The organism is Pseudomonas sp. FW300-N2A2, assembly GCF_017351735.1.
Lineage (GTDB): Bacteria > Pseudomonadota > Gammaproteobacteria > Pseudomonadales > Pseudomonadaceae > Aquipseudomonas > Aquipseudomonas migulae.
Window position 1 is genome coordinate 56,846 of sequence record NZ_JACNDU010000009.1, and the last position, 56,044, is coordinate 112,889.

Sequence of the window (56,044 nt, forward strand, 5' to 3'; positions counted from 1 at the left end):
AGGTCTTGCCGGTACCGGCCGGACCGATGCCGAAGTTGATGTCGTTGCCGAGGATTTCCTTCACGTAGCGCAGCTGATTCAAGCCGCGAGGGCGAATCATGCCTTTTTTGGTGCGCAGGGCCACGGAGGGTTCGGACGGCGAAACGTTGTCCAGCTCTTCGACGGCCGATTCCTGCAGGAACAGGTGAACCATGTCCGGCGACAGCTCGGTACCCTTGGTTTCCCGGTACAGGCGGCGCAGGAGGTTTTCCGCGGAGGTGGTGTGTTTGGGGTCGCCGATCAGCTCGAACTGATTTCCGCGGTTGCGGATTTCGATGGTCAGGCGTTGCTCGATCAAGCGCAGGTGCTCGTCGAACATCCCGCACAGATTGGCAAAGCGGCGAGCCTCAAAGGGCTCGAGGATAAAACGATGTGGTTCTATGGGTGCGTTCAAGGTCGTATTTAGCCGCCCTGGGGCAATTAAGATGAAATCAAGGATAACGCCAGTGGCCTGGGTGCGAAAGCTCTTAAATAATCCAGTGCCAAACACCGTCCCCTGTAGGAGCAAGGCTTGCCCGCGAAGAACGATAACGCGGTCCGTATGACAGATCGCGGCGCAACCTTCGCGGGCAAGCCTCGCTCCTACAGGTTTTGTGGTGTCATTGAATTAGAGAGCCGCGCAGCGAGTGCGGTTGTGCCGCATCGATGTGCACGTCGGCAAACTGACCTATCAGGGTTGGATTGTCGCAGCGGAAGTTGACGATCCGGTTATTCTCGGTCCGGCCCTGCAGCTCGCCAGGGTCTTTTTTCGAGTAATCGGTCACCAGGATCCGCTGGACCGAACCGACCATTTGTCGGCTGATCTCGAAACCTTGCTGATTCAGGCGATGTTGCAAGGCGTTCAGGCGTTCTTTTTTCAGTTCTTCCGGCGTTTCGTCGGCCAGATCGGCTGCCGGCGTGCCTGGGCGCTGGCTATAGACGAACGAATAGGAGAAGTCGAAACCGACGTCTTCGATCAGCTTCATGGTCTGTTCGAAGTCTTTTTCGGTTTCGCCCGGGAAGCCGACGATGAAGTCCGAGCTGATGCAGATCCCCGGTACTGCGGCGCGCAGTTTGCGCAGTTTGGATTTGTATTCCAGCGCCGTGTGGTTGCGCTTCATCGCCGACAGAATGCGGTCCGAACCCGATTGCACCGGCAAGTGCAGGTGTTTCACCAGTTCCGGTACCTCGGCGTGGGCCTGGATCAGGCTGTCGGAGAACTCCAGCGGGTGCGAAGTGGTGTAACGAATCCGGTCGATGCCATCGACAGCGGCGACCACGCGGATCAGCTCGGCGAGGTCCGCCAGGCGACCATCGTGAGTGGTGCCGCGATAGCCGTTGACGTTCTGGCCCAGCAACGTCACTTCACGCACGCCGTTCTCGGCGAGGTGGATGATCTCGGCAATCACGTCATCGAACGGGCGGCTGACTTCTTCGCCGCGGGTGTAGGGCACCACGCAGAATGTGCAGTACTTGCTGCAACCTTCCATCACCGACACATATGCGCTCGGGCCATCGATGCGCGGCTCGGGCAGGTGGTCGAATTTTTCGATTTCCGGGAACGAGACGTCGACTTGCGGCAGCTTGGTGGCGCGTGCGGCGTCGATCATTTCCGGCAAACGGTGCAGGGTTTGTGGGCCGAACACCACGTCGACGTACGGTGCGCGATCGCGGATGGCGGCGCCTTCCTGGCTGGCGACGCAACCGCCGACGGCGATCACCATCTCCGGGTTCGCCAGTTTCAGTTCACGCCAGCGGCCGAGCTGGGAATACACCCGGTCCTGGGCGCGTTCGCGGATCGAGCAGGTGTTGAGCAGGATCACGTCGGCGTCTTCTGCGCGAGCGGTGACTTCCAGGGCCTGATGTTCACCCAGCAGATCAACCATGCGCGAGCTGTCGTACTCGTTCATCTGGCAACCGTGGGTTTCGATGTAAAGCTTCTTGGCCATGGATACAGTCATCACGTGATTCAAAGAACCGCGCATTATAGGGAACATGTCCCAAGGTTCCTACCGTTGCGCGTCCGGTGGCTATGCTATAGTTCGCGCCCTCATTTTTATCCCCCGATGTGTTGCTCGCCCACCATGACCAAACGTGAAGCTCCAATCTACAAGGTGATTTTCCTCAATCAGGGCCAGGTGTACGAAATGTACGCCAAGCAGATCTATCAAAGTGATCTGTGGGGCTTCCTGGAAGTGGAAGAGTTCGTCTTTGGCGAGCGCACGCAAGTGGTCGTCGACCCGAGCGAAGAGAAGCTCAAGGCGCAGTTCGAGGGCGTGGTGCGCAGTTTTGTGCCGATGCATTCGATCGTGCGCATCGACGAAGTCGAGCGTCTGGGCACCCCGAAAATCAGCGAAGCCCGTGGCGCGGTCGGCAATGTGATGCCGTTTCCGATGCCGATGCCTGAGAAGTAAGGCTCAAGACCGGGTCGCGCCCTTCGCGGGCAAGCCTCGCTCCTACAGGTTATGTGTGCGCATAAGACCTGTAGGAGCGAGGCTTGCCCGCGAAGGGGCCAGAAAGATCGAGGCAGAAATCAGGGAAGAGGCGAAAACGGCGTACGCCCATCGGCGCTCTGCAATTCCATCAGGTACTTGCGGAAGATCTGCCCAAGCACCTGGGTCGCAACCTCAAGCTCTTCACGCGGCATCTTCTCGGCGACTTCATCCGCCGTATCCAGCGCTTCTTCCGCACCATTGACCGCCGCCATTTTCAGCACGATGTACGCCTGAACGTTATTGGCCGGTACACCTTCGCCGTGGAAGAACATGGTGCCGAGTTTGAATTGCGCCTGGGCATGGCCTTGCAGCGAGGCCTTTTCGAAGTAGTCCAGGGCTTTCTTGAGATCGCGCGGGGTGTTTTTGCCGTCGTAGTAGAACTCACCCAACTCGTATTGCGCTTGCGCATCCCCTTCATCCGACGCTTTCTGACAGGCGGCGAGCGCCTGTGCCAGGTCTTGCGGCTGGGTATTGAGGGTGCAGCGACCCATCGCTGGGATTAACAACGAGTTGCCGCCTGCTTGTGCGAGCGCGAGCAGGGGCTGAAGGAGCAACAGGCAGCCCATTGCAAGGGCGCGGCCGGTGCGGTTCATGGGAATCGACTTACCTCTGAAGGGCGCGCGGACCCAACGAGGGGATCCAATAAGCGCGCATTATGAAATAAGCAGGGCCAACCTTACAAAGTCTTTACTCGTTTTTCTGCTGCACGGGGAATATATCGCCCACTTTACGGGGGATTATTGGCAGGTGAGTAGGAAAAGAGGCGGGAATGTAGGTGAAAGCTGACGCTGGCAATCGCCAACGTCAGCGGTACAACGTTATTTCAATGCAGCGAAAGCGCGCTCGGCGGCATCCAGGGTCAGTTTCAACTCGGCTTCGCCATGGGCGATCGAGGTGAAGCCGGCTTCGAATGCACTTGGCGCCAGGTACACGCCACCTTCGAGCATAAGGTGGAAGAAGCGGCCGAACAGCTTCGCGTCGCTGGCCATCACGTCATCGAAGGTGACGATGTCGTCGGCGCCGCTGAAGTACAAGCCGAACATGCCACCGGCCTGGGTGGTCACGAACGGAATGCCGGCAGCGTCGGCGCGCTGTTGCAGGCCATCGAGCAGGCGGCTGGTGTAGTCGCTCAGTTCGGCGTGGAAGCCTGGGCGGCTGATCAGGCGCAAGGTCGTCAGACCGGCCGCCATGGCCAGCGGGTTACCCGACAAGGTGCCAGCCTGGTACACCGGGCCCAGTGGCGCGATGTGCGACATGATTGCGCGTTTGCCGCCGAAGCAGCCAACCGGCATGCCACCACCGATGATCTTGCCGAATGTGGTCAGGTCTGGCGTAACGCCGTAATGCGCTTGAGCGCCGCTGAGGGCAACGCGGAAACCGGTCATCACTTCGTCGAAAATCAGCACCACGCCGTGCTTGTCGCACAGGGTCCGCAGGCCTTCGAGGAAGCCCGGTGCCGGCGGTACGCAGTTCATGTTGCCGGCCACCGGCTCGACGATGATGCAGGCCACGTCCTGGCCCACTTCAGCGAGCATGGTTTCCACGGCGTCGATGTCGTTGAACGGCAGGGTCAGGGTGTGTTTGGCGAAGGCCGCCGGTACACCGGCCGAGCTCGGCACACCTTGGGTCAGGGCGCCGGAACCTGCTTTAACCAGCAGGCTGTCGGAGTGGCCGTGGTAGCAGCCTTCGAACTTGATGATGCTGTCGCGACCGGTGAAACCACGGGCCAGGCGAATCGCGCTCATGGTCGCTTCGGTGCCGGAGCTGACCATGCGCACCATTTCCATCGATGGCACAATCGAGCAGACCAGGTCGGCCATCTCGGTTTCCATCTCGGTCGGGGCGCCATAGGACAAGCCGTGTTCCAGCTGCTTGCGCACCGCGTCCAGCACGTCCGGATGGCTGTGGCCGAGGATCATCGGCCCCCAGGAACCGACGTAATCCACATAACGCTTGTCGTCTTCGTCGGTGACGTAGGCGCCTTCAGCGTGTTTGAAAAACAGGGGGGTGCCGCCAACGCTCTTGAACGCGCGAACAGGCGAATTCACGCCACCGGGAATGTGTTTCTGGGCATTGGCAAACAGCGTTTCGGAACGAGACATGATGGGGCTCTCAAATCAGATTTTTAGTAATTCGTTGAATGCGCGGGCGCGGCGGGTCACTTCAGCCGTGCTCTCGGCGCCAAACAGGCCGTGGACCACCGCCAGCAGATCGACCCCGTGGGCCACCAGCGGGGCGGCGTTTTCCAGGGTGATGCCGCCGATCGCGCAGATCGGCAGGTGCAATGTGCTGCGGGCCTGGTCGAGCAGTTCGAGGCTGCAAGTCGGTGCGCCGGGTTTGGTACTGGAATTGAAGAAACGGCCGAAGGCGACATAACTGGCGCCTTCTTTGGCCGCTTGTTCGGCGAGTTCGAGTTGCGCGTGACAGGTCGAACCGATGATCGCCTGGCGACCGAGCAACGCACGGGCCGGGGTCAGCGGGCCGTCGGTCTGGCCCAGGTGCACGCCGACGTTCAGGCGTGCGGCCAGTTCGGCATCGTCATTGATGATCAGATGGGTCTTGTAGCGTTCGCACAGATCGCGCAGGGCTTCAGCTTCACGCAGACGGCGGGCCTCGTCGCTGCTCTTGTCGCGGTATTGCAGCAGGGTGACGCCGCCTTCCAGCGCCGCCTCCACGTACGAAAGAAATTTACCGGCCAGTAACTGGCTGTCGGTAATGGCGTACAGGCCACGTAGTTTCATCGGGCAAGCCTCATGGCGTTACGAACAGAAATCCAGTGGCAGGCGGCGCGGCACGAACTGGCCTTTGCCCAACTGCTCGGCATCGCGCAGGGTGCGCCACGTGTAGTTAAGCGCGCTCTGCACGGCACTGATGAGGTTTTCACCCTGGGCCAGACGACCGGCGAGGGCGCTCGCCAATGTGCAACCCGAACCGTGGTAACTGCCGGGCAAGCGCTGGCAGGTATAGGTTTCGCGCAGACCGTCGCGGCTGTACAGGCGATTGTGTATTTCGTGTTCATCACCGTGGCCGCCGGTGATCAGCAGGTGTTTGACGAACGGCAGGAGTTTTTCAGCGCACTCGTCGGCGGTGCCTTCTGGCAGTTCAGCGAGGATGCGGGCTTCGGGAAGGTTAGGGGTGGCGATGATAGCCAGGGGCAGCAGGCGTTCGCGCATGGCGTAGCCGACTTCGTCCTTGCCCAGTCGTCCGCCGCCGCCGGCGCGCAGCACCGGGTCGCAGACCATCGGCAAATGCGGGTGCGCCTGAAGCAGTTCGACGACGGTGTCGACCATCTCCAGGGAACCGAGCATGCCCAGCTTGACGGCGGCGACTTCGGAGTCGTTGAGCACGGCGTTGGCCTGAGCCAGCACCCACTCACGGTCGAGGACGCGGAAATCCGTGACGTTGACCGTGTCTTGCACGGTCAGGGCGGTGACGGCCGGAGCCGCATGACATCCCTGGGCAAGCAGGGCTTCGATATCTGCCTGCAAGCCGGCGCCACCACTTGGGTCGTGGCCGGAGAGACAGAGGACAACGGGGCGAGAGCTGTAGATATTCATGGTGCGCGAGCTTACCACCAAACATCGATTTTCGGGTGCAGTGCCCGCCAGGTCTGCCGATAGAGTGTCATGGGCAGGAAATGCAGTCGTCCGGGATTGTCACAATCTGACCGAGCAAACAGCTCTGGCTCTATATTCTTCTCTGGAACACCCGTTCTAGAGCCTTTCCAAGAAAAATTTCAATGGTGTTCAATGGCCATCAACGGCTATGCTAGAGTGGATCCAAACCAATAACAGGTAATGCCGGTTTTACGTCTACTCAAAAGGAATGAGGGGCTTCCTGAGATAACCGGACAGGCCACGCTGGGGCTTAAATGCGCTATTTGCTGATGTTGCTGTTTTGCTTGCCCCTCATGGCAAGCGCAGTCGAGTTCGATGAGTTCACTCAAAGCCTGCCCTTGGGCCGAACCCTGCAAGTGTTCGAAGACGCCGATGGTCAGGCGAGCATTGCCGATATCCGCGCGCAAGCCGCTGCCGGACACTTCAAGCCCCATGACAAGGCCACGCTCAACGCCGGTTACTCGCGTTCGGTATTCTGGCTGAAAATCGACCTGCATTACCGCCCGACCAATCCCGCTGCACAGCGGACGTGGCTGCTGGAACTGGCCTATCCGCCCCTCGATCACCTTGATCTGTATTTGCCTGATGCCGGCGGTAGCTATCAATTGGCCCGTCAGACCGGCGACGCCTTGCCGTTCAGCAGTCGCGAGATTCGCCAGAACAACTACCTGTTCGATCTGAACTTCACGCCCGACCAAGCGCAAACCGTGTACTTGCGCCTGCAAAGCGAAGGGTCGATCCAGGCGCCGGTCACGTTGTGGTCGAGCACTGCGTTCCTCGAAGAACAGCCGGTGCGGCTTTATGTGTTGGGCCTGATTTACGGCGTGTTGCTGGGGATGCTGGTCTACAACCTGTTCATCTACCTCAGCGTGCGCGACACCAGCTACCTCTATTACATTTTTTATATTGCCTCGTTCGGCCTGTATCAGCTGTCGGTGAATGGCGCGGCCGTAGAGTATTTCTGGCCGGACAACCCGTGGTGGGCCAACGCCGCGACGCCGTTCTTCATTGGTTGCGCAGGGCTGTTCGGCAGCCAGTTCGCCCGCAGCTTCCTGCAAACGGCGACACTCAGCCGCTGGCTCGATCGCTTGCTGCTGGCGTTGATTGCGTTCAGTGCGGTAGTCGTCGGGTTGTCATTGATGACCAGTTACGCCCTGGCCCTGCGCCTGGCGACGACGCTGGCCCTGTCGTTCACCGTGGTGATTTTCGCCGCAGGGTTTTTCGCCTGGTGGCGCGGCTTGCGGGTGGCGCGCTATTTCATCATCGCCTGGTCGGCGTTTTTGCTCGGCGGCATCATCAATACGATGATGGTGCTGGGTTACCTGCCTAACGTATTCCTGACCATGTATTCCAGCCAGATCGGTTCGGCCATCGAGGTGGCGCTGCTGTCCCTGGCCCTGGCCGACCGCATCAACGCCATGCGCGAGCAACAGGCGCAAACCTTGTTCGATGCTGGCCAGAAGCTTGAAGTGCTCAACCAGCAACTGGCGCACAGTAACAAGCTAAAGGATGAATTCCTCGCCACGTTGACCCACGAATTGCGCACCCCCATGAACGGTGTGATCGGTTCCCTGGAATTGATGCAAACCGTCGAGATGGACCCGGAGCTGGAGCAATACCAGCAAACGGCCGCCGGTTCTGCGCGCGACATGATGCGCATGGTCAACGGCATTCTTACCCTGACCGAATTACAGGCCGGCAAGCTCAAGGCTTCGGCGTCCACCTTCAGTTTGCGCAGCGTGGTCGATACCTTGCGCGTGCAGTTCGAAGGCAACGCGTCGGGCAAGTCGCTGGACTTCAAGGTCGAGGTGACACCGGGCCTGCCGGACCGTTTGTACGGCGATAACGTCAAGTTGGCGCAATGCCTGGAATGCCTGCTGGATAACGCGATCAAGTTCACGCGAGTGGGCGGGGTGGCGCTGCGGGTCTCGGGTAAAAACGTGGAGCCCGGCAAGCTGGCATTGTCCTTTGCGGTGATCGACACCGGCATTGGTTTTACCGATCTGGGCGAGGCGACGCTGTATCAGCGGTTCTTCCAGCTCGACGGCTCGATGACCCGTGAATATGGCGGCCTCGGTGTGGGCCTGGCGATCTGTCGACAACTGGTCGACCTGCTCGGCGGGAACCTCACGCACCGCTCCGAGCCAGGTCGCGGCAGCCGCTTCCAGCTTGATGTCGAGTTTGAATTGCCGGTGGTCGAGCGCGTGACAACGCCATTGATGACCCGGGAATTCCCGCGTCTGCGCCTGCCTCAGGACTGCACGGTGCTGCTGGTGGACGACAACAGCATCAATCAATTGGTGATGCGCGGCATGTTGCTCAAGCTCGGATTTCGGGTCCGTACGGCGGACAACGGGGTGACCGCGCTGGAAGTCCTGCAGCGTGAAACCTTTGACGCCGTACTCCTCGATTGTCAGCTACCGCCCCTCGACGGGGAGTCTGTCTGCTGCCAGATCCGGGACTTGCCGGGGTGTGCCGAATTGCCGGTGTTCATGATTGCCTTGAGCGCTGATCGGGAGCGCTGCCCAACCGGTGCACTGATCGATTACCTGAGCAAACCGGTGAAATTCGAAGATTTGCAGGCCGCGTTGTATCGACGCGTGCTTTGTCCAAAACAAGGCGAAAGCGCCGACAGTTAGGCGGATATGCCACTTTGTTCGGCCTCGGGGCAGTGCTTAACTGAACTCCTTGGCTGACCAAAGGAGCCCCGTCATGAACCTGCATCAGTTCGCCGAAACCCACGAAGTCACCAACCAGCCGCCGTCGCTGGACGGCGCCAACCTGTATCGCATCGACCTGCCTTTGCAGGAGTGGTCGCAGCGTTTCGGGGCCGGTTGGGCCGAGTCGCGGATCGACACTTACGGCGCACTGGCCGGCGGGCCGCTGATGGAAGCGGGGTTCCTGGCCAACCAGAACAAACCGGTGTTCAACAGCCACGACCGCTACGGTCACCGCATCGATCTGGTGGAGTTTCACCCGGCGTATCACGAGCTGATGCGCACGGCGATCGAGCACGGTTTGACCTCGCTGCCCTGGGCGCATCCACAGGACGGCGCCCATGTCGCCCGCGCTTCCATGACCTACCTGCACAGCCAGGCTGAAGCCGGCAGCGGTTGCCCATTGACCATGACCTTCGCCAGTGTGCCGGCGATGCGCTTGCAACCCGATCTCGCCCGGCAATGGCTGCCGAAAATCCTCGCCACCGAATACGACCCGCGCAATGTCGGCATGGCCCACAAGGCCGGTGTCACCATTGGCATGGCGATGACCGAGAAACAGGGCGGCACCGATGTGCGGGCCAACACCACCAAGGCGTATCCGGTGGGTGCCAGCGGACCGGGCCAGGCCTACGAACTGGTCGGCCACAAATGGTTCTGTTCTGCGCCGATGTGCGATGCCTTCCTCACGCTGGCCCAGACCGACAAAGGTTTGACCTGCTTCCTGTTGCCACGCCATCGCCCCGACGACACGCGCAATCAGTTCTACATCCAGCGCCTGAAAAACAAACTCGGCAATTGCTCCAACGCCTCCAGCGAAGTCGAGTTTCGCGGTGCGCTGGCGTGGATGGTCGGTGAAGAGGGGCGTGGCGTCCCGACCATCATCGAAATGGTTGCCATGACCCGCTTCGATTGCATGGTCGGTTCCAGCGCCTTGATGCGTCAGGCGCTGACCCAGGCCAGTCATCACTGCGCCCATCGCAGCGTCGGCGGCAAGCTGCTCAGCGAACAACCGTTGATGCAGAACGTCCTCGCCGATCTGGCCCTGGAGAGCGAAGCCGCGTTGGCGTTGAGCCTGCGCATGGGCAAGGCGCTGGATCATCTGGATGACGGGCACGAAGCGAAATTCGCCCGCCTGGTGACCGCAGTGGGCAAGTACTGGATCTGCAAGCGCGCGCCCGCGATGATCAACGAAGCCGCCGAATGCATGGGCGGTGCCGGGTATGTCGAAGACAGCATCCTGCCGCGCTTGTACCGCGAGGCACCGGTCAATTCGACGTGGGAAGGTTCAGGCAACGTGCAATGCCTGGATGTGTTGCGGGCGCTGTCGAAAGAGCCGGGTGTGCTCGATGTGCTGTTCAGCGAGTTGGGTGATGGTCACGGCGACAAACGGCTGGCCGCACACATTAGCCAATTGCAGTCGGCGTTCAAGGACACCAGCGACATTCAGTATCGTGCGCGGCAGCTCACCGAAGACATTGCGTTGGGGCTGCAAGCCAAGCTCTTGCTGGAGGCCGGCAATTCGGTGGTCAGCGATGCGTTCATCGCCAGCCGCCTTGGCGACGCCGGTCGCGTATACGGTGCGTTGCCGCGAGGGCTGGATGTCGAAGCGATCGTCGCCCGCTCGACCCCGCATCTATAACCAACACAAACCCCCTGTGGGAGCGAGCCTGCTCGCGATAGCGGACTGGCAGTCAACTTATTCATTGACTGACACACCGTCATCGCCGGCAAGCCGGTCTCGCTCCCACATTGGATCTACTGTGGACTTGGCATTTGTGTAGCCACCACTGTTCCCGTGAAGCGACGATGCAGGCAAGATGAAGGCCTGCAAGTCAGAACACAGGATGCTGATCGTGACCGAAGCTTTTATTATCGTTCAAACCGCCGAGCAAGCCGTGGACCGGCTTGCTCACTTGCACAATCGCGCAACCACCGCGCTGAGCCAGGCGCTCAAGCGTTACCTCAAGGATCGAGTTGAACCGGACGCCGAACAGCGTGCGATGTTTCGTTATCCTGAACTGCGTCTGACCTACCACTGCCAGGGCGAAGTCCCGCAAACCACCCGCGCCTACGCCAAGGTGCAGCTGCCGGGGACCTACAGCGTCACCGTCACCCATCCGGCGGCTTTCCGTAAATACTTGCTGGAACAGCTCGTGCCGCTGATGCACGACTTCACCGTGACCGTGGAAGTCGGCATCAGCCAGCAGAACATTCCTTATCCGTATGTGGTCGAGCAGGGCGATGAGCTGGCCGGCTCCGGCGTGACCGCAGCCGTGCTGGCGCGGGTGTTCCCGAGTACCGATCTGTCCGCCGCCACCGATGGCATCGCTGACGGTTTGTACGATTGGGAAAACACCGATCCGCTGCCGCTGGCCCTGTTCGATGCCGCGCGGGTGGATTTCTCCCTGCGCCGCCTCGTGCATTACACCGGCAGCGACTGGCGCCATGTGCAGCCGTGGATTCTGCTGACCAACTACCACCGCTACGTTGACCAGTTCATTGTTCATGGCCTTGAGCAGTTGCGCAGCGATCCACGTTTCGTGCGCATGGTGCTGCCGGGCAACGTGATCATCGAAAAGAGCATGGATCATGGCGAAGCGTCGGCGATTGCGGCCGGCGTGGTCTGGCATCGCTATCAAATGCCGGCCTATCACCTGATCGCCAGCGACGGCCACGGCGTGACCCTGGTGAACATCGGCGTCGGCCCGTCCAACGCCAAGAACATCACCGACCATCTGGCGGTATTGCGTCCGCATTGCTGGCTGATGATCGGTCACTGCGGCGGCCTGCGTCAGTCGCAGACCATTGGCGATTATGTGTTGGCTCACGCCTACATGCGCCGCGACGGGATTCTCGACCGGGTCGTGCCGCCGAACATTCCGATTCCGGCCCTGGCCGAGGTGCAGATGGCGTTGCAGCAAGCGGCGGCCAACATCACCGGCGAGAAGGGCGACGAGCTGAAGAAACGCCTGCGCACCGGCACCGTGCTGACTTACGACGACCGTAACTGGGAATTGCGCTGGGCCCAGGAACGTCCGCTGATCAACCTGTCCCGCGCCGTGGCGGTGGACATGGAAAGCGGCACCATCGCCGCGCAAGGTTATCGCTTGCGGGTGCCGTACGGCACATTGCTTTGCGTCTCGGACAAACCGCTGCACAGCGAAATCAAGCTGCCGGGTTCGGCCAACGCCTTTTATGAGCGCGCGGTCAGCCAGCACTTGAAGATCGGTATCGAGGCGGTGGACTTGTTGCGCACCGAACTCAACTCGTTGCACTCGCGCAAACTGCGCAGCTTCGACGAGCCGCCGTTCCGCTGATTGAGAGTTGTCATGGTCATTTGGCGGTCAGGGCACTAGCATTAGCAGCCCTGACCGTTAGATGTTCTCTTCGCCATGTCCCGTCCCCAACGTCCCGTGTCCCGCCGCCCCGGCGCGAACGCCCCGTCATCAGCCCCGCGCCGTGTCGCCAAGGCGCCTCCGGCCGAGCCGAAGCTGATTCTGTTCAACAAACCGTTCGATGTGCTGACGCAATTCAGCGACGGCGAAGGGCGGGCGACGCTCAAGGATTTCATCGAGATTCCCGGAATCTATCCGGCGGGCCGTCTGGATCGTGACAGCGAAGGGTTGCTGCTGCTGACCAACGACGGCCAGCTCCAGGCGCGGATTGCCGACCCCAAGCACAAACTGGCCAAGACGTATTGGGTGCAAGTGGAAGGTGAGCCGAGTGCCGAGCAGTTGCAGCGTTTGCGTGATGGCGTCGAGCTGAATGACGGCATGACCTTGCCCGCGCAAGCGCGGCAACTGGATGAGCCGCAACTGTGGCCGCGCAACCCGCCGGTGCGCTTTCGCAAAAGCGTGCCGACCAGTTGGCTGGAACTGGTGATTCGCGAGGGGCGTAACCGTCAGGTCCGACGCATGACCGCCGCGGTCGGCTTGCCGACGTTGCGGCTGGTGCGGGTCAGGATCGGCGACTGGTCGATCGAAGGGCTCGATCAGGGCCAGTGGAAAGAAGTGCCGGCGCGCTTATAACGTGCCGGATTCGATCAGGCCGATCACCACGCTTTTGATCACGAACGCGGCCACGCCCAGACCGAGCACGAAGAACAGGATGAACGAGCCAAAGCGCCCGGCCTTGGATTTCTTTGCCAGATCCCAGACGATGAAACCCATGAAAATGATCAGAATGCTGACCAGTCCGGTCATCATCCACTCTTCGAATACTGCAGGATCCATCGGACATCTCCAGCGGGGGCGGGGCTAAAAGGCGCTGGAGTATACGGCATGGGGGATTGGTGCGGCATTGACCTGCGGCAGCGTGTCGCAGCTATTCGTCGCCTGTTCCGGCCCCTTCGCGGGCAAGCCTCGCTCCTACAAGGGCTCGCGCAAAACCTGTAGGAGCGAGGCTTGCCCGCGAAGGCGTCCTCAGCTACGCAGATGAGTCAGCGGCAGTTCGGTGCTGTTGAGCACCTGATTCAACACAAAACTCGACCGCACACTCGTCACCCCTTCAATCCTTGTCAGGTGCCCCAGCAGCAATTTCTGATAGTGATCCATGTCCGGCACCACCACCTTGAGTTGATAGTCCGCATCCATCCCCGTCACCAGGCTGCATTCAAGCACTTGCGGCAAGGTGCGAATCGCCGCTTCGAAGTTCTCGAATCGCTCCGGCGTATGCCGGTCCATGCCGATCAGCACGTAAGCAGTCAGGCTCAGGCCAAGCATTTTGCGATCCAGCAGGGCCACCTGGCGGGTGATGTAGCCGTCGTCTTCCAGTTGCTTGACCCGGCGCGAGCACGGTGAAGGTGACAGGCCGATGCGTTCGGCCAGCTCCTGGTTGGAGATGCGCGCGTCGCGCTGCAATTCCGCCAAAATGCTTAGGTCGTATCGGTCGAGTTTGCTCATCAATCAGGCCTTTGTCATATCGATTGCGGCAGATTATCTATCCAGGGTTAAAAATTGCGCAAGTCATGTTTATTTGAGCAATCTTCGCAATCCTCTGCCGGCGCCCCAGGCCTATTCTTATCACCAGAATCACTGCTCGGACAAACAGTCCACAGCGACTCGCCCAATCAGGCCAGTCGCGGCCGCCACCCCCACCGGGGATGTGCCGGCCCCCGAGCTACACACTGTCCAGAAGACGGCGTGAGGTGAGCCGACGTCATAAGCGTCGAGCACGGACGAAGTTCTCAAAGGGAGGCCGACGGGTCTCCCTTTTCTTTTGCCCGCAATTTTTCACCCGCCCTCAATAAATAAGTTGTGCGACTGATAACCTGTTGCAGAACCGGCCTGTGCTTTCCCAGTCTTACGTACAGGCCCTAACCCGCAGTGAGGAAAAGCATGAAGTCGCGCATCTGGCGTTTGGCCGGTGTTGGTTTGCTGTGTGTCAGTGTCACTGCGCAATCGCTGGCCGATGAGCCGCAGAACCGGGGTCCCGACAATGGACAACGCGGTGACGGTCATCAGGGCAACAATCAGGGCCGTGGCGGCAACAATCAGCCGCGCCCGCAAAACAACGACATCATTCGTGGCGACAACAGTCGTCAGTTCGAGAACAACGGCCAGTCGCGCAATGGCGGGCAGTGGCAAAACAATCAGCCGCGAGACAACCCGCCGCGCGACTTCAACAGTCCCGTCCGGCCGCCACCGCCGCCGCCACAATTGCCGGCCAACGACTTGCCGATCCAGGGCCGGCCCGACACCGTGCGCCAGACCCAGCAGCCGCAACGTGGTTACTATCAGGACATCCCGCGAAACAATGGTTACAACCAGCAATGGCAGACCGTCGGGCCGGGTTCACGTCCCGACGATCATCATTGGGCCGGTCGTCCGAATGGCCACGGTAACGGTTGGGGGCCAGGCCCGCAGTACCGTCCCGGGCATGTGATCGACCGCTTCCCGGACCGCGACTATCGCGTGCCGTATCGTGGGCAGGATTATTTCTTCTCCGGCGGCTACTGGTATCGCCCGCTTGGCCCGCGTTATGTCGTGGTGCAGCCACCGCGCGGGATTCGCGTCAGCTACCTGCCTGATTACGCCCGTGAAGTGTGGATCGGCGGCGCGCTGTTGTTCCTGGCGGCGGGCTCGTACTACGCCTATCAGGAAAGCACTCAGGATTACGTGGTGGTCGAGCCGCCCGTGCAACCGCAACCGACCGGCAATGGCTATGACGTGGTGGCGTATCCCGCCAACGGGCAGTCGCCGCAGCAGGTCAATCAGGACGGCTACGAGTGTTATCAATACGCGGTGCAGCAGAGTGGCTTCGATCCGCGCACGGCCACCTACCAGCCGGATCCGTCGGTGGTGCAAGCCTACCGCCAGGCCCAGGGCAACTGCCTGAGCAGTCGCGGGTATCAGGTGAGTTTCTGATTTGCCCTGGCGGCCTTCACCACTTCCTGCGGGTCGGCGTGCACCAGCACCTCGGCTCGCGGGTACGCCGCGTGAATTGCATCGGCCGCCTGATCGCTGATGCCGTGAGCGACTGACAGGGTCAGCTCCCCCGGCAATTCCAGGTGCAATTGCACGAACCACTGGTTGCCGGACACCCGTGTGCGCAGGTCATGCGCGCCCAGCACCCCCGGTACGCTGCAGGCCAGTTCGAGCATGTGTTGGCTGACGTCTGGCGGCAATTCCTCGTCCATCAGCACCTTAAAACTTTCCCGGGCGATTTGAATGGCGCTCCAGAAGATGTAGGCGGCGATCCCCAGGCCAAACCACGCGTCCATCTGATGCCAGCCAACCCCGGCCAGCACCAGCGCAACCAGAATGCTGCCATTGAGCAGCAAGTCCGAACGGTAATGCAGGGAATCGGCACGCACCGCGTTGGAGCCGGTAGCCTTGACGACCCGATGCTGCAACATCAGCAGGACCAATGTCAGCGCCAGGGAAAACACGATCACGCCGATGCTGATCCACGGCGCACCCACCGGTTCCGGATGCTTGAGCCGATCAAACGCCTGCAACGCAATCAGCACCGCACTGCCACCAATGAACAACGCCTGCGCCATGCCCGCCAGCGATTCGGCCTTGCCGTGCCCGTAACGGTGATCTTCATCGGCGGGGCGCAGGGCGTAATGCACTGCCAGCAGGTTGAGCAGCGAGGCGATACCGTCAAGGGCCGAGTCGGTCAACCCGGCGAGCATGCTCACCGAACCGCTCAACCACCACGCGATGGCTTTGGCGACGATCAACGTGCACGCCACCGCCACCGAGGCACGGGTCGCCAGCCGCAGCAGGCGGGCGTGTTCGGAGCTGGAAATCATAAGTGCGGCTATTCCTTTATGTGCACGGATTACGCGGCAGGTTGCAGGCCGAGCAAGGCCAGTTGCTGAGTGCTGCCCTTGTGTTGAATCAAACGTGGGTCGTCCAGCGGGAAGCTGCGGCCCAGTTCGGTTTCAAGAATAGTCTGCAATTTGTGGGTATCGACCTTGCCGTCGGCACCGATCGCTTCCTTGAGTTTTTCCGGCGCCACCTGCGCGGTCTCGCCCGGTGCGTAGTAAATCGCGCCGGTGGCAAAGTCCACGGCAAACGCGATCAGGCCGGGGATGATGTAGAACAGCAGGCCCACGGCATCCAGCGCGGCGATGGCCGGGTCAATCTTGCCTTCGATCTGCCCGCGGCGATCAGGGTAGAAGATCGAGCCGCAAGCGGTTACCTGGGTCAGCAAGGTGGCAACCAATACACCGCCAATCAGGCGAAAGGGAACACGCATATGAAATCTCCTGGGTAATTTCAAAACGAAAGGGCGTCTCTATGAATTAGGACCCTGATAAACGCCGAGCAGTTCGCCGTTATACTCGGCCCTCTGTTTGGGAGCCAGCATGATTTCTTTGCCGATTGATGAAGTTTTACCCGCCCTGCGTGAAGCCTTGGCGACACGCCACGAAGCCGTGCTCGAAGCACCGCCCGGCGCCGGTAAAACCACCCGTGTTCCATTGGCCCTGCTCAACGAGCCGTGGCTGGCCGGGCAGACCATTCTGATGCTTGAACCGCGTCGGTTGGCTGCACGTGCGGCGGCTGAGCGCTTGGCCAGTGAGCTGGGCGAGAAGGTCGGTGAAACCGTCGGCTATCGCATTCGGCTGGACAGCAAAGTCGGGCCCCGGACGCGGATTGAAGTGGTCACCGAAGGCATTCTCACCCGGCGCTTGCAGGATGATCCGGCGCTGGAAGGCGTGGGCTTGCTGATCTTCGACGAATTTCATGAACGCAGTCTTGATGCCGATCTGGCCTTGGCCCTCAGCCTGAATGGCCGGGAACTGTTCCGCGATGATCAGCCGCTGAAGATTCTTTTGATGTCGGCCACCCTTGAAGGCGAACGCCTGGCCGGGTTGCTCGATGACGCGCCGATCCTGCGCAGTGAAGGGCGCATGTACCCGGTGGCGATGCGCTGGGGCCGACCGTTCCAGCCCGGTGAATTCATCGAGCCGCGCCTGGTGCAAACCATCCTCGAAGCCTTGAACGATGAAACCGGCAGCCTCCTGGTGTTCCTGCCGGGACAAGCGGAAATCCGCCGGGTGCATCAACAACTGGCCGATGCGCTGGGCGAAAACACACAGGTGTTGCTCTGCCCGTTGCACGGTGAACTGGACCTCGCCGCGCAGCGCGCTGCGATTGATCCAGCCCCGGCGGGCAAGCGCAAAGTGGTGCTGGCGACCAACATCGCCGAAACCAGCCTGACCATCGACGGCGTACGTGTGGTGATCGATGCCGGGTTGGCGCGGGTGCCGCGTTTCGATCCGGGCAGCGGCATGACTCGTCTCGACACGCAGCGCATCTCTCGCGCCAGTGCCACGCAACGTGCGGGGCGGGCAGGGCGGCTGGAGCCGGGCGTGTGTTATCGCTTGTGGTCGCAGGATCAACACGAGCAACTGGCGGCCTATGCCAGTGCGGAAATTCTTTCGGCGGACCTTGCCGGTCTGGCGTTGCAGCTCGGTCGCTGGGGCGTGACACCGACGCAACTGGTGTGGCTCGACGTGCCGCCCGCCGCCGCATATGCCCAGGCTCAGGACTTGCTTGATCGCCTCGGCGCACTGGATGGCGAAGCGCTGACCCGCCACGGTCAGGCCATGGCCGAACTGCCGGCGCATCCGCGCATCGCTCATTTGCTGCTGCGCGGTCAGGCGCTGGGCTTGGCTGACATGGCGTGCGATGTCGCGGCGTTGCTCGGCGAGCGGGATATCTTGCGCGGTGCCGGCGCCGATCTGCACAGTCGACTGGTGCTGTTGTCCGGCGAAGAGCGTGCCGCACGCGGTGCTCAGGGCGGTGTTCAGCGAGCGCGGCAACTGGCGCGTCAATACCGTGGTTATCTGCGTGGCAAGGCGTCGGAACCGGTCAGCGATCCGGAGCACCCGCGCTGGCTCGGCGCCTTGCTGGCGCTGGCCTATCCCGACCGTGTCGCGCAACAACGTCGAGCGGGTGGTGCGGAATATCGCCTGGCCAACGGCCGTGCCGCGTTGTTCGCCGAAGCCGACAGCTTGATGAAACAACCTTGGCTGGTGATCGCCGATCTCGGCAGTCGTCAGGGGCAGCGTGAGGAACGGATTTATCTGGCGGCGGATTTCGATCCGGCGTTGTTCGATTCGGTGCTCGCCGAACAGGTGCGGGTGGTCGATCAGCTGGATTGGGACGAGCGCGAAGGCGTGTTACGCGCCGAGCGTCAGCGCAAGGTTGGCGAGTTGATCCTCAGCCGTGAACCGTTGACCGGGCTCGATGAAACCGCGCGCAGTCAGGCGTTGGTGAATCTGGTGCGGCGCAAGGGGCTGGAGCTGTTGCCGTGGACGCCGGAGTTGCGTCAGTGGCAGGCGCGGGTGGCGTTGTTGCGGCAGTTGGACATTGCCGGCAAGGGCGAGAGTGAGTGGCCGGATGTCAGTGATGCTGCGCTGCTCAAAAGCCTTGAGCACTGGTTGATGCCGTATCTGGGGAAGGTTTCGCGGCTCAGTCATTTTGCCAATCTGGATCTCTCAAGCATTGTTCATAACCTATTGCCGTGGCCGCTGCCGCAACGGCTCGATGAGCTGGCACCGCATCATTTGAGCGTGCCGTCGGGGTCGTCGATTCGTCTGGATTACAGCGAGCAGCCGCCGATTCTGGCGGTGCGGTTGCAGGAGTTGTTCGGTTTGGCCGAAACCCCGCGCATCGCTGGCGGGCGGCAGGTGGTGAAGTTGCATCTGTTGTCCCCGGCGCGGCGGCCGGTGCAGGTGACACAGGACCTGGCGAACTTCTGGCGCAGCACCTATGCCGAGGTGAAAAAGGATCTGAAGGGGCGGTATCCGAAGCATTACTGGCCGGATGATCCGTTGGTGGCCGAAGCGACCGCACGAATCAAACCCCGGAAGTGAGGTGCCCCCCACTGTAGGAGCCGGCTTGCTGGCGATGGCGTCCGTCCAGTCAATAAATCAGCGGCTGACCCACCGCCATCGCCAGCAAGCCGGCTCCTACAGGTTTGCGTTTGCCTTGATCCCTCATACATCCACGCACCTTGTAGGAGCCGGCTTGCCGGCGATGGGGCCCTTGGATGTTGCATCGGTCTTTCGGACGCCATCGCCGGCAAGCCGGACTCCTACAAGGTCGGGTGTGATCTTTCGGCCTTGGCGGTGAGCTGTTCGCGGCAGTAATCGGCAAACAACTGCGCCGGTTTGGTCAACTGCCCGCGCTTCAGCCACGCCGCCACCAACCCCGAGCCGGTGACGTCTTCGACGATGTCCACGCACACCACTTTCTGCCCGTCGTAGGTGCACTCCGAGTGCGGGCGGGTGACCAGGATCGAGAAGCCGAACCCTTGGCCGACCATGCCCCGAACCATCTCGATCGACGGTGAGCTGAACGCAATGTTCGGCGACAGGCCCAGTTCTTCGAACAGGCTGACGAAGTAGGTCCGGCTCGGTTGCACGTCCAGCAGAATCATCGGCTCCAGGCACAGATCGCGCAGGGACACTTGCTTGAGTTGGGCAAAGCGATGATCCGCCGGCAGCAATGCATAAGGCCGCTGCGCCGGCATCAGGGGTTCAGTTTCGATGGTGGCGTCGAGGTCGTGTTCATAGAGGATCGCCAGGTCGAAGGTGCCCGAGGTCAGGCCTTGCACCAACTCCTGCTGTTCGCCGTCACGGATGCGGATTTTCACGCCGGGATACAGCGCCGAGAACCCGGCAATCAATTGCGGCAAGTACAGCGGCGCGACGGTTTCGAAGCAGCCGATGTCGATTTGCCCGGCCACCACGTCGTTGTCCGCCAGGGCGTTCTGTTCGAACTCCTTGGCCATGCGCAACAGTTCCTGGGCCTTGCGGTAGAAGCGTGCGCCGCTGGGCGTCAGGGACACGCCTTGGGCGTGATGACGGATCAGCAATTGCACGCCGAAGCTGTCTTCCAGGCCTTTGATCGCCGTGGAAATGGCCGGCTGGGCGATGTACAGCTTACGCGAGGCCTCGGCAACGCTGCCGCATTCGACGGTGGTGATGAAGTACTTCAATTGACGCAGGTTGTAGGCAGCCACGGCAAACCTCGGGGTGGATGGACTCGACATCCAGCAATTTTTGCGCCGACTGCGTCCGTTCTGACGACGGTGTTGTTGTGCCTGAACAATAACCACATACCGCACGACCGGGGAGATGGGCTGCCCAGTTTTTTCATGGTCTGCGAAGACATTTTTACTATTTTTCCTCGACACGGGCCTGGGCCACCATCCAATTCACAAGAAAAGCCCATGGAGCATCTGAACGTGTTCGAGCTTACCTACTGGCAAAACAAGGCCGCTGCGCTGGCGTTTCCCGACCAGGCCCTGATTGATGGCAAACCCCGTTCGGCGAAGTCGGGACAAACCTTCGCCGCGATCAACCCGGCCACCGGCCAGCGCCTGGCCAACGTGACAGCGTGCGGTGATGAAGAAGTGAACGCCGCCGTCAAAAATGCGCGGCAGGTGTTCGAGGCCGGCACCTGGTCGGCGCGTTCGCCAAACGAGCGCAAGCAAGTGTTGCTGCGCCTGGCTGATCTGATCATGACCCACCGCGAAGAACTGGCGCTGCTGGATTCGCTGAACATGGGCAAGCCAGTGATGGACGCCTACAACATCGACGTGCCGGGCGCCGCCGGGGTGTTTCGCTGGTACGCCGAAAGCCTCGACAAACTCTACGACCAGATCGCCCCGAGCGCGCAGAACGTACTGGCGACCATCACCCGCGAAGCGCTGGGCGTGGTCGCCGCCGTGGTGCCATGGAATTTCCCGCTGGACATGGCTGCATGGAAACTCGCGCCCGCGCTGGCGGCAGGCAACTCGGTGATCCTCAAACCCGCCGAGCAATCACCGTTTTCTGCCCTGCGTCTGGCCGAGTTGGCGCTTGAAGCCGGCTTGCCAGCAGGCGTGCTCAACGTGCTGCCGGGCCTCGGTGAACAAACCGGCAAAGCCCTCGGTTTACACCCGGACGTCGATTGCCTGGTGTTCACCGGCTCCACCGAAGTCGGCAAATTTTTCATGCAGTATTCCGCGCAATCGAACCTGAAACAGGTCTGGCTGGAGTGCGGTGGCAAGAGCGCCAACCTGGTGTTCGCCGATTGTCAGGACCTGGATCTGGCGGCCGAAAAAGCCGCGTTCGGCATCTTCTTCAATCAGGGTGAAGTGTGCTCCGCCAACTCGCGGCTGCTGGTGGAGCGTTCGATCCATGACGAGTTCGTCGAGCGTCTCAAGGCGCAGGCCGAACGCTGGCTGCCGGGCGATCCGCTGGACCCGTCGAGCAGCGCCGGGGCGATCGTAGACAGCCGCCAGACCGCGCGCATCATGAAGTTCATCGAGCAAGCCCAGCGCCAGGGTGCGACCAAGGTGTGCGGTGGTCGGCAGTCGATTTTCAACGGCTCCGACAACTTCATTCAGCCGACGATTTTCACTAACGTGACCCCGGACATGCCGCTGTTTCGCGACGAAGTGTTCGGCCCGGTGCTGGCGATCACCGCGTTCGATGACGAGGCACACGCCTTGCAACTGGCCAACGACAGCGTCTACGGCCTGGCCGCTTCGCTGTGGACCGACGACCTCAATCGCGCCCACCGTGTGGCGCGGCAATTGCGCGCAGGTACGGTTTCGGTGAACAGCGTCGATGCGCTCGACGTGACGGTGCCGTTCGGCGGCGGCAAGCAGTCCGGTTTCGGCCGTGACCTGTCGCTGCACTCATTCGATAAATACACCCAGTTGAAGACCACCTGGTTTCAACTGCGCTAATAACAAAACGGAGAACTGGCGATGACCACACCACGTGAAACCCGCGACTACCAGGCCGCCGACGCTGCGCACCACATCCACGCATTCGTCGATCAGAAAGCGCTCAACGATGAAGGACCACGGGTGATGGTCCGCGGCGAGCGCCTGCACCTGTGGGACAACGATGGTCGGCGCTACCTCGACGGCATGTCCGGGCTGTGGTGCACCAACCTCGGTTACGGCCGCAAGGATCTGGCGGCGGCAGCGGCTCAACAGCTTGAGCAACTGCCGTACTACAACATGTTTTTCCACACCACTCACCCGCAGGTGATCGAGCTTTCGGAGCTGCTGTTCAGCCTACTGCCGGGGCACTACAGCCACGCGATCTACACCAACTCCGGCTCCGAAGCGAACGAGGTGCTGATCCGCACCGTGCGCCGTTACTGGACGATCCTCGGCAAGCCCGAGAAGAAAGTCATGATCGGTCGCTGGAACGGTTACCACGGTTCGACGCTGGCAGCGACGGCGCTCGGTGGCATGAAGTTCATGCACGAAATGGGCGGCATGCTGCCGGACATCGAACACATCGACGAGCCGTATTTCTTCGCCCACGAAGGCAACCTGACCCCGGCTGAATTCGGCCTGCGGGCGGCGCAGCAACTGGAAGCGAAGATTCTCGAACTGGGCGCGGACAAGGTCGCCGGGTTTATCGCCGAGCCGTTCCAGGGGGCGGGCGGGATGATCTTCCCGCCAGAAAGTTACTGGCCGGAAATTCAGCGGATTTGCCGCAAGTACGACGTGCTGTTGTGCGCCGACGAAGTGATCGGCGGCTTCGGTCGCACTGGCGAATGGTTCGCCCACGAGCACTTCGGTTTCGAGCCCGATACGCTGTCGATTGCCAAGGGGCTGACCTCCGGCTACATCCCCATGGGCGGGCTGATCCTGTCGAAGAAAATGGCGCAGGTATTGGTGGAGCAGGGCGGGGTGTTTGCCCACGGCCTGACCTATTCCGGACACCCGGTGGCGGCAGCGGTGGCCATCGCCAACCTCAAGGCGTTGCGCGATGAGGGGGTGGTGACGCGGGTCAAGGACGACATCGGGCCGTACCTGCAACAGTGCCTGCGCGAAGTGTTCGGCAATCACCCGTTGGTGGGGGATATCCAGGGTGTCGGGATGGTGGCGGCGTTGCAGTTGGCCGAAGACAAAACCAGTCGCAAGCGCTTTACCAACGAGAACGACATTGCCTGGCGTTGCCGCACGATTGGGTTTGAGGAGGGGGTGATCATTCGTTCGACGCTGGGGCGGATGATCATGGCGCCGGCGTTGATTGCCAGTCGGGAAGAGGTTGATGAGTTGGTGGGCAAGACGCTGAAAGCGGTCGATCGTACGGCTCAGGAATACGGCCGGCTTTAAAATTGTCGGAAGGTCCTGCGGACCTTAATCGCGAGCAGGCTCGCTCCCACATTGGATCTGTGTTGACCTCGGTAGAGAGGGCAACATAGAACCCCCTGTGGGAGCGAGCCTGCTCGCGATTGCTTTTGCCGATTCACCCCACCTCTCACCTTTTGCACAAAGCCCGTGCACCCCCGCCAACCCCGCCCTTTTACCGCGCACGCTACCCAGTTTTTTCATCACTCCCACCGACATATTTCCTAATTTTCCTAATCCCCACCTTGGTCCAACATCGACCTCGCCAGTCAGCCGAACACTGCCCACCCAAAGGTCCATCAGAGACTACAAGTGGCAGCGCTTCTTTAGGGCTGCTGGCCGTACTGCCCATGACAAAACTAAATCAACAGCTTTGGGAGTGCTCCATGATCAAGTCCTTGCTAACCCGCGTCGCTCATCCACTGGCGATCACCGCCATCGCCGCCACAGTCGCCACCAGCGCCCAGGCCGGCACCTTGTCCATCGGCCATACCACATGGGTCGGTTACGGCACGCTCTACCTCGCCCAGGACCTGGGCTACTTCAAGGAAGGCGGTTTGACCGTCGAGTTGCCCGTCGTCGAAGAGGCTTCGATGTACATGGCTGCACAAGCTTCGGGCGAATTGTCCGGCTCGGCCTCGACCATCGACGAAGTACTGAAATACCGTCCGCAATTCTGCTTCAAGGCCGTAGCCGCACTCGATGACAGCCATGGTGGCGACGGTGTTCTGGTGGGCAAGGACATCAAGAGCCTGCAGGAGCTGAAAGGCAAAGCCGTGGCGGTGAACGAAGGTTCGACTTCGCAATTCTGGCTGTCGTACTTGCTGAAAAAACACGGCATGAGCATGAGCGACATCACCGTGCAGAACATGACGGCTGACGACGCCGCCACCGCGTTCATCGCCGGTCGTGTGCCCGCCGCCGTGACCTGGGAACCGCACCTGTCGATGGTGCGTGACAAGAAACAAGGCAAAGTCTTGATCGACAGCAGCAGCACGCCGGGCGTGATTGTCGACGTAGTCGCGCTCAACTGCACGGTCATCGAGAAACAGCCGGAAGACGTCAAGGCGTTGGTCGCCGGTCTGTACAAAGCGGTGCAGTACACCAAGGACCATCCGCAGGAAGCCTACAAAATCATGGCCAAGGGTGTTGGCGGTTACCTTGCCGATCCGAAGGAACTGGAAGCCGCCGCGCAAGGCGTGCGCTTCTACGATCAGGCCATGAGCGAAAAACTCCTGGGCTCGCCGGGCAATCCGGGCGACAGCGAACCGTTGATCAAACTGGCCAACGAAACCGCCAGTGAATTGCAGGGCAAACCCTACAGCGTCAGCAATGACGACCTGATCGACAACCGTTTCGTCAGCCCGCTGTAGGAGGTTCGCATGTTCAAGCGCAATTCATGGCTGAGCCGTTGCATCACGCCCAAGACCGGCTTGCCGGTTTCGGTGATCTGGAGCGCGAGCGGCCTGGCCTGGGTGTTGTTGGTTGGCCTGTGGGCCGGGTTGTCTTACGGCGGCGTGGTGCCGGGCATGTTCTTGCCGACGCCGGGCGCGGTGGTCGAAGCCGCCGTGCGCCTGAGCCGCGACGGCACGCTCGGTTTGCACGTGTGGGCCAGTCTTGAAGTGGTGGTGGTCGGTTTCGTCGTTTCGTCGCTGGTGGCGGTGCCGCTGGGGTTGCTGATGGGCAGCTTCCGCATCGTTCAGGCGTTCCTCGAACCGATGGTCAATTTCATCCGTTACCTGCCGGTGACCTCGTTCGTGCCGCTGTTCATTCTGTGGATCGGCATCGGTCTGGAGCAGCGGGTCTCGGTGATCATCTTCGGCGTGTTTTTCCAGCAACTGGTGATGATCGCGGACGTGTCCAAAGGCATCTCCAAAGACCTGATCAACGCCTCTTACACACTCGGTTCGAACCGCCGCGATGCGGTGTTGCATGTGATCGCACCGGCCTCGTTGCCGGGTGTGCTCGACACCTTGCGCGTGACCATGGGCTGGGCCTGGACGTACCTGGTGGTCGCCGAGCTGGTCGCCGCTTCCAGTGGCCTGGGTTACTTGAGTCTTAAGGCTATGCGCGGCTTTCAGGTGGATGTGATTTTCCTCGCCATCGCGATCATCGGCCTGTTGGGCCTGGTCACCGATCAACTGTTCCGTTTCCTTCGTCTGAGGATTGCCGCATGGGCTCAGTAACCGCCGTCAACCCGCGTATCGTCACACCGATGGCTGCCCCGGCCTACGCCGCGCCTCGTTTGCAAGTGGACAAAGTCAGCCTGCGTTACCAGAAGCCTGACGGCGGAATGTTCACCGCGCTGGATCAGGTTTCGTTCGAAGTTCCAGATCAGCAATTCGCCGTGCTGGTCGGGCCGTCGGGCTGTGGCAAGTCGAGTTTGCTGTACCTCACCGCCGGTTTGAACGAGCCCACGGAAGGCGAGATCTACGTCGGCGGTCAGCAAGTTCAAGGGCCGGGCGCGGATCGCGGCATGGTGTTCCAGAGCTACACGCTGTTCCCGTGGCTGACCGTGCGACAGAACGTCGAATTCGGTCTCAAGCGTCGCGGTATGGCGGCGGCGCAGCGCAAGGACATCGTCGATTACTACGTCAATGAAGTCGGCCTCAGCGGGTTCGCCGACAACTACGCCAAGCAGCTGTCGGGCGGCATGATGCAGCGGGTGGCGATTGCCCGCGCTTTGGCCAATGACCCGCAGATCCTGCTGATGGACGAACCCTTCGGCGCCCTCGACAGCCAGACGCGCCTGCAAATGCAGCAGCTGTTGTTGCGCGTTTGGGGCAACAGCAAGAAGACCGTGCTGTTCGTGACTCACGACATCGACGAGGCGATTCTGCTGGGTGACCGCGTCTACGTGATGGGCGCGAGGCCTGGGCGGATCAAGCAGATTCTCGACGTGCCGATCGAACGCCCCCGGAGCCTGGACATGGTCATGGAGCGTTCATTTATCGAGATGAAACGCGATATTTTCGGGCTGCTGCATGATGACCTGGAGGAGGTGCATTGAGTGTCACGCAATCCCCTGTAGGAGCCGGCTTGCCGGCGATGAGGCCATCACATCCAACATCTTCGTTGACTGACCCACCGCTATCGCCAGCAAGCTGGCTCCTACAAGGTTTGTGTTTGGCTGGGATTACGGCGCAGCCGGCAGGAGGAACCGCGCAATCACCGGCAGGTGATCGGAGATCCGCAACGTATCGTCCTGTCGCACCGTCGCCTCGACCCGTTTGATCCGGGGGCTGTAAAACAGGTAATCGACGGTGCGGTCCGGGCCGTTCAAGCCCGGATCATTCGGGTAGTGCGTCAGCCACCGCGCCCGATCGATGCCGCTGGCTTCATTGTTGGTCGGGATCATCGGGTACTTGTCCCACAACAAGTGCAACGCGCTGTCGGCGGAGTAGGGCGTGCGTTGTTCGGTGGGCAGGCGTCGATATTGCCCCAGCGGCAACAGGTTGAAGTCGCCGCCGATCAGCCACGGGGTGCTATGGCTTTCGTATTTGTCGAGGACTTTGGCCACCGCCGTCACCTGGGTCTGTAACGTTTCATCCGGTTGGGTCGCGCGGTCCAGATGGGTGTTGAGAACGGCCAACTGCCCGCCGTCACTCAACGGCAGGTAAGTGACCAGCAAGGCATTTTTCGGCTGGAACTGACGGCTGATGAAGTCGGTTGGCGCGACCGGCAGTTGCAGGCGTTCGGCGTGTTCGATCCGGTAGCGGCTGAGGCTTGCCAGTTGCCGGCCGACACTGCCGAAGATGTGCGGTTGCGGCACGAAGTCGGCTTTCCAGTCGAAGGCATGGGCGCTGCACGGATAGAGGTCGGCGAGGCGTTCCTGAAGCAGTTTGAACTGGTTCTGGTAATCGCTGGCCTTGGCGCCGTCATCGAGCTCTTGCAGCAACACGAGGTCCGGTTGTTCGTCGCGAATCACCCGCGCCACTTCATCGAGGCTGAAGGCCATGTCTTCAGGCGTCGGTTTTTCGTCGTCGCCGGCGGCCAGGTCATTCCAGAACACATAGCGCTTACCCGCCAGGTACTGAACGTTCCAGGTCATCACTTTCAACGCCTGGCCGGGCACCAGTGTCGGTGCTTGAACGTTGCAACTGACGGGCAAAACTTCCTTGGCTTCGGGGCGCCAGGTCAGGCTGTAGATCAGCAAGGCAATCAGGCCGATTGCTATCAACAGGCCCAGCAGGGTGTAGCGCAGTAGTCGGGTCATGGCTCGGCTTATAGCGTTACAAAAGATGGATCCGAGCATAACCGAGAGCCGGGCCGAAGCCCACGATCAGAGCGGCCGGTCGATTTTCTCGGGAACGTCGCTGATCAGCATGAACAAACGGAACAACACCACGCTGGTGAACAGTTGCAGGAAGCTGTGGGCGCTGTCGATCAGCAGGGAAATCACCGGGTTCTGCGGTTCCGGATACACGTTGAGCGTCACACCCTTGAGCACCCACAACGGGCCCATCACACACAGGATGCACACCAGAATGCGCAGGAAATGACCGCGGGTCAGGCGCAGGCTTTCTTTCATTGCCGCCAGCGGCGCCAGGCCGCGCAGCACCAGCAGGTATTCGCTGAACGCCAACGTCACCATCAGCCAGATGCCCGGCAGGAAGTACAACGACAGGCCGAGCAGGATCATCAATGTATTGAGCGCCGTGAGCAGGGCGAAGCGCGGCCACAGGTACGCGGACCTCGCCAGCAGGTCACGGTTGCGCGGCGATTCGCCACGGCTGCGCGCGTCGAGAAACAGGATCAGGGCGGCGGTGTACAGCGGGTATACCAGCAGGCCGACGATCACGCTCACGCCGGGAAAGCTGTCCGGCACGGTGTTGTGGTCGACCACTTGTTGCAGCAGCGCTTCGAAAATCACCAGCGGCAGGCACAGCCGCACGATCTGGCTCAGATTGCGCTTAAAGAAATACAACGAGTCACGCAGTACATCGAACGGATTCATCAGTCGGTATCGCAGGTTGAAAGCAGTGGCCCACTTTAACCGATGCAGCGCGTCGGGGCGCAAACGTAAACGTTCGGTAAAGGTCATTGAAACAACTTGTTTCAGCCTCCATTAAGGTCGAGCGCCGTATCCTCCCTGGAGAAGGTCAACGATTTCCCCGGCAATCTACGAGGTCGCCATGAACACCGAAGAGCAAACCCTGATCGATGGACTGTTTTCCCGGCTGCAACAGGCCGAAACGGACGCAGCCCCGCGCGATGCCCTGGCCGAGGCGCGGATCAAGGAACATCTGGCTCGCCAACCCGCGGCGGGCTACTTCATGACCCAGGCGATTCTGGTGCAAGAGGCAGCAATCAAGAGCCTCGACGCACAGAACAAGCAACTCAGCGAGCAAATCCAGCATTTGCAGGCCGAACTGCAATCGGCCAAGTCCCAGGCACCTGCTCCGGCGCCGAGCAGCGGTGGGTTCCTGTCGAGCATTTTCGGTGGCAGTTCCCGTGAAACGCCTGCGCCAAGTGCACCGCCCTCCAGCGGCGGCTGGCGCGAGCCGGGACGGCCTTCGTTCAACGCGCAGCCGCCACAGCAGAATTTCGCTGCGCCGCCACCGCAGCAGAACTACGCGCCGCAACAGCAGGCGCCGGCGGTTGGCAGCGGTTTCCTCGGCGGCGCACTGAAAACTGCAGCGGGTGTGGCGGGTGGCGTGATGCTGGCACAAGGCATCAGCAGCCTGTTCCATCACAACCAGCAGCCGGAAGTGGTGGAAGTGATCAAGGAAGAGCCGGCTCAGGTCAACGATCAAAGCGGTGACAACGGCTGGGGCGATGACCAGCGCGTGGCTGACAACTCCCAAGACTATGCCGACACCGACTACAACGATGACAGTTCATCGTTCTTCGGCGGCGACGACGATTCCTTCGTCTGACACGCCATTCGTCCGGAGCGCTGCGGCGCTCCGGGCCGATTATTCGCGGATCAATCCTCCGGGCTGGCATACTGGGCAACTTTTCGGGCCCGGTGCCTGATCCCGCCTGCGCGAAAGAGGATGCACGGTGAAAAAAATTGCAGTGTTCGCCGATGTCCAGAACCTCTACTACACCGTGCGTCAGGCCTATGGTTGCCACTTCAACTACGCCGCGCTGTGGGCTGACATCAGCAAACAGGGCGATATCGTCGAAGCCTATGCCTACGCGATCGATCGCGGCGACAGCAAACAGCAGCAGTTCCAGCAGATCCTGCGCAACCTCGGTTTCACCGTGAAGCTCAAACCCTACATCCAGCGCAGCGACGGCTCGGCCAAGGGCGACTGGGACGTTGGCATCACCCTCGACATCATGGACGCCGCCGATCACGTCGACGAAGTGGTGCTGGCCTCCGGTGACGGTGATTTCGACATGTTGCTGGAACGCATCATCGCCAAGCACGGCGTACAAGCGGTGGCCTACGGCGTACCGGGCCTGACAGCCAACTCGCTGATCCGCGCCGCCAGCCGCTACGTGCCGATCGAAGGCGCGTTGCTGCTCAAGAATTGATTTTTACGGAGTTGAAACAGGTTTGGAACGCATAGCAGTCATCGACTTTGAAACCACCGGGATCTCCCCGAGCAGCAGCTGCCGGGCCACGGAAATTGCCGTGGTGATCCTTGAACAGGGGCGCATCGTCGAGCGTTACCAAAGCCTGATGAATGCTGGCGTACGCGTCCCGGCCTTCATCGAACAACTCACCGGCATCAGCAACGCCATGCTGCGCACCGCGCCATCGGCGGAACAGGTGATGAACGAGGTCAACGAATTCGTCGGCACCACGCCGCTGCTGGCCCACAACGCCGCGTTCGACCAGAAGTTCTGGGACTTTGAACTGGGGCGGATCAAGCGTACGCGGTTGCAGAACTTTGCTTGTTCGCTGCTACTGGCCCGTCGGCTGATGCCGGCTGCACCGAATCACAAGCTCGGCACCCTCACCACCTTCGCCCAACTGCCTGACACCGGTAAAGCTCACCGGGCGATGGCTGACGCCGAGATGGCGGCCAACCTGACGGCGCATCTGGCGCAGGAATTGCGGCAGAAGCACGGGTTGCGCGAGTTGTCCCATGATCTGTTGGTCAGTTTGCAGAAAGTCCCGGCGGCCAAAATCAACGAACACCTCAAGCGCCACCGCGGGTTCTGACAGAAACACCGCTGACCCCCTGTGGGAGCGAGCCTGCTCGCGATAGCGATTTATCATTCAACATCTATGTTGCCTGACACTCCGCCATCGCGAGCAGGCTCGCTCCCACATTTGATCACCTGCAACTTTAGACCGGTTTCCCTTCCAACTGTCCCAACGGCACGCGCTTCTCTATCGCGCTCGACAACACAATCGACGTCTTGCTGAACCCGAACGTGGCAATCCGGTTGATCAGCTCTTCCAGCTCCGGCATCGAACCCACCGCCGCTTGCATGATCACGCATGGATCACCTGTCACCCGATGGCATTCGGTCAGCTGTGGGATTTTGATCAGGTCGTCGTAGGCTTTCTGGTTGCCGTGCTGATTCAGGCGCAGTTCGATCACGCACTGGATCGGCAAGCCCAGCTTGGCCATGTCGACTTTCGCCTGATAACCGGTAATCACCCCGCTGGCCTCAAGTTTGGCCACGCGCTCGGCCACGGCCGGGGCGGACAGGTTCACTTTGCGTGCGAGGTCGGCGTAGGACGCACGACCGTTTTCCAGTAGGGCGCTGAGGAGCATGCGGTCGTATTTGTCCATGAGCGAATTCCTGAAAAATGGCTGGCTTTCGAAAACACGGTATATAGCGCTGATCTCCGTGATTTTAAAAGTGTACCGGCGCTATAAACAGGTTTTGTAACTTATTTTCTGCTGTTCGCCTTTCTAGAATAGCTGTTCATTTGTCCTTGCCTGCGAGCTGCCCCCATGCCTGGCCTCCGTCGTTTTCCCTTGCCGTTGATCGCTGCCTTTTTCGCCTTGTACGTGATTTGGGGCTCGACTTACCTGGTGATCCGTATCGGCGTGGAGTATTGGCCGCCCTTGTTGCTCGCCGGTATTCGCTTCGTCATCGCCGGCACGTTGATGTACGCGTTCCTGCGCTGGCGCGGGGCGCCGGCACCGACCTGGGCGCAGTGGAAAGCGGCGGGGATCATCGGGATTTTGCTGCTGGCGTGCGGTAACGGCGGGGTCAGTGTGGCGGAGCACATGGGCGTCGCTTCCGGCGTCGCGGCATTGGCGGTGGCGACGGTGCCGTTGTTTACCTTGCTCTGCGGATATTTCTGGGGTGCGCGTAATACCCGTCTCGAATGGGCGGGGATTGTGCTCGGGTTGATCGGCATCGCCATGCTCAACCTCGGTTCCAACCTGCAATCGAGCCCGCTGGGTGCGATGTTGCTGATCTTTGCGGCGGCGGCCTGGGCGTTCGGTTCAGTCTGGAGCAAACACTTGCCGTTGCCCCAGGGCGCGATGGCCAGTGCCGTGGAAATGCTGGTGGGCGGCGTGGCGTTGCTGATCGGCAGTGCGCTGAGCGGCGAACACATGGAAGCCATGCCACCGATTGAAGGGTGGGCGGCGTTGGCCTACCTGACCTTCTTCGGTTCGATCATCGCCTTCAATGCCTACATGTACCTGTTGAAAAACGTGCGTCCGGCAGCGGCCACCAGTTATGCCTACGTCAACCCGGCGGTGGCGGTGTTGCTGGGGATCGTGTTTGTCGGCGAGACCATCGGCATCGAAGAAGCGCTGGCCATGCTGGTGATCATCAGTGCCGTGGTGCTGATCGGTTTGCCACAGTGGCGCCGGGCGCCGGAACGACCTGCTGCGGTGGTGCAGACAGAATCGAGTGTGAATTAGGGTAAACTGCGCGCCATTGCACACTTGTTTCGCACAACCGCGCTGAATTTTCCTACGGTAATCCCATGACTTTCGCCACCCTTGGCCTGATCGAACCCTTGCTGCGCTCTCTCGAGACGCTCGGCTACCAGACCCCGACGCCGGTTCAGGCGCAAGCCATTCCGGCGGTGCTGGCCGGTCGCGACCTGATGGCCGCCGCCCAGACCGGCACCGGCAAGACCGCCGGTTTCGCGTTGCCGCTGCTGCAATTGCTGGCCATGGAAGGGCCGAAAGTCACCGCCAACTCGGTGCGCGCATTGATTCTGGTGCCGACCCGCGAACTGGCCGAGCAGGTTCACGAAGCCGTGCGTCAGTACGCTGAGAACCTGCCACTGAGCACTTACGCGGTGTACGGCGGCGTCAGCATCAACCCGCAAATGATGAAGCTGCGCAAAGGTGTCGACCTGTTGGTGGCAACACCGGGCCGTCTGCTCGACCTGTTCCGCCAGAACGCGCTGAAGTTCAACCAGTTGCAAACCCTGGTGCTGGACGAAGCCGACCGCATGCTCGACCTGGGCTTTTCCGAGGAGCTGGGGAACATTTACCGCGTGCTGCCGAAGAAACGTCAGACGCTGCTGTTCTCCGCGACCTTCTCCGATGCGATTCGCCTGCTGGCCGGGCAAATGCTCAATGATCCGCTGAGCATCGAAGTCAGCCCGCGCAACGTTGCTGCCAACACTGTTAAACAGTGGGTGGTGACGGTGGACAAGAAGCGCAAGCCGGAGCTGTTCATCCACCTGCTGCGCAAGGGCAAGTGGAAGCAGGTGCTGGTATTCGCCAAGACCCGTAATGGCGTGGACGCGCTGGTGGAAAAACTCCAGGGCCTGGGCATCAACGCCGACGGCATCCATGGCGACAAACCTCAGGCTACGCGTCAACGTGCGCTGGACCGTTTCAAGGCCAGTGAAGTGCAGATCCTGGTGGCCACCGATGTCGCGGCCCGTGGTCTGGACATTGAAGATTTGCCATTGGTGGTCAATTTCGACCTGCCGATCGTGGCAGAGGACTACATCCACCGGATCGGTCGTACCGGCCGTGCGGGTGCCACCGGGCAGGCCATTTCGTTGGTCTGCGCCGATGAAGTGAATTTGCTGTCGGCCATTGAGACGTTGACGCGTCAGACGTTGCCTCGGCAGATGGAACACGATTTCGAACCTGAGCACCGTGTGCCGGACACCGATGCCAGCGGTCAGGTGGTGAAGAAGCCGAAAAAACCGAAGAAGCCGAAGACGTCCAGCGGCGGTAAACGCAATCTGGGTAAATGGGTTGAGAGCGGGGATGCTTCGGCGCCGGAGCCTTCGATCAAGCCTGTGCGTAAGGTGCCGGTGTTTAATACTGGGCCGCGTAAGCGTAAGCCTTGATTGGTTGCGGCGGCTGTTAGGCCGCCTTCGCGGGCAAGCCTCGCTCCTACAGATTAGTGGTGTCCTGTAGGAGCGAGGCTTGCCCGCGAAGGGCGCAACTCGGTCTCAAGACGTGCGCTTGAGCCACTCCACCATCCCCAACCCCGCCGCTCGCCCACTGGCGAAACACGCGGTCAGCAGATAGCCGCCGGTCGGCGCTTCCCAATCCAGCATTTCCCCCGCGCAGAACACGCCAGGCAACTGCTTGAGCATCAAACGTTCATCCATCGCCTCGAACATCACGCCACCGGCAGTGCTGATGGCTTCGTCCAGTGGACGGGTTTTCATCAATGTCAGCGGCAACGCCTTGATCGCTTTAGCCAACAACGCCGGATCGGCGAAGCATTCTGACGGCGTCAATTCGCGCAGCAGTGCCGCTTTCACGCCATCTATCCCGAGCTGACTGTGCAGATGTTTGGACATTGAACGAGACCCGCGCGGTTTGCTCAGTGCCGCCTGAACTTTATCCACAGGCCGGCCCGGCAACAGGTCGAGGTGAATGGTCGCCGAGCCATGCTGATTGATCGCTTCGCGGATGGGCGCCGACAGGGCGTAGATCAAACTGCCTTCAATCCCGGTGGCCGTAATCACACATTCCCCGAGCCGAGGGATGTCGTCATTGAGACCGATCGCGATATTTTTCAGCGGCGCGCCGGCGAATTTGCTGACCATCAATTCGCTCCAGGCCTGCACCTCGAAGCCGCAATTACTCGGCTGCAGCGGCGCCAGTCCTACGCCGTGCTGCTCCAGTGGCAGCATCCACGTGCCGTCCGAACCCAGGCGCGACCAACTGCCGCCACCGAGGGCGAGCAGCGTTGCTTCGGGCTTCAGGTTTTTTTCACCCTCAGGACTTTCAACACGCAAACCACCGTTGTTATCCCAGCCGAGCCAACGATGGCGGGTGTGGATAACTACGCCGGCCTCTCGCAGGCGCTTGAGCCAGGCGCGTAACAGCGGCGCGGCCTTCATGTCGGTCGGAAACACCCGGCCGGAGCTGCCGACAAAGGTTTCGATGCCCAGGTCATGAATCCACTGACACAGCGCCTCGGCACCAAAGGCTCGCAGCAGCGGTGCGATATGCGGTGCCCGCTCGGCGTAGCGTGAGAGGAATGCCGGATAGGCTTCGGAATGGGTGATGTTCATGCCGCCCACGCCAGCGAGGAGAAATTTCCTGCCGACCGAAGGCATGCCGTCGTACAGATCGACCTTGATTCCGGCCTGGCTCAACACTTCGGCCGCCATCAGGCCGGCGGGGCCGCCGCCGATGATGGCGACTTTAGGGGGGAGGGCGGCGGAAGATTGGGTCATGGAATGCGCTGCGGTTCGGCGGAATAAGCCGGGCATTCTACCAGCCCAAATCCTTGTGGGAGCGAGCCTGCTCGCGAAAGCGGTGGTTCAGTCGACATCAATGTGACTGTTCAATCGCTTTCGCGAGCAGGCTCGCTCCCACAGGGGATTTATGTCGGGTTGAAGAGTTGGTTAAAAAACAACCACCCCTTTGCAGGCTATATGCAGCATGGCCTGTAGGCCCTTTCGCTCAGGTTATCCACAGGCAGTTCCACAGGCATTGTGGGTAAAGGCGCACACCTCAATGACAACCTGATGACGCCCACACCCGCTGCGCGCTGTGATGCAGGATGCCGTGACGCCGCGCCAGCGCCTTGCGGTCCTTGCTGTAGCCGCCGCCGATCACCCCGACCACCGGAATATCCCGCCCGAGGCAATGGCGCATCACGCTTTCATCCCGAGCAGCCACACCTTCGTCTGTCAGCTTCAGGTAACCGAGCGCGTCGTCCTTATGCACATCGACACCGGCGTCGTACAGCACCAGGTCCGGCTGGTAGAGCGGCAGCAAATAATTCAGCGCGTCGTCGACGACCTTCAGGTAATCCGCATCGCCCATGCCCTTGGGCAGCGGGATGTCCCAGTCACTTTCGGCCTTGCGTGCAGGAAAGTTCTTCTCGCAGTGCAGGGAAACGGTCACCGCGTCCGGGGTGTTGTGCAGAATCCGCGCAGTCCCGTCGCCCTGATGCACGTCGCAATCGAAGATCAGCACCCGATTCACACGACCGCTTTCCAGCAGGTAATGGCTGATCACCGCCAGGTCGTTAAAGATGCAGAACCCCGCCGGGTAGTCGTAATGCGCGTGATGCGTGCCGCCGGCCAAGTGACAGGCCAATCCATGTTCCAGCGCCTGTTCCGCCGCCAGTAGCGAACCGCCGACTGCCCGCACCGTGCGCCGGGCCAGGGCTTCGTTCCACGGCAGGCCAAGACGCTGCTGGTCTTCGCGGGACAACTCGCCGCTCATGTAGCGTTCGATATAGGCAGCGTCATGTGCGAGGGCGAGAATTTCCGGCGGGCAGAGTTCCGGGCGCAGCAGGTCGGCGTCCCGGGTCAGCCCGCTGTCCACCAGGTGATCGCGCAGCAGGCGAAACTTGTCCATGGGGAAACGGTGGTCCGCCGGGAACTCGGGGCTGTAGTCTTCGTGGTAAATCAATGGCAGCGGCATGACGGGCTTTTATGAGTACGGCGTGTAGGAATGAGTGAACGATCCTACCAGCGATGTAGACTTGCGGCATGGAAACGGAGGGGCACGATGGAGCCGATACTGGAACTCGAGAGCGCGCGACTGCTGTTGCGGCAGTGGCGTGACGAGGATTTGCCGGCGTTTGCGGCGATGTGCGCCGATCCACAGGTGATGCGTTATTTCCCGGCGCCCTTGAGTCGACTGGAAAGTGCTTCGCTGATCGGGCGGATTCGTGGGCATTTCGCCGAGCATGGTTTTGGTCTCTGGGCGCTGGAGCGCAAGGACACCGGTGCATTCATCGGTTTTACCGGGCTCGGCGTGGTCGGTTTCGACGCGCCTTTCACGCCGGCCATCGAGATCGGCTGGCGCCTGGCCCGCGAACACTGGGGCTTGGGTTACGCCAGTGAGGCGGCGTGGACCGCTCTGCGCTGCGGGTTTGACCGGGTAGCGCTGCAAGAAGTCGTGTCCTTCACCACGGAAACCAACACGCCATCGCAGAAAGTCATGCAGGCCATCGGTATGCACCATGATTCAGCCGGTGACTTCGACCACCCGAAACTCGCGGTCGATCATCCTCTGCGTCACCATGTGCTGTACCGCATCACCCGTGAACAATGGCTGCAAACCTTGCATGGATAAGACGGCCCGGACGTTTACAATGGCGCCAATGATGGCCCTGGCCGGAAACTGAATCGACCGCCGCAGCCAAGACTGCGCGGCATTGCGATGTGTGAGGAGAGTCTGAATGAGCCAAGTGTTGGATGATCTGGTCGATTTGCTGACCCTGGAACCGATCGAAGAAAACCTGTTCCGTGGCCGCAGCCAGGACCTGGGCTTTCGTCAGTTGTTCGGCGGCCAAGTGATCGGTCAGTCCCTGTCGGCGGCCAGCCAGACGGTCGAAGTCGCGCGTCATGTGCATTCGATGCACGGTTATTTCCTGCGTCCGGGCGATTCCACGTTGCCCGTGGTGTATCAGGTTGATCGGGTTCGCGACGGCGGCAGTTTCAGCACGCGTCGGGTCACGGCGATCCAGAAGGGCAACCCGATCTTCACGTGCAGCGCGTCGTTCCAATATGACGAAAAAGGCTTCGAGCATCAGGGCCAGATGCCGACGGTGGTCGGGCCGGAAAACCTGCCCTCGGAACTGGAGCTGACCCATCAGCGCGCGCACCTGATCCCCGAGCACATGCGTGAAAAACTGCTGTGCCCGAAGCCGATCGAATTCCGCCCGGTCACCGAGAAAGATCCCTACAACCCGCAGCCATCCGATCCGGTCAAGTACGTCTGGTTTCGCGCCGACGGCGCGTTGGCCGACTCCCCGGCGCTGCACAAATACCTGCTGGCCTACGCGTCGGACTTCAATCTGCTGACCACCTCGATGTTGCCCCATGGCAAGTCGGTCTGGCAGAAAGACATGCAGGTCGCCAGCCTCGATCACGCGCTGTGGTTCCATGCGGATCTGCGTGCCGATGACTGGTTGCTGTACGCGATGGATAGCCCGTGGGCCGGCAATTCCCGTGGGTTCAGCCGTGGCAGCGTGTTCAATCGCGCCGGGCAACTGGTGGCGTCGGTCACTCAGGAAGGCCTGATCCGTCACCGCAAGGATTGGGCATGAGCCTGGCCGAGGTGCGGCACTGGGTGTTCGACATGGACGGCACCCTGACGGTGGCCGTGCATGACTTCGCGGCGATTCGCGTGGCGCTGGCGATCCCGGCCGAAGACGACATCCTGACCCACCTCGCCGCGCTGCCGGCTGCTGAAGCCGCGGCCAAACATGCATGGTTGCTGGAGCATGAACGGGATCTGGCGCTGGGTTCGAAACCGGCGCCGGGTGCTGTGGAACTGGTGCGCGAGTTGGCGGGGCGCGGTTATCGCCTGGGCATTCTTACGCGCAATGCTCGGGAGTTGGCGCATGTGACGCTGGAAGCCATTGGCCTGGCGGACTGCTTCGCGGTGGAGGATGTGTTGGGGCGTGATGAAGCGCCGCCCAAGCCGCACCCCGGTGGTTTGTTGAAATTGGCCGAGGCCTGGAACGTGCCGGCGAGCGAGATGGTGATGGTCGGTGATTACCGGTTTGATCTGGATTGCGGAAGAGCGGCGGGGGCGCGGACGGTGTTGGTGAATCTGCCGGATAACCCGTGGCCTGAGCTGACTGATTGGCATGCGGCGGATTGTGTGGCGTTGCGGGAAATGTTGTTGGCTTGAGGGACCCTTCGCGGGCAAGCCTCGCTCCTACAGTTGACCGCATTCCCCTGTAGGAGCGAGGCTTGCCCGCGAAGGCGTCATCACTGCCCGAACAAAACCTTCTGCCCCTCAGGCGACGTAAACATCCCATCCCCGTTATGCCCAACCCCGGGCACTTCGATCAATTGCTGATTCAATCCTTGCGGATGGCTACGCTTCAAAAACTCAAAATAATTGCGCCCGCGAATCAATCGATTAGCGCCCTGGGCTTTCGCCTCACAACTTTTATCCAGTGCCGGATGGTTCGGATCAATGTCCTGCTGCCCCAGTAGATAAACGATGTCACGCTGGACGTAGTTTTCCTCCAGTTGCGCGGGCGTTTGTCCTTCGGCGTAAGCGGGCAAATCTGACAGGCCGTACTTCCAGCGATTGAACGCCGGGCAGCCGGCGTGACTGAACGCCACTGGCCGCCGCTCATCGAAATACGCGTAGGAAGACGGGTTGGCGATGACGTAGCGCACGTGCACGCCAGCCGCCTTGAGCTCCGGTTGATCGTGACTCAACAACGCATAACGCTGAACCACCTGAGCGCCGCCCGAGTGGCCCGCGATGACGACATCCTTCACGTCCGGAAACTGTCGACGATCGCCGAGCCGGGCGATGATCTGGTCGAGCGCCGCGTAGGAACTCAGCGCAAACGGAGCGGTGGATAAACCGCCGGCCATCCAGTCATTGCCTTGCCAACGCAACACGGTGTCGGCGACTGGATGGAGTGCCACGTCGGTTTCATTGAGAAATTGCGGAGCGATCACCAACGTATGGGCGCTTTGCCCGGCTTGCTCTGCCGCCCGCTCGGCACTCTGGCGGTAGGTTTCAGCATTGCGCAACCGACCATGGATGATGATCAGCACGCGCTCGATTTTCGCCGGCGCCGGGCCGATGCCCACCGCCATCTCACCTTCTTTCAACAAGAGTCGGCCGGGGCTGATCTCCTTGACCCCATGCTCGGCAGCCTGGGTACAGGTGCAAGTAAACAACAACATCAACAACCACTTTTTCATTTACAGATTTTTCGCCGCAAAGGTATCGCACTGGCCCACCTGGCCTTGCGCAAATCCGGTTTTGAACCAGCGCACCCTTTGCGCCGACGTGCCATGGGTAAACGAGTCCGGCACCACGCGACCCTGGCCTTGCTGCTGCAAGCGGTCGTCGCCGATGGCGTTGGCGGCGTTCAAGGCTTCTTCGATGTCGCCCGGCTCCAGCCAGTTCAGGCGTTGCTGTGCATTGTTGGCCCAGACACCCGCGAGGCAGTCCGCTTGCAGCTCCTGACGCACCAACAAACCACCGTCACCTTCCATTTGCCGGCCTTGCTGACGGGCGGCCTGAATTTTCGCGGAAACGCCGAGCAAGGTCTGAACATGGTGTCCGACTTCGTGAGCGATCACGTAGGCCTGAGCGAAATCACCCGCAGCGGCAAAGCGTTGCGACATTTCCTGGAAGAAACTCATGTCCAGGTAAACCTTCTGGTCTGCTGGGCAATAGAACGGCCCGGTCGCCGAGGTGGCCAGGCCGCACGCCGAGTTCACCCGGTTGCTGAACAGCACCAGCGTAGGATCTTTATACTGCCGGCCGGCCTGCTGGAAAATCTGGCCCCAGGTGTCTTCGGTGTCACCGAGGATCGAACGGACGAATTCCGCCCCTTCATCATTGGCTGGCGGTGCCTTGCGGGTTTGCGTCGGTGTCGGTGCCGATTGCTCGGTCATCTGCCCGGTGAGTTGGCCGAGGATCTGCAACGGGTCCTGGCCGGTGATCCAGCCGATCCCGACAATCAGAATGATCGCGGTCAGGCTCAGGCCCTTGCCGCCACCAAAACGCATCCCGCCGCCACCACCGCCGACATCATCACCACGGGCATCGACCACGTTGTCGCTGCGTCGGCCTTTTTTCCATAGCATGTGGGAATCCTCTGATTATCGTGGGGATGAGTGTTGCTGGTGAGTGGGAGCGGCGCCAGTCCGGTCGTCCGGCTTTTATGCGGGCGGGAACATTACTGAGTGTATTGAACGTGGATAGCCCATCGAATTCCGTCAGGTGATGGGTTTTTTATGACGTCAGGGCGAACGCCCTATGACTTGTAGGAGCCGGCTTGCCGGCGATGGCGATCTTATGGACGCTATCGCCGGCAAGCCGGCTCCTACGAAAAGCAGTCCGGTGCTTACCGGTCGAACGCATCCCACACTGGCGCAAAGTCAGGGCTGACCAGTCGTTCGCGTTTCGACAACCCGGCAATCAACGCCCGGTCTGCGTCATTGAGCTGGACGTCCAGCGAGGCCAGGTTGGCCAGTTGATTAGCCTCGCTACTGGCCTTGGGAATCGCCGCAACGTTCGGTTGATCAAGCAGCCATTTGAGTGCCACTTGTGTCGGCAGAACCCCGTGTCTGGCGGCGATCTGCTGGATTTGCGGGATGTCCGAGACCTTGTTGCGGGCCAGCGGCGAGTAGGCCGTCAGTGCCAGGTCATGTTGACGGGCGTAGTCCAGCAGCGCGTTTTGTCCGAGCAACACGTGGTATTCGACCTGAATGGCTGACAGCGGCGCGCCCAGTTCTTCGACGACTTTGCGCAGCAGCGGCAGCGGAAAATTCGCCACGCCGATGTTGCGCGCCAAGCCTTGCTCCTTGAATGACACCAGGGTTTCGATCGTGCGTGGGAGGTCCCAATCGGTGGTCGGCCAGTGGACCATGAACAGGTCAACGTAATCGCTGCGCAAGGCCTTGAGGCTGCGATCCATGGAGTGGCGCATGGCATCGGGTTGCAGTTGATCCCACCAGACTTTGGTGGTGACGTGGATCTGCTCGCGAGGCGTAGGACTGTTCGCCAGCGCCTGACCGACGGCCTCTTCGTTGTTGTAGGCGGCAGCGGTGTCGATATGCCGATAACCCAACTTCAGCGCTTGTTCAACGGCTTGTGTGCATTCTTCGCCGAGCATCGGCCAGGTGCCGAGGCCGAGTTTGGGCATGTTCAAACCCTGTGCATTAACGATGCGCTGCATGGTCGATCTCCTGTTCGTAAGCAGTGATGCCGGCGATATGTCGCGCGGCGATGTAGCCGAACGTCAGCGCCGGGCCGAGATTAATGCCGCCGGCGGGGTAATGCCCGCCCATGATGCTGGCCATGTCGCCGCCCGCAGCGTACAGCCCGGTGATGGCCTGGCCGGATTCGCCGAGGACCTGGGCGTGTTGATTGACCTTGAGCCCGGCGAAGGTGCCGAAGCAGCCGGGCTGGACCTTCACCGCGTAAAACGGCCCTTGCTCGATGGGGGCGACGCACGGGTTGGGTTGCTGCAAGGCGTCACCCTGTTTGCGGTTGTAAGGCGTCGAACCGCGGCCAAACAAGGGGTCTTCACCGTTGCGCGCATGCTGGTTGTAGTCCGCCACAGTGCTGCGCAACCCGTTCGGGTCGATGCCGCAGGCGTGGGCCAATTCCTCGATCGTGTTGCCGGTTTTCAGATAGCCGCTGCGGATAAAGGATGACAACGGAATCGGAAACGGCCGAGAGATGCCCAGTCCATATCGGCGTTGAAAACCATGGGTGCAAATCAGCCAGGAGGCAACCTCTTCGCCGGCAGGCGCAGCGGCAACCATGGCCGTTACATAGTCGTAGTAGCCGTTCGCTTCATTGACGAAGCGCTGGCCGTTGCTCAGTACGCCGATGATCCCCGGTTTGCCCCGTTCGATGATGTGCGGGAAGTGACCGATGCTGCCATCCCTGTGTGGCACTTGCGAGACCGGTGCCCACGCTACGGGAGAGGCCATGTTGGTGTTGACCCGGGCCCCGGCGCTTTCGCCCAGGCGCAAACCGTCACCGGCCACGCCGAGGGGGGGCAGCGCCCAGTGTTCGTTGCCGGTCGGTGTGCGCGGGAACAGTGCCTTGCGCCGCTCGATGTCATTGGCAAACCCACCGGCCGCAAGCACCACAGCCTTGCGCGCATGGATGCGGACCTTGCCCTTGGCGGTGCTCACCAGCGCGCCCCGGACCTGATCGCCTTCGCGAAGCAACTCGCTGACAGGCGCCGATTCCCAGAGCAGCACGCCAAGGTCTTCGGCAGATTTTGCCAGGCGTGCGACCAGCGCCACGCCGTTGACCAGCTGCATCGCCCGGCCATGCACAATCAGGTCGAGCAGGTGCCGGGTGAAGCGCCGGGTGACGTGCCACGCGGCGGGCACCGAACGGGTCAGGTTGAGAAACGCGGCCAGGTCCGCCCCTGCCATGATTGGCATGCCCATGAACGAAGTTTCCCGCATGGTTTTGCGAAGACGCCTCAGCAGCTTGCCGACTTTTCGCCCGTCATAGGGTGCAGCGATCACCGAACGTCCGCCCGTTCCGGCACCGGGCGTATCGCCATGTATGTCGGCGATGGCATTGCCATCGGCGAATTGCAGCGAGGTGTGCTGTTCGAAAAAGGCGACCATCCGTGGGCCCGCCTCAAGGAACGCATCGATCATTGCCGGTTCGTAGCGCTCACCGAGTTCATGCTTGAGATAGGTGCGCGGCAACTCGACGTCTTCGACGATGCCGGCGCGGCGGGCCAGAGGATTGCACGGCACCCAGGCCCAGCCGCCGGACCACGCCGTGGCTCCGCCGAATACCGGGTCTTTCTCCACCACGATGACTTTCAATCCGTGCCATGCAGCGGTGACCGCTGCCGATAACCCGGCTGCACCGGAGCCGACGACCAATACATCGCAGTCGATGTCTGGTGAGCTGTGGGATTCGGCAGGCATTGTTTAAAACTCCAGTGCATATTTTTAGAATTTGATTCCAGAAAATATAGCGACGTGAAGCCGCTCGGCAACCACTCAGCCGATAAAACGGGCGGTTACCGAACAAGCAGTTCCAGATTTCGCATTAGGCGGTTTGTCTTCTAGAATCGGGCAAATTTCAGGCGGAACCTTCCATGGCCGGCAGTCAGATCGAACGTGTTTTCAGCGTGCTTGAAAGCCTCACCAGTGACCCTCGCGGCCTGCCGATGCAGACGCTGGCAGAGCAACTGGACATCCCTAAAAGCGCGACTCATCGCTTGCTCGCCGAGCTGATTCGGCTGGGTTACGTGCGGCAGAATCCGGATAACCTGCGCTATCACTTGTCGACCAAACTGGTGGCCATGGGGTTCCGTTATCTGTCGGGAAGCGGCGCCGATATCGTGCAGCCAGTGCTTGATCGCCTGGCCCAGGAAACCGGCGAACTGGTGCGCCTCGGGGTCATCGAGGGCGAGCGTCAAACCTGGATCGCCAAGTCCCAGGGCGCCCGCTCCGGTCTGCGTTACGACCCGGACATGGGCCGTGATGCGCCGCTGTTTTACACGGCGTCGGGCCATGCGTGGCTGGCGTGCATGAGTGACGCTGAAGCGTTGTCGCTGGTGGAACGCCAGGGCGGCGAGCGGCCAAAAGACCTCGGGCCGAACGCGCCGCGTTCCAACATTGAATTGCTCGAGCGCCTGCGTCTGGCGCGGGAGCAGGGCTATGCCTGGGTTGAAGAGAGCTCGGCCGTTGGTACTTCGGCGATTGCGGCGGTGGTGCGTCACCCGAGCGATGGGCGAGTGATTGGTGTGCTGAGCATTGCCGGGCCGAGCGCGCGGATGCCGGGGGAGCGGCTGCATGAGTTGGCGCCGCTGTTGTTGAGATTTGCCGAAGAGTTGTCGGCGGCGAGTCTCGCGTCGGAATTCTTCAGTTAACCACCGCCGCACAGGAATCTTTGTTCGCCGGAAAGTTGTGCGTTGTTCGCACGCTTTCGTGAATCGCTTGTGTAAGAATCTGGAACCAGGTTCTAAATTGTTGAGGGTCAATCAACAATAATCACAAGAGGACCGCACCATGACTTCGCCCGTTCGCATCGCCCTGATCGGTGCCGGCAACATGGGCCAGCAGCATTACCGGCATCTGCACACCCTGAAGGACGCGACCCTGTGCGCGGTAGCCGACCCTGGCCCGCAAGCGGCAGGCCTCGCAGCCGAATGGGGCGTGGGGTATTTCGCCGATCACCGTCAGATGCTGGAGCAGGTGAAGCCGGACGCGGTCATCGTGGCCAACCCGAACACGCTGCACGTCAGCACCGCGCTCGATTGCCTGGCTGCCGGCGTGCCGGTCCTGCTGGAAAAACCGGTCGGCGTGCACCTGGATGAGGCGCGCGAGTTGGTGGCTGCCTCGAAAGCCACCGGCGTCCCGGTGCTGGTCGGCCATCATCGTCGGCACAATCCACTGATCGTCCGCGCCCGCGAACTGGTGCAAAGCGGTGCTTTGGGGCGGCTGACGACGGTGACCGCTCTCTGGCAATTGCGCAAACCCGACAGTTATTTCGAAACGCCGTGGCGCCGCGAACCAGGCGCGGGAATGTTGCTGACCAACCTGATCCATGACCTCGATCTGCTGCGTCATCTGTGCGGCGAAGTGCGGCAGGTTCAAGCGATCACCAGCAATGTCGTGCGCGGGTTTGCCAACGAGGATTGTGCGGCGGTGTTGCTGCAATTCGACAACGGCGCACTGGGCAGCCTGACCGGTTCCGACGCGGTGGCGGCGCCCTGGAGTTGGGAGCTGGATTCCGGGGAGAACCCGGTGTATCCGCGTCAGGCGGATCAGCCGTGTTACTTGCTGGCTGGTACCGGCGGCGCGTTGAGCATTCCGCAACTCAAGCGCTGGCATTACGCCGACGCTGATGGGGGATGGCATCAACCCTTGTTGCCGATGCAGGAAAGCGTCAGCGCCGATGAAGCCCTGGGTTTGCAGCTGCAGCATTTCGTGCGCGTGGTGCGTCGGGAAGTCGAGCCGTTGGTCAGCGCTGCCGATGCGGCACGCACACTGGCGTTGATCGAAGCCATCCGCGAAGCCGCCGAAACCGGTCGCGCCTGCACCCCTGTGCTGATCGAGGAATGAACATGAATGAACGGATCTTTTCCCTGGCCAGCCTGACGGTACTGGAGTTGTCACCGCCGCAGATGGTGGACGTCGCGGCACGTGCCGGTTACAGCCACGTGGGACTGCGCCTTGAGCCGGCGACACCCGAAGAACATCACTTTGCGCTGGTAGCCGATGTCGGTTTGCGGCGTGAGACGCTGGCACGGCTGCGCGACACCGGTATTCGTGTGCTGGATGTTGAAATCCTGCGTCTTAAACCGGACACCGTCGTCGCCGACTTCGAGAAAATTCTGGCAGTCGGTGCGGAGTTTGGTGCCAGTGAATTGCTGGTGGCGGGTAACGATTCTGACGAGCAACGGCTGACGGAAAACTTCGTCCGGCTCTGTGATCTGGCGGCGCCTTACGGACTGCACCCGCACCTGGAGTTCATGCCCTGGACTGATGCGCGCAATCTTGAACAAGCGGTGCGCATTGTCGAAAACGCTGATCGTGAAAACGGCGCGGTATTGGTTGATGCTTTCCATTTCGACCGCTCGGGTTCTCGGCTGGAAGATCTGGTCAAAGTCGCCCCGTCACGGTTACGGTATGCGCAGTTGTGCGATGTGGCGGGGCCGCGACCGACAGACATGGCGGAGATTTTGCGTCAGGCCCGCAACGAGCGACGTTTTCCAGGGGATGGCGATTGTGATCTGGCGGGGTTGTTGCAGTGTTTGCCGGCCGATATTCCGCTAAGCCTGGAGATTCCAACGGTGAAGTTGTTGGAGCAGGGCGTGAGCGGGTTGCAACGGGCACAGATGGCGCTGGATAAGGCCCGGGAATTGTTGGCAAGAATCTAGAAGGTGCTGCGCACCTGTTCGCGGGCAAGCCACGCTCCTACAGGGTTTTCCATTGCTTTTGTAGGAGCGAGGCTCGCCCGCGAAGCTTTTGACTTTCGAAGTAAAAAAGGATCCCCAATGACCGTCAGCACCCCGCTCTCCGGCGTAAACCAACCCTTCAAAGGGATTTTGCTGATCGTCTTCGCCACCTTTCTCTTCTCCAGCCATGACGCCTTGTCGAAATACCTTTCGGGGTTCTACCCGATTGTCATGGTGGTCTGGGCCCGGTATGTGGTTCACACCTTGTTGATGGCAGGGATTTTTCTGCCGCAATCCGGGCTGCGAGTCCTACGCACCAAACGACCATTGCTGCAGTTGCTGAGGGCGTTGTGCCTGTTGGGCACCAGTCTGTTTTTCACCACCGGCTTGCAGTACATCCCGTTGGCCGAAGCCACCGCGGTCAACTTTCTTGCACCGGTCCTGGTGACTGCGCTGTCGGTGCCGCTGCTGCGTGAGCGCGTCACCCGTGGCCAATGGATCGCGGTGATTTGCGGATTTATCGGCGTATTGATCATCGTCCACCCCGGCGGTGATCTGTTCACGCCAGCGGTGCTGCTGCCGCTCTGCTCGGCGCTGTTTTTCTGCTTCTATCAATTGCTCACCCGCAAGCTCAGCAGCGTCGACAGCCCGACCACCAGCAACTTTTTCGCCGGGTTGTGCAACACCCTGGTGATGAGTGCGCTGGTGCCGTTCTTCTGGCAAGTGCCGAGCCTTGGGCATGGATTGATGATGGTGGCGCTGGGTGCGTGCGGGATGACGGCGCATTTGTTTCTGACTCAGGCATTCCGCTACGCCGCCCCTGCGCTGTTGGCGCCGTTCGGCTATTGCCAGATTGTCTTCGCCGGTTTGCTCGGCTGGTTGCTGTTTTCCCACACGCCGACCCTGACCACGGTGGTCGGGATCGCGGTGATTTGCTGCAGCGGTTTGGCGGCGGCCTGGCAGCAAAGCCGTCGCTGAACATGATCAGAATCTGAAGCGCACCACCAGGTTTTGCAGGCCGGTCGCCAGTTGCGACAGTTCCTGGCTGGTGGCGCTGGTCCGGGTCGAGGCGTCGGCACTTTCCAGCGACAGGTCGCGGATGTTCAGCAAATTGCGATCCACCTCGCGGGCCACTTGCGCCTGTTCCTCTGACGCGCTGGCGATCACCAGATTACGTTCATGGATCTGTTCCATTGCCCGGGTGATTTCTGCCAGTGCCAGACCCGCCTGTTCGGCAATCGACAAGGTATCGGCGACGCGCTGACTGTTGTCGTGCATCGACAGCACCACGCTGTCGGTATCGCCCCGCACCCGGCCAATCATCTGTTCGATTTCGCGGGTCGATTGCTGGGTGCGATGAGCCAGCGCCCGTACTTCATCGGCCACCACTGCAAACCCACGCCCGGCTTCCCCGGCGCGGGCGGCCTCGATGGCGGCATTGAGCGCGAGCAGGTTGGTCTGTTCGGCGATGGCGCGGATCACGTCCAGCACCTTGCCGATTTCCCGGGATTGCTCGGCCAGCGTCTGCACCTGTTGCAGAGCGAGGCCGGCATTGCTGCTCATCGCTTGAATCGAATCCAGTGTCTCAATGACCCGCGTCTGGCCCTGGTTGGCTTGCTGCGTGGACAGGCGAGTGCTGTCGGAAGTCGACACCGCGTTACGTGCGACTTCTTCCACCGCGACCGTCATCTCGTTGACGGCCGTGGCGGCTTGTTCGATTTCATTGTGTTGCTGTTGCAGTCGAGCGGAATCCTGCCGAGTGTTCTGATTCATCTGCAGCGCAGCCGCCGCCAATTGCGTCGAGGTGCCGCTGATCAGTTGCAGGGTTTCGCGCAGGCTGGTTTGCATGGCCGACAAGGCCTTGAGCAAACGTGCGGTTTCATCGCTGCCGTGGCTGTGGATCGGTTTACTCAAGTCCCCGGCGGCGACTTGCTCGGCCACGGCGACAGCCTGACGGATCGGAACGACGATGCTGCGAATCAGCAGCCAGGCCAGGCACAAAGTCAGGAGCGCAACGGCGATCAGCGCACCGATCACGGTGAACTTCACCTGGTTGTAAAGCGTATCGGCCTGGTTGGCCGACAGGCTGACTTCATTGGCGGCAAGGGCCATCAATTCGGCGAACTGGTCACCGGTCTGGGTCGAGTACTCCTGGATTTTGCCGTTGAGCAGCGCGGTCATGTCCTCGCTGCGGTTCTCCCGCGACAGCGCTTCGTATTGCGCCAACGCCTGACGGTAACGGGTGACGGTGGCGACGAACTTTTCGTACGGCTCCCGGTTGTAATCACCGACCAGCGGGGTGAATTTTTCCAGCGTCTCGCCCAGCCAGCCTTGTACTTGATGCAGGCGTGTGACGGTAGCATCGAGCACTTTCGGGTCGCGGTTGAGGGCCATGCGCAGGCTGAGAACGCGAATGCTCAGGACGTAGTCGCGGATTTCACCCAGGTAGCGAACGCTCGGCAGGGAGATGCTTTCCGTGTGCTGACCGGTGGCGCGGACCTGCGCAACCTGTTTGAGGGCGAACAAACCCTGCAACAGAACCAGCAGGGCGATAACGCCGAAGCTGATCACGGCGCGTTTGGCAATGCTCAAGTGACCTGGGGACATGGTGGGTCTCTGTGGTGTTGAGAAAAAAGGGGGCATTCATAAATCCTGCGCATAAAAAAACGCAGGCCCGGGATCAGGCCTGCGTTTGGGGTGTATCAGTTTTCGACTGTAGGAATCTTGCGCGGCGCCATGAAGTACATCCAGGTCAGCGCGATGAAGTACATCGCCGGAATGATGGTGAACAGCACGGTGTAGTTGTTGTTGGTGATGGTCAGAATGTGGCCGACCAACTGGGTCATGAACATCCCGCCGATCGCGGCGCACATGCCGCCGAAGCCGAACACCGTACTCATCATGTGTTTAGGCGTGTAGTCCATCACCAGGCTCCAGATGTTCGCGGTCCAGGCCTGGTGTGCACCGATGGCCAGGGAGATCGCAAACACCGCCACCCACAGGCTGCTCGAACCGGCGGCCATGACCACGCCGATGATGCAGCAGGCGAACAGGAACATCGACATCAGGCGCGCCTTGATCGGGTTGATCCCGCGGCCGATCAGGAACGAGGACAGGATGCCGCCGCCAACGCTGCCGAAGTCGGCAGTGAGGTAGATGATGATCAGCGGGATACCCATCTGGGTCACGTTGATCCCCAGGTTGTATTGCTGATTGAGGAACGGCGGCAGCCAGTACAGGTAGAACCAGAACACCGGCGCGGTGATCGAGTAGGCGAGGGCGAAGGCCCAGGTGCCACGCATGCGCAGGATTTTGGAGAACGGTACGCGGGATTGTTCCGGTTCGACTTCCTTCTGGATGTAGTCCAGTTCCGATTGTTTAACGCTTGGGTGATCTTCCGGGTTGAAGTACTTCAGGCCCCAGAACAGCAGCCAGATGCCGCCCAGCGACGCCATGCACAGGAACGCGGCCTGCCAGCCCCACACATGCAGGATCAGTGGCAGCAGCATCGGGGTGAACATCGCACCGACGTTGGTGCCGGCGTTGAAGATGCCGGTGGCCACGGCGCGTTCGCCGGCCGGGAACCACAACCGCGTGGTTTTCACGCAAGCCGGGTAGTTGGCGGCTTCGGTCAGCCCGAGGATAAAGCGGCAAACCATGAAGCCGACCGCTGACGTGGCCAGGCCGTGGGCGCCGGTCGCCAGGCTCCAGAGCAGCACCGCGCAGAAGAACACGCGCTTCACGCCGACCCGGTCGATCAGCCGGCCTTGCAGCACGAAACCGATGGCGTAGCCGACCTGGAACCAGAAGTTGATGTTGGCGTAATCCATCGCCGTCCAGCTCATTTCCTTGGCCAGGATCGGCTGCATCACGCCCAGTGCGGCACGGTCGATGTAGTTAAGGGTGGTGGCGAAAAACACCAGCGCCAGCATGCCCCAACGGGTCTTGCCGACGGCCATGGCGCCGCGGATCTTGTCGCCGATGCCACCGACGGCAGGAGTCGTGGAGGAACGCTCCACGGGAGAGCTTTGAGAAGGAGTCATGTAGGCCACCGATTATTTTTATGTGGTGTTCTGAGTCTTGGGTCACCGAGACCGATGGTTGTGACCGGACTCAATGTGTAGTGGATGGTGGGCAGTGGACGAAAAATCGTCAATTCGCCAAAGGCCATTGTGTTCGATAATCGCACGGAAAACTAACCGGATAGTACACTTTGAATTGCTGTGCTCGATACTACAGCCAATAATTTACTCCATGAAAAACGCGGTCCCTGTAGGAGCCGGCTTGCCGGCGATGGCGTCCGCGAAATCGCCATCGTCGGAACGCCGCCCGCAGCAAGCCGGCTCCTACAAAACCTCTAACAAGACAGTCTCCACCACCGGGAGTCGAAACATGCAGCGTTCCATTGCCACCGTGTCCTTGAGCGGTACCCTGCCGGAAAAACTCGAAGCCATTGCCGCCGCCGGTTTCGACGGGGTGGAGATTTTCGAGAACGACCTGCTCTATTACGACGGCAGTCCTCGGGAAATTAAACAGATGTGCGCCGATCTCGGGATCGCCATCACGCTGTTTCAACCGTTCCGTGATTTCGAAGGCTGCCGCCGCGACCGCCTGCCGCGAAATCTGGAGCGGGCCGAGCGCAAGTTCGACCTGATGCAGGAACTGGGCACTGACCTGGTGCTGGTGTGCAGCAACGCTTCCGCCGATTCCGTGGGTGATGAGCAAATCCTCATCGACGACCTGCGCCTGTTGGCCGAACACGCCGGTGCGCGTGGCCTGCGAATCGGTTACGAGGCGTTGGCCTGGGGCCGACACGTCAACACCTGGCAGCAGGTGTGGAACATCGTTCGCCAGGCGGACCACCCAAGTCTGGGCGTGTTGCTGGACAGTTTCCACACGTTGTCGCTCAAGGGCGATCCGAGTGCCATCGCCGACATTCCCGGCGAGAAAATTTTCTTCGTGCAAATGGCTGACGCGCCGATCCTGGCCATGGACGTGTTGGAATGGAGCCGGCATTTCCGCTGCTTCCCGGGCCAGGGCGAATTCGATTTGCCGGGGTTCCTCGCGCCGATCATCAAAAGTGGCTACACCGGGCCGTTGTCGCTCGAGATCTTCAACGACGGCTTCCGCGCCGCACCGCCACGGGCCAACGCCGCCGATGGTTTGCGTTCGTTGCTGTACCTGGAAGAGAAGACCCGCGAGCGGCTGGCGCAGGAAACCAAACCCACGGCCAGCCCGGACATTCTGTTCGAGACGCCGAAGGCCAGTGAATACAACGGCATCGAATTTCTTGAGTTCGCCGTGGACGAAAGCCTCGGCGCCAGGCTTTCTCATTGGCTGGAGCGGCTGGGCTTCGTCAAGGCCGGCCAACACCGTTCAAAAAGTGTGAGCCTGATGCGTCAGGGCGACATCAACCTGATTCTCAACTCCGAGCCCTACTCGTTTGCCCATAGCTTTTTCGAAGCGCATGGCCCGTCGCTTTGCGCCACTGCGGTGCGGGTCAATGACAGCGCCAGCGCGCTGGCCCGGGCCGTGGCTTACAAAGGTCAGCCTTATCGCGGACTGGTCGGCCCCAATGAGCTGGAGCTGGCTGCGGTGCGCGCGCCGGATGGCAGCCTGATTTACCTGGTGGACCAGGACGCCGACGTCTACGGCACCGACTTCAATCTGCAACCGACGGAAACGGCCAGCGGTGGCCTCAAGCGCATCGACCACATGGCCATGGCGTTGCCGGCCGACAGCCTCGACAGTTGGGTGCTGTTCTACAAAAGCCTGCTGGATTTCGAGGCCGATGACGAAGTAGTGCTGCCCGATCCGTATGGTCTGGTAAAGAGCCGGGCACTGCGTAGCCGCGACAGCTCGATCCGCTTGCCGCTGAACATTTCCGAGAACCGCAACACCGCGATCTCACACGCGCTGTCGAGTTATCGCGGCTCCGGTGTGCATCACATCGCGTTTGACTGCGACGATATCTTTGCCGAAGTCCGTCGGGCCAAGGAGGCGGGCGTACCGCTGCTGGATATCCCGCTCAACTATTACGATGACCTGGCGGCGCGGTTCGATTTCGACGACGAATTCCTCAGCGAACTGGCTTACTACAACGTGCTCTACGACCGTGATGCCCAGGGCGGTGAGCTGTTCCACGTTTACACCGAGCCGTTCGAAGGGCGGTTCTTCTTTGAAATCATCCAGCGTAAAAACGGCTATGCCGGTTACGGTGCGGCGAATGTGGCGGTGCGGCTGGCGGCGATGGCCAAGTCCCGCAGCGGCGCCGTTCGTCAGGCGAAGTTGTAGCAATTTCGTAAACGCGAGGTTAAACCGCTGCCGCGCGGCTTCCTTCACTGTGCCGTGCGGCTCATAATCGCCAGCCTGTGCAGTGATGGCCGTGAGCCCGCAATGACAATGACATCAGAACTCTCCGTAGCGCCCGACGAACCCTTGGCCGAGCCACGCAAGAGTCGCAAGAACAACCCGGAAAAGACCCGCGAGAACATTCTTCAAGAGGCCATTGTAGAGTTCGTCCAGCAGGGGCTTTCCGGCGCTCGCGTCGATGCGATCGCCGAGCGTATCCACACCTCAAAACGCATGATCTATTACTACTTCGGCAGTAAGGAACAGCTCTACATCGAGGTGCTGGAGAAGCTCTACGGCGATATCCGCAGCACCGAAAACCGCCTGCACCTGGCCGAATTGGCGCCGGTGGAGGCGATTCGGCGGTTGGTGGAATTCACCTTCGATCACCATGATCGCAATGTCGATTTCGTGCGCATCGTCAGCATCGAGAACATTCACAATGCCGAATTCGTGAAGCGCTCCGATGCGATCAAGGCGATGAACAACACCATTCTTGATTCACTTGGCGTGATATTGCGTCGCGGGGCTGAAGAAGGTGTGTTCCGGGCGGGGCTTGAGCCGCTGGATGTGCATCTGTTGATCAGTTCGTTCTGCTTCTATCGCGTGTCGAACCGCCATACGTTTGGTGAGATTTTTCAGATCGACCTGCCGGACGAAAGCATCAAGCAGCGTCATCGAGAGATGATTTGCGAGTCGGTGTTGCGATACCTGCAGGCCTGACGCCTTCGCGGGCGAGCCTCGCTCCTACAGGTTTTGCGTTGATCTGTAGGAGCGAGGCTTGCCCGCGAAGCTTTTCAGCTATTCATGCTTTGAAAATGCGCGAGCATTCGTTGCGCATCCGGCACCACGCCGCTGAACAATTCAAACGCCTTCACCGCCTGAAACACCGCCATGTTGCCGCCATCCAGTGTCCGGCATCCCAAGGCGCGGGCGTTGCGCAGCAGTTCGGTTTCCAGCGGGAAGTACACGATCTCCGCCACCCACAACTGTGGCCTTAGCAACTCCACCGGGACCGGCATGCCAGGCAGTTTTTTCATGCCCATGGGCGTGGTGTTTACCAGGCCGTCAGCCTGAGCCAGCGTGTTCGGCAAATCATGACCCGCCACGGCTCGGCCAGCGCCGAAATGCTGATTGAGATTGTCCGCCAGACTCTGCGCGCGACTGATTTCCACATCGAAAATGCTCAACCGCTGTACGCCTTCGCTCAATAGCGCGTGGGCCACTGCTGCACCGGCACCACCGGCGCCCATCTGGACGACACGCTCAAGGGCAACGCCCTGCAAGCCACGGCGAAAACCTTCGGCAAATCCCAGGCAATCGGTGTTGTGGCCGATGCGTCTGCCGTCCTTCAACACCACCGTGTTCACCGCGCCGATACCGCGGGCTTCCGGCGACAATTCGTCGAGCAGAGGGATGATCGACTGCTTGCACGGAAACGTGATGTTCAGACCGGTGAAGTTCATACGTTCCGCCGCCATCAACAGGTCGGGCAGGGCGCTGCTGTCGAGTTTCAACTGATCTAGATCGATCAGGCGGTAGAGGTAACGCACACCCTGGGCGTCGCCTTCATGTTCATGCAGTGCGGGCGTACGGGACGCCTGAATGCCGGCGCCGATCAGCCCGGCCAGTACCGCGTTGTTCTGAGTCACGGCGTTCACCCTTTCAAGCGCAGGCTGAAATGCTCCAGCGCCAGGCGATAGCCGTGGCTGCCGAAACCGGCCATTACTGCGGTGGCAATGGCTGAAACAAAGGAGTGGTGGCGGAAAGGTTCACGAGCATGGACGTTGGACAGGTGGACTTCGATCACCGGCAATTCGCTGGCGACCAAGGCATCACGAATAGCGACCGAGGTGTGGGTCCAGGCGGCGGGGTTGATGACGATCCCGGCGCAACGGCCGCGGGCGGCGTGAATCCAGTCGAGCAGTTCGCCTTCATGGTTGGTCTGGCGAAACTCCACCGCCAGGCCGAACTCTTCGGCGGCCCGGCCGCACAACGCTGCGATATCCGCCAGGGTTTCGTGGCCGTAAGTTACCGGTTCACGGGTGCCGAGCAGGTTCAGGTTCGGGCCGTTGAGCACCAGAACGATAGGGTTCATCAGGGTCTCTCCACATATTATTTTTGGCATGGGCTGATGCTTCAGCCTGTGGAGATAAATTGTACTAGATGGTTAATTTGGTCAATTGAACAGGCGCCAAGACGGAGGTTTGTGTGCGGTGATCGGACGGTTTCGGCATCTCAACGCGGCAAATGCTCGATCAGAAAATCAATAAACGCCCGTAATCGCAGAGGCACATGGCGGCTTTGCGGGTAAAGCAGGGTGAATGGTCGTGACCGTCCGCCGTAAGGTTTGAGGATTTCCACCAGCGAGCCATCGGCCAGCTCTTTTTCGACGATAAAACGATAGGTCTGGAATAGACCCGCCCCATGTTTGGCCAGGGTCACACCGCCCAGCACGTCGTCGGAACAACTAAGATCGCCCTCGGCGAGAATCTCGCGCTGCACGCCATCGTCGTTGAACAGCCAGGCAATCCGCCGACCGCTGCTGGGCAAATCGTACTGGATGCATTCATGATTTTTCAGGTCGTCCAGGGTTTGCGGCGTGCCCGCGCGCTTCAGGTAATCGGGGCTGGCGATCATCACCAATTGCGCGTCCTCCAGTTGCCGGGCGATCAGCCCGGAATCCGGAATCGCCCGCACGCGGATGGCCAGGTCATAGCCTTCACCGACGAAATCGATGTTGCGATTGCTGATGTGCGACTCGACTTTCACCTGCGGAAAACGCTCCCGAAACGCCGGCAGCAACGGCAGGATCCGGTGATGCGCATACGTCGTGGGAATACTGATGCGCAGGGTGCCGGAAGGCTCTTGCTGCTGGCCCATCACTTCGCGTTGGGCCTCGACCAATTGCGCCAGCGCCTGACGACATTCTTCGTAATACCGGCGCCCGCTATCCGTCAGTTTGACGCTGCGAGTGGTGCGCGCGAACAGCCGCACACCCAAGCGTTCCTCCATGCGCGATACGGAACGACTCACCGCTGCCGGCGTCACGCCAGCGACCAGCGCGGCGGCGGTAAAGCTGCCAGCTTCAGCGGCGAGGCAAAACAGTTCGATGCTGCCGAGCTGAAGATCGTCGAATGTTCGCTGCATGATTGATTACACCGGGGATCAAATGAAGGACTTGATGCAGTGTTTATCAAATTGCGGAAAGGATTGCTTACCATTTTTGCAGCGTATCGCCACGCCCGATGCGAGTTGGAACGCTAGCCTCAAGTTCGGGCGATAACGTGAAGGCTTGCACCGGTTATCGGATTTTCAAGGGAATGACGGGTCATTGGGCTCATTAACCTAACGGATGGGTTAGCATGAAATTGTTCAGCTACAAAGGGCTTTCAATGGTGATCATGTTGCGCGATGAACACTGCCCACCGCATACGCATGTAGACGCCGGAGCCTGGAGCGCACGCTTCAAGTTCTGCTTTTGGCACAACGGCGTAGAGCTGTGGGATGTGGTGCCTCTTCCAACCGGCCA

The 56,044-nt window shown here is 60.8% G+C and carries 51 protein-coding genes and 1 pseudogene (2 of these 52 cut by a window edge); 27 read left to right on the forward strand and 25 right to left on the reverse strand.

Translation table 11 applies throughout. The features are described from left to right. Positions 1–433 carry the start of a PhoH family protein gene (locus J4E42_RS14370; protein ID WP_207285484.1) on the reverse strand. 572 nt of this gene lie to the left of the window's left edge, so the window shows 433 of its 1,005 coding nt (coding positions 1–433); it begins with the start codon at positions 431–433; the stop codon falls past the left edge of the window. Between the two features lie 205 nt (positions 434–638). Then, a complete protein-coding gene (miaB, locus tag J4E42_RS14375) occupies positions 639–1,967 on the reverse strand; it encodes a tRNA (N6-isopentenyl adenosine(37)-C2)-methylthiotransferase MiaB (RefSeq protein WP_032832882.1) in 1,329 nt (442 codons plus the stop codon). Between the two features lie 135 nt (positions 1,968–2,102). Here miaB and J4E42_RS14380 point away from each other — a divergent pair, with 135 nt between their 5' ends. Next, complete coding sequence (locus J4E42_RS14380; RefSeq protein ID WP_007894425.1) at positions 2,103–2,432, forward strand: DUF1820 family protein; 330 nt, start codon at positions 2,103–2,105, stop codon at positions 2,430–2,432. A 119-nt stretch (positions 2,433–2,551) separates the two neighbouring features. On the opposite strand, the gene J4E42_RS14385 is transcribed toward J4E42_RS14380, so the two are convergent. From J4E42_RS14385 to J4E42_RS14400, 4 genes are all read right to left on the reverse strand, one after another. Beyond that, the gene (locus J4E42_RS14385; protein WP_008035122.1) at positions 2,552–3,106 is read right to left on the reverse strand and encodes a tetratricopeptide repeat protein; all 555 of its coding nucleotides are present in this window, start codon (positions 3,104–3,106) and stop codon (positions 2,552–2,554) included. Between the two features lie 225 nt (positions 3,107–3,331). After that, positions 3,332–4,615 carry a glutamate-1-semialdehyde 2,1-aminomutase gene (hemL, locus tag J4E42_RS14390; protein ID WP_207285485.1) on the reverse strand — a complete coding sequence of 428 codons (1,284 nt, stop codon included), beginning with the start codon at positions 4,613–4,615 and terminating at the stop codon, positions 3,332–3,334. Between the two features lie 15 nt (positions 4,616–4,630). Next, the gene (gene thiE / locus J4E42_RS14395) at positions 4,631–5,254 is read right to left on the reverse strand and encodes a thiamine phosphate synthase (protein ID WP_008044565.1); all 624 of its coding nucleotides are present in this window, start codon (positions 5,252–5,254) and stop codon (positions 4,631–4,633) included. An 18-nt stretch (positions 5,255–5,272) separates the two neighbouring features. Further along, entirely contained in the window at positions 5,273–6,070 is a 798-nt protein-coding gene (locus J4E42_RS14400; protein WP_008044566.1) for a hydroxymethylpyrimidine/phosphomethylpyrimidine kinase, read from the reverse strand. A gap of 314 nt (positions 6,071–6,384) precedes the next feature. Here J4E42_RS14400 and J4E42_RS14405 point away from each other — a divergent pair, with 314 nt between their 5' ends. The 4 genes from J4E42_RS14405 to J4E42_RS14420 all read left to right on the forward strand — a co-directional run bounded on the left by J4E42_RS14405 (position 6,385) and on the right by J4E42_RS14420 (position 12,878). Then, positions 6,385–8,769, forward strand: coding sequence for a hybrid sensor histidine kinase/response regulator (locus J4E42_RS14405; RefSeq protein ID WP_207285486.1), 2,385 nt, complete (start codon positions 6,385–6,387; stop codon positions 8,767–8,769). Between the two features lie 73 nt (positions 8,770–8,842). Further along, positions 8,843–10,489, forward strand: coding sequence for an acyl-CoA dehydrogenase family protein (locus J4E42_RS14410; protein ID WP_207285487.1), 1,647 nt, complete (start codon positions 8,843–8,845; stop codon positions 10,487–10,489). Between the two features lie 178 nt (positions 10,490–10,667). Beyond that, on the forward strand, positions 10,668–12,167 hold the full coding sequence (gene amn, locus J4E42_RS14415; RefSeq protein WP_177318196.1) for an AMP nucleosidase: 1,500 nt from the start codon (positions 10,668–10,670) through the stop codon (positions 12,165–12,167). Between the two features lie 75 nt (positions 12,168–12,242). Beyond that, positions 12,243–12,878 carry a pseudouridine synthase gene (locus tag J4E42_RS14420; protein WP_259331684.1) on the forward strand — a complete coding sequence of 212 codons (636 nt, stop codon included), beginning with the start codon at positions 12,243–12,245 and terminating at the stop codon, positions 12,876–12,878. Here J4E42_RS14420 and J4E42_RS14425 read toward each other — a convergent pair. Both J4E42_RS14425 and J4E42_RS14430 read right to left on the reverse strand, forming a co-directional pair. Then, complete coding sequence (locus J4E42_RS14425; protein ID WP_007937369.1) at positions 12,873–13,082, reverse strand: DUF2788 domain-containing protein; 210 nt, start codon at positions 13,080–13,082, stop codon at positions 12,873–12,875. The genes J4E42_RS14420 and J4E42_RS14425 overlap by 6 nt on opposite strands. Positions 13,083–13,271: 189 nt before the next feature. Beyond that, the gene (locus J4E42_RS14430; RefSeq protein WP_007894448.1) at positions 13,272–13,751 is read right to left on the reverse strand and encodes an Lrp/AsnC family transcriptional regulator; all 480 of its coding nucleotides are present in this window, start codon (positions 13,749–13,751) and stop codon (positions 13,272–13,274) included. Positions 13,752–14,186: 435 nt separating this feature from the next. Between J4E42_RS14430 and J4E42_RS14435 the strand changes: the two genes are divergently transcribed. Beyond that, entirely contained in the window at positions 14,187–15,215 is a 1,029-nt protein-coding gene (locus J4E42_RS14435; RefSeq protein ID WP_207285488.1) for a DUF6515 family protein, read from the forward strand. Here J4E42_RS14435 and J4E42_RS14440 read toward each other — a convergent pair. Continuing rightward, positions 15,200–16,108 carry a cation diffusion facilitator family transporter gene (locus tag J4E42_RS14440; protein ID WP_207285489.1) on the reverse strand — a complete coding sequence of 303 codons (909 nt, stop codon included), beginning with the start codon at positions 16,106–16,108 and terminating at the stop codon, positions 15,200–15,202. The genes J4E42_RS14435 and J4E42_RS14440 overlap by 16 nt on opposite strands. Positions 16,109–16,137: 29 nt before the next feature. Beyond that, complete coding sequence (locus tag J4E42_RS14445; RefSeq protein WP_008035153.1) at positions 16,138–16,557, reverse strand: hypothetical protein; 420 nt, start codon at positions 16,555–16,557, stop codon at positions 16,138–16,140. Between the two features lie 109 nt (positions 16,558–16,666). On the opposite strand from J4E42_RS14445, the gene hrpB reads away from it, so the two are divergent. Further along, positions 16,667–19,183, forward strand: a complete 2,517-nt coding sequence (gene hrpB, locus J4E42_RS14450) for an ATP-dependent helicase HrpB (RefSeq protein ID WP_207285490.1) — start codon at positions 16,667–16,669, stop codon at positions 19,181–19,183. A 221-nt stretch (positions 19,184–19,404) separates the two neighbouring features. Here hrpB and J4E42_RS14455 read toward each other — a convergent pair whose 3' ends face one another. After that, a complete protein-coding gene (locus J4E42_RS14455; protein WP_008041256.1) occupies positions 19,405–20,334 on the reverse strand; it encodes a LysR substrate-binding domain-containing protein in 930 nt (309 codons plus the stop codon). Positions 20,335–20,559: 225 nt separating this feature from the next. Here J4E42_RS14455 and J4E42_RS14460 point away from each other — a divergent pair, with 225 nt between their 5' ends. The 5 genes from J4E42_RS14460 to J4E42_RS14480 all read left to right on the forward strand — a co-directional run bounded on the left by J4E42_RS14460 (position 20,560) and on the right by J4E42_RS14480 (position 26,467). Continuing rightward, positions 20,560–22,050 (forward strand): aldehyde dehydrogenase, encoded by a 1,491-nt coding sequence (locus tag J4E42_RS14460; protein WP_207285534.1) that lies wholly within the window; start codon positions 20,560–20,562, stop codon positions 22,048–22,050. Between the two features lie 21 nt (positions 22,051–22,071). Then, the gene (locus J4E42_RS14465; protein WP_207285491.1) at positions 22,072–23,442 is read left to right on the forward strand and encodes an aspartate aminotransferase family protein; all 1,371 of its coding nucleotides are present in this window, start codon (positions 22,072–22,074) and stop codon (positions 23,440–23,442) included. A gap of 401 nt (positions 23,443–23,843) precedes the next feature. After that, positions 23,844–24,830: an ABC transporter substrate-binding protein gene (locus J4E42_RS14470; RefSeq protein ID WP_207285492.1), complete on the forward strand. Its 987-nt coding sequence runs from the start codon at positions 23,844–23,846 to the stop codon at positions 24,828–24,830. Between the two features lie 9 nt (positions 24,831–24,839). Then, positions 24,840–25,643, forward strand: coding sequence for an ABC transporter permease (locus tag J4E42_RS14475; protein WP_008031757.1), 804 nt, complete (start codon positions 24,840–24,842; stop codon positions 25,641–25,643). Next, on the forward strand, positions 25,631–26,467 hold the full coding sequence (locus tag J4E42_RS14480) for an ABC transporter ATP-binding protein (protein WP_207285493.1): 837 nt from the start codon (positions 25,631–25,633) through the stop codon (positions 26,465–26,467). The genes J4E42_RS14475 and J4E42_RS14480 overlap by 13 nt, the downstream gene beginning before the upstream one ends. A gap of 126 nt (positions 26,468–26,593) precedes the next feature. Here the strand turns inward: J4E42_RS14480 and J4E42_RS14485 are convergent, their stop codons facing one another. Both J4E42_RS14485 and J4E42_RS14490 read right to left on the reverse strand, forming a co-directional pair. Further along, a complete protein-coding gene (locus tag J4E42_RS14485; protein ID WP_207285494.1) occupies positions 26,594–27,673 on the reverse strand; it encodes an endonuclease/exonuclease/phosphatase family protein in 1,080 nt (359 codons plus the stop codon). A gap of 66 nt (positions 27,674–27,739) precedes the next feature. Beyond that, positions 27,740–28,414, reverse strand: coding sequence for a YciC family protein (locus J4E42_RS14490; RefSeq protein WP_032828940.1), 675 nt, complete (start codon positions 28,412–28,414; stop codon positions 27,740–27,742). Between the two features lie 178 nt (positions 28,415–28,592). On the opposite strand from J4E42_RS14490, the gene J4E42_RS14495 reads away from it, so the two are divergent. The 3 genes from J4E42_RS14495 (at position 28,593) to J4E42_RS14505 (ending at position 30,577) form a co-directional block, all read left to right on the forward strand. Next, positions 28,593–29,336, forward strand: coding sequence for a DUF2076 domain-containing protein (locus J4E42_RS14495; RefSeq protein WP_207285495.1), 744 nt, complete (start codon positions 28,593–28,595; stop codon positions 29,334–29,336). 127 nt (positions 29,337–29,463) lie between these two features. Continuing rightward, a complete protein-coding gene (locus J4E42_RS14500; protein WP_008031749.1) occupies positions 29,464–29,943 on the forward strand; it encodes an NYN domain-containing protein in 480 nt (159 codons plus the stop codon). Between the two features lie 22 nt (positions 29,944–29,965). After that, positions 29,966–30,577: a PolC-type DNA polymerase III gene (locus J4E42_RS14505; protein WP_008041272.1), complete on the forward strand. Its 612-nt coding sequence runs from the start codon at positions 29,966–29,968 to the stop codon at positions 30,575–30,577. Positions 30,578–30,704: 127 nt separating this feature from the next. On the opposite strand, the gene J4E42_RS14510 is transcribed toward J4E42_RS14505, so the two are convergent. Continuing rightward, a complete protein-coding gene (locus tag J4E42_RS14510) occupies positions 30,705–31,157 on the reverse strand; it encodes an Lrp/AsnC family transcriptional regulator (RefSeq protein ID WP_192228036.1) in 453 nt (150 codons plus the stop codon). Positions 31,158–31,322: 165 nt separating this feature from the next. Between J4E42_RS14510 and yedA the strand changes: the two genes are divergently transcribed. Together yedA and J4E42_RS14520 are read left to right on the forward strand one after the other, a co-directional pair. Then, entirely contained in the window at positions 31,323–32,249 is a 927-nt protein-coding gene (gene yedA / locus J4E42_RS14515; protein ID WP_008041275.1) for a drug/metabolite exporter YedA, read from the forward strand. Between the two features lie 65 nt (positions 32,250–32,314). Continuing rightward, a complete protein-coding gene (locus J4E42_RS14520) occupies positions 32,315–33,649 on the forward strand; it encodes a DEAD/DEAH box helicase (RefSeq protein ID WP_008031738.1) in 1,335 nt (444 codons plus the stop codon). A gap of 105 nt (positions 33,650–33,754) precedes the next feature. Here the strand turns inward: J4E42_RS14520 and J4E42_RS14525 are convergent, their stop codons facing one another. After that, positions 33,755–34,996 carry a TIGR03862 family flavoprotein gene (locus tag J4E42_RS14525; protein ID WP_207285496.1) on the reverse strand — a complete coding sequence of 414 codons (1,242 nt, stop codon included), beginning with the start codon at positions 34,994–34,996 and terminating at the stop codon, positions 33,755–33,757. A gap of 280 nt (positions 34,997–35,276) precedes the next feature. After that, the gene (locus tag J4E42_RS14530) at positions 35,277–36,197 is read right to left on the reverse strand and encodes a histone deacetylase (protein WP_207285497.1); all 921 of its coding nucleotides are present in this window, start codon (positions 36,195–36,197) and stop codon (positions 35,277–35,279) included. 87 nt (positions 36,198–36,284) lie between these two features. On the opposite strand from J4E42_RS14530, the gene J4E42_RS14535 reads away from it, so the two are divergent. The 3 genes from J4E42_RS14535 to J4E42_RS14545 all read left to right on the forward strand — a co-directional run bounded on the left by J4E42_RS14535 (position 36,285) and on the right by J4E42_RS14545 (position 38,420). Beyond that, positions 36,285–36,854, forward strand: coding sequence for a GNAT family N-acetyltransferase (locus tag J4E42_RS14535; protein WP_008041912.1), 570 nt, complete (start codon positions 36,285–36,287; stop codon positions 36,852–36,854). Positions 36,855–36,960: 106 nt separating this feature from the next. Next, positions 36,961–37,830, forward strand: a complete 870-nt coding sequence (gene tesB / locus J4E42_RS14540; RefSeq protein ID WP_008031730.1) for an acyl-CoA thioesterase II — start codon at positions 36,961–36,963, stop codon at positions 37,828–37,830. Next, complete coding sequence (locus tag J4E42_RS14545; protein ID WP_008041913.1) at positions 37,827–38,420, forward strand: HAD family hydrolase; 594 nt, start codon at positions 37,827–37,829, stop codon at positions 38,418–38,420. The genes tesB and J4E42_RS14545 overlap by 4 nt, the downstream gene beginning before the upstream one ends. 80 nt (positions 38,421–38,500) lie before the next feature. Here the strand turns inward: J4E42_RS14545 and J4E42_RS14550 are convergent, their stop codons facing one another. The 4 genes from J4E42_RS14550 to J4E42_RS14565 form a co-directional block, all read right to left on the reverse strand. Further along, positions 38,501–39,460, reverse strand: coding sequence for an alpha/beta hydrolase (locus J4E42_RS14550; RefSeq protein WP_207285498.1), 960 nt, complete (start codon positions 39,458–39,460; stop codon positions 38,501–38,503). After that, positions 39,461–40,354 carry a neutral zinc metallopeptidase gene (locus J4E42_RS14555; protein WP_207285499.1) on the reverse strand — a complete coding sequence of 298 codons (894 nt, stop codon included), beginning with the start codon at positions 40,352–40,354 and terminating at the stop codon, positions 39,461–39,463. A 260-nt stretch (positions 40,355–40,614) separates the two neighbouring features. Further along, positions 40,615–41,448 (reverse strand): aldo/keto reductase, encoded by an 834-nt coding sequence (locus J4E42_RS14560; RefSeq protein ID WP_207285500.1) that lies wholly within the window; start codon positions 41,446–41,448, stop codon positions 40,615–40,617. Continuing rightward, positions 41,432–43,180, reverse strand: coding sequence for an FAD-dependent oxidoreductase (locus J4E42_RS14565; RefSeq protein WP_207285501.1), 1,749 nt, complete (start codon positions 43,178–43,180; stop codon positions 41,432–41,434). The genes J4E42_RS14560 and J4E42_RS14565 overlap by 17 nt, the downstream gene beginning before the upstream one ends. A gap of 173 nt (positions 43,181–43,353) precedes the next feature. Here J4E42_RS14565 and J4E42_RS14570 point away from each other — a divergent pair, with 173 nt between their 5' ends. From J4E42_RS14570 to J4E42_RS14585, 4 genes are all read left to right on the forward strand, one after another. Further along, a complete protein-coding gene (locus J4E42_RS14570) occupies positions 43,354–44,130 on the forward strand; it encodes an IclR family transcriptional regulator (RefSeq protein ID WP_207285502.1) in 777 nt (258 codons plus the stop codon). Between the two features lie 139 nt (positions 44,131–44,269). Then, positions 44,270–45,325, forward strand: a complete 1,056-nt coding sequence (locus J4E42_RS14575) for a Gfo/Idh/MocA family protein (RefSeq protein ID WP_207285503.1) — start codon at positions 44,270–44,272, stop codon at positions 45,323–45,325. Positions 45,326–45,327: 2 nt separating this feature from the next. After that, positions 45,328–46,143 (forward strand): sugar phosphate isomerase/epimerase, encoded by an 816-nt coding sequence (locus tag J4E42_RS14580; protein WP_207285504.1) that lies wholly within the window; start codon positions 45,328–45,330, stop codon positions 46,141–46,143. A gap of 117 nt (positions 46,144–46,260) precedes the next feature. Continuing rightward, on the forward strand, positions 46,261–47,139 hold the full coding sequence (locus J4E42_RS14585) for a DMT family transporter (protein WP_008028930.1): 879 nt from the start codon (positions 46,261–46,263) through the stop codon (positions 47,137–47,139). A gap of 6 nt (positions 47,140–47,145) precedes the next feature. Here the strand turns inward: J4E42_RS14585 and J4E42_RS14590 are convergent, their stop codons facing one another. Together J4E42_RS14590 and J4E42_RS14595 are read right to left on the reverse strand one after the other, a co-directional pair. Further along, on the reverse strand, positions 47,146–48,768 hold the full coding sequence (locus J4E42_RS14590) for a methyl-accepting chemotaxis protein (protein WP_207285505.1): 1,623 nt from the start codon (positions 48,766–48,768) through the stop codon (positions 47,146–47,148). 95 nt (positions 48,769–48,863) lie between these two features. Then, the gene (locus J4E42_RS14595; protein ID WP_223414472.1) at positions 48,864–50,120 is read right to left on the reverse strand and encodes an MFS transporter; all 1,257 of its coding nucleotides are present in this window, start codon (positions 50,118–50,120) and stop codon (positions 48,864–48,866) included. 433 nt (positions 50,121–50,553) lie between these two features. On the opposite strand from J4E42_RS14595, the gene quiC reads away from it, so the two are divergent. Both quiC and J4E42_RS14605 read left to right on the forward strand, forming a co-directional pair. Beyond that, on the forward strand, positions 50,554–52,455 hold the full coding sequence (gene quiC, locus J4E42_RS14600) for a 3-dehydroshikimate dehydratase QuiC (protein WP_207285506.1): 1,902 nt from the start codon (positions 50,554–50,556) through the stop codon (positions 52,453–52,455). Between the two features lie 102 nt (positions 52,456–52,557). Next, on the forward strand, positions 52,558–53,235 hold the full coding sequence (locus J4E42_RS14605; RefSeq protein ID WP_008028922.1) for a TetR family transcriptional regulator: 678 nt from the start codon (positions 52,558–52,560) through the stop codon (positions 53,233–53,235). 74 nt (positions 53,236–53,309) lie between these two features. On the opposite strand, the gene J4E42_RS14610 is transcribed toward J4E42_RS14605, so the two are convergent. From J4E42_RS14610 to J4E42_RS14620, 3 genes are all read right to left on the reverse strand, one after another. Then, positions 53,310–54,164: a shikimate dehydrogenase gene (locus J4E42_RS14610; RefSeq protein WP_207285507.1), complete on the reverse strand. Its 855-nt coding sequence runs from the start codon at positions 54,162–54,164 to the stop codon at positions 53,310–53,312. Between the two features lie 5 nt (positions 54,165–54,169). Further along, positions 54,170–54,610: a type II 3-dehydroquinate dehydratase gene (aroQ, locus tag J4E42_RS14615; protein ID WP_207285508.1), complete on the reverse strand. Its 441-nt coding sequence runs from the start codon at positions 54,608–54,610 to the stop codon at positions 54,170–54,172. A gap of 140 nt (positions 54,611–54,750) precedes the next feature. Beyond that, complete coding sequence (locus tag J4E42_RS14620) at positions 54,751–55,662, reverse strand: LysR family transcriptional regulator (protein ID WP_008028916.1); 912 nt, start codon at positions 55,660–55,662, stop codon at positions 54,751–54,753. Positions 55,663–55,877: 215 nt separating this feature from the next. On the opposite strand from J4E42_RS14620, the pseudogene J4E42_RS14625 reads away from it, so the two are divergent. Then, a pseudogene (locus tag J4E42_RS14625) lies at positions 55,878–56,044 on the forward strand (DUF4160 domain-containing protein); it runs 261 nt beyond the window's last position.

What these genes read in the sequence shown, in the direction of transcription:
- miaB (WP_032832882.1), bottom strand. Translation starts at nt 1,967, where the DNA reads ATGGCCAAGAAGCTTTACATCGAAACCCACGGTTGCCAGATGAACGAG.
- J4E42_RS14380 (WP_007894425.1), top strand. Translation starts at nt 2,103, where the DNA reads ATGACCAAACGTGAAGCTCCAATCTACAAGGTGATTTTCCTCAATCAG.
- J4E42_RS14385 (WP_008035122.1), bottom strand. Translation starts at nt 3,106, where the DNA reads ATGAACCGCACCGGCCGCGCCCTTGCAATGGGCTGCCTGTTGCTCCTT.
- hemL (WP_207285485.1), bottom strand. Translation starts at nt 4,615, where the DNA reads ATGTCTCGTTCCGAAACGCTGTTTGCCAATGCCCAGAAACACATTCCC.
- thiE (WP_008044565.1), bottom strand. Translation starts at nt 5,254, where the DNA reads ATGAAACTACGTGGCCTGTACGCCATTACCGACAGCCAGTTACTGGCC.
- J4E42_RS14400 (WP_008044566.1), bottom strand. Translation starts at nt 6,070, where the DNA reads ATGAATATCTACAGCTCTCGCCCCGTTGTCCTCTGTCTCTCCGGCCAC.
- J4E42_RS14405 (WP_207285486.1), top strand. Translation starts at nt 6,385, where the DNA reads ATGCGCTATTTGCTGATGTTGCTGTTTTGCTTGCCCCTCATGGCAAGC.
- J4E42_RS14410 (WP_207285487.1), top strand. Translation starts at nt 8,843, where the DNA reads ATGAACCTGCATCAGTTCGCCGAAACCCACGAAGTCACCAACCAGCCG.
- amn (WP_177318196.1), top strand. Translation starts at nt 10,668, where the DNA reads ATGAAGGCCTGCAAGTCAGAACACAGGATGCTGATCGTGACCGAAGCT.
- J4E42_RS14420 (WP_259331684.1), top strand. Translation starts at nt 12,243, where the DNA reads ATGTCCCGTCCCCAACGTCCCGTGTCCCGCCGCCCCGGCGCGAACGCC.
- J4E42_RS14425 (WP_007937369.1), bottom strand. Translation starts at nt 13,082, where the DNA reads ATGGATCCTGCAGTATTCGAAGAGTGGATGATGACCGGACTGGTCAGC.
- J4E42_RS14430 (WP_007894448.1), bottom strand. Translation starts at nt 13,751, where the DNA reads ATGAGCAAACTCGACCGATACGACCTAAGCATTTTGGCGGAATTGCAG.
- J4E42_RS14435 (WP_207285488.1), top strand. Translation starts at nt 14,187, where the DNA reads ATGAAGTCGCGCATCTGGCGTTTGGCCGGTGTTGGTTTGCTGTGTGTC.
- J4E42_RS14440 (WP_207285489.1), bottom strand. Translation starts at nt 16,108, where the DNA reads ATGATTTCCAGCTCCGAACACGCCCGCCTGCTGCGGCTGGCGACCCGT.
- J4E42_RS14445 (WP_008035153.1), bottom strand. Translation starts at nt 16,557, where the DNA reads ATGCGTGTTCCCTTTCGCCTGATTGGCGGTGTATTGGTTGCCACCTTG.
- hrpB (WP_207285490.1), top strand. Translation starts at nt 16,667, where the DNA reads ATGATTTCTTTGCCGATTGATGAAGTTTTACCCGCCCTGCGTGAAGCC.
- J4E42_RS14465 (WP_207285491.1), top strand. Translation starts at nt 22,072, where the DNA reads ATGACCACACCACGTGAAACCCGCGACTACCAGGCCGCCGACGCTGCG.
- J4E42_RS14470 (WP_207285492.1), top strand. Translation starts at nt 23,844, where the DNA reads ATGATCAAGTCCTTGCTAACCCGCGTCGCTCATCCACTGGCGATCACC.
- J4E42_RS14475 (WP_008031757.1), top strand. Translation starts at nt 24,840, where the DNA reads ATGTTCAAGCGCAATTCATGGCTGAGCCGTTGCATCACGCCCAAGACC.
- J4E42_RS14480 (WP_207285493.1), top strand. Translation starts at nt 25,631, where the DNA reads ATGGGCTCAGTAACCGCCGTCAACCCGCGTATCGTCACACCGATGGCT.
- J4E42_RS14485 (WP_207285494.1), bottom strand. Translation starts at nt 27,673, where the DNA reads ATGACCCGACTACTGCGCTACACCCTGCTGGGCCTGTTGATAGCAATC.
- J4E42_RS14490 (WP_032828940.1), bottom strand. Translation starts at nt 28,414, where the DNA reads ATGAATCCGTTCGATGTACTGCGTGACTCGTTGTATTTCTTTAAGCGC.
- J4E42_RS14495 (WP_207285495.1), top strand. Translation starts at nt 28,593, where the DNA reads ATGAACACCGAAGAGCAAACCCTGATCGATGGACTGTTTTCCCGGCTG.
- J4E42_RS14510 (WP_192228036.1), bottom strand. Translation starts at nt 31,157, where the DNA reads ATGGACAAATACGACCGCATGCTCCTCAGCGCCCTACTGGAAAACGGT.
- yedA (WP_008041275.1), top strand. Translation starts at nt 31,323, where the DNA reads ATGCCTGGCCTCCGTCGTTTTCCCTTGCCGTTGATCGCTGCCTTTTTC.
- J4E42_RS14520 (WP_008031738.1), top strand. Translation starts at nt 32,315, where the DNA reads ATGACTTTCGCCACCCTTGGCCTGATCGAACCCTTGCTGCGCTCTCTC.
- J4E42_RS14525 (WP_207285496.1), bottom strand. Translation starts at nt 34,996, where the DNA reads ATGACCCAATCTTCCGCCGCCCTCCCCCCTAAAGTCGCCATCATCGGC.
- J4E42_RS14530 (WP_207285497.1), bottom strand. Translation starts at nt 36,197, where the DNA reads ATGCCGCTGCCATTGATTTACCACGAAGACTACAGCCCCGAGTTCCCG.
- J4E42_RS14535 (WP_008041912.1), top strand. Translation starts at nt 36,285, where the DNA reads ATGGAGCCGATACTGGAACTCGAGAGCGCGCGACTGCTGTTGCGGCAG.
- tesB (WP_008031730.1), top strand. Translation starts at nt 36,961, where the DNA reads ATGAGCCAAGTGTTGGATGATCTGGTCGATTTGCTGACCCTGGAACCG.
- J4E42_RS14545 (WP_008041913.1), top strand. Translation starts at nt 37,827, where the DNA reads ATGAGCCTGGCCGAGGTGCGGCACTGGGTGTTCGACATGGACGGCACC.
- J4E42_RS14550 (WP_207285498.1), bottom strand. Translation starts at nt 39,460, where the DNA reads ATGAAAAAGTGGTTGTTGATGTTGTTGTTTACTTGCACCTGTACCCAG.
- J4E42_RS14555 (WP_207285499.1), bottom strand. Translation starts at nt 40,354, where the DNA reads ATGCTATGGAAAAAAGGCCGACGCAGCGACAACGTGGTCGATGCCCGT.
- J4E42_RS14560 (WP_207285500.1), bottom strand. Translation starts at nt 41,448, where the DNA reads ATGCAGCGCATCGTTAATGCACAGGGTTTGAACATGCCCAAACTCGGC.
- J4E42_RS14565 (WP_207285501.1), bottom strand. Translation starts at nt 43,180, where the DNA reads ATGCCTGCCGAATCCCACAGCTCACCAGACATCGACTGCGATGTATTG.
- J4E42_RS14570 (WP_207285502.1), top strand. Translation starts at nt 43,354, where the DNA reads ATGGCCGGCAGTCAGATCGAACGTGTTTTCAGCGTGCTTGAAAGCCTC.
- J4E42_RS14575 (WP_207285503.1), top strand. Translation starts at nt 44,270, where the DNA reads ATGACTTCGCCCGTTCGCATCGCCCTGATCGGTGCCGGCAACATGGGC.
- J4E42_RS14580 (WP_207285504.1), top strand. Translation starts at nt 45,328, where the DNA reads ATGAATGAACGGATCTTTTCCCTGGCCAGCCTGACGGTACTGGAGTTG.
- J4E42_RS14585 (WP_008028930.1), top strand. Translation starts at nt 46,261, where the DNA reads ATGACCGTCAGCACCCCGCTCTCCGGCGTAAACCAACCCTTCAAAGGG.
- J4E42_RS14590 (WP_207285505.1), bottom strand. Translation starts at nt 48,768, where the DNA reads ATGTCCCCAGGTCACTTGAGCATTGCCAAACGCGCCGTGATCAGCTTC.
- J4E42_RS14595 (WP_223414472.1), bottom strand. Translation starts at nt 50,120, where the DNA reads ATGGCCGTCGGCAAGACCCGTTGGGGCATGCTGGCGCTGGTGTTTTTC.
- quiC (WP_207285506.1), top strand. Translation starts at nt 50,554, where the DNA reads ATGCAGCGTTCCATTGCCACCGTGTCCTTGAGCGGTACCCTGCCGGAA.
- J4E42_RS14605 (WP_008028922.1), top strand. Translation starts at nt 52,558, where the DNA reads ATGACAATGACATCAGAACTCTCCGTAGCGCCCGACGAACCCTTGGCC.
- aroQ (WP_207285508.1), bottom strand. Translation starts at nt 54,610, where the DNA reads ATGAACCCTATCGTTCTGGTGCTCAACGGCCCGAACCTGAACCTGCTC.
- J4E42_RS14620 (WP_008028916.1), bottom strand. Translation starts at nt 55,662, where the DNA reads ATGCAGCGAACATTCGACGATCTTCAGCTCGGCAGCATCGAACTGTTT.